This window comes from Shouchella shacheensis (assembly GCF_001484965.1).
Taxonomy (GTDB): Bacteria; Bacillota; Bacilli; order Bacillales; family Bacillaceae_D; genus Shouchella; species Shouchella shacheensis.
Map to the genome: position 1 here is coordinate 1 of NZ_LLYY01000008.1, position 57,671 is coordinate 57,671.

General features: G+C 46.1%; 50 protein-coding genes and 1 riboswitch (1 of these 51 running past the window's edge). Of the genes, 36 read left to right on the top strand and 14 right to left on the bottom strand.

Translation table 11 applies throughout. The features are described 5' to 3' along the window. Window positions 1–371: 371 nt before the first annotated feature. The 5 genes from AVZ68_RS10100 to dptH all read left to right on the top strand — a co-directional run bounded on the left by AVZ68_RS10100 (window position 372) and on the right by dptH (window position 12,175). Window positions 372–1,817, top strand: a complete 1,446-nt coding sequence (locus tag AVZ68_RS10100; RefSeq protein WP_059104430.1) for an MDR family MFS transporter — start codon at window positions 372–374, stop codon at window positions 1,815–1,817. Between the two features lie 140 nt (window positions 1,818–1,957). After that, window positions 1,958–2,590 carry an MFS transporter gene (locus AVZ68_RS10105; protein WP_059104431.1) on the top strand — a complete coding sequence of 211 codons (633 nt, stop codon included), beginning with the start codon at window positions 1,958–1,960 and terminating at the stop codon, window positions 2,588–2,590. Between the two features lie 415 nt (window positions 2,591–3,005). Beyond that, on the top strand, window positions 3,006–5,405 hold the full coding sequence (gene dptF / locus AVZ68_RS10110; RefSeq protein WP_059104432.1) for a DNA phosphorothioation-dependent restriction protein DptF: 2,400 nt from the start codon (window positions 3,006–3,008) through the stop codon (window positions 5,403–5,405). Between the two features lie 4 nt (window positions 5,406–5,409). Next, a complete protein-coding gene (dptG, locus tag AVZ68_RS10115; protein ID WP_059104433.1) occupies window positions 5,410–6,816 on the top strand; it encodes a DNA phosphorothioation-dependent restriction protein DptG in 1,407 nt (468 codons plus the stop codon). Next, a complete protein-coding gene (dptH, locus tag AVZ68_RS10120) occupies window positions 6,797–12,175 on the top strand; it encodes a DNA phosphorothioation-dependent restriction protein DptH (RefSeq protein ID WP_059104434.1) in 5,379 nt (1,792 codons plus the stop codon). Before dptG ends, dptH begins: the two co-directional genes overlap by 20 nt. Before the next feature lie 33 nt (window positions 12,176–12,208). On the opposite strand, the gene AVZ68_RS10125 is transcribed toward dptH, so the two are convergent. Genes AVZ68_RS10125 through dndB form a run of 5 tightly spaced genes read right to left on the bottom strand, consistent with a single transcriptional unit; the run spans window position 12,209 to window position 18,375 of the window. After that, entirely contained in the window at window positions 12,209–13,336 is a 1,128-nt protein-coding gene (locus tag AVZ68_RS10125) for a cysteine desulfurase family protein (protein WP_059104435.1), read from the bottom strand. 13 nt (window positions 13,337–13,349) lie between these two features. After that, a complete protein-coding gene (dndE, locus tag AVZ68_RS10130) occupies window positions 13,350–13,718 on the bottom strand; it encodes a DNA sulfur modification protein DndE (protein ID WP_059104436.1) in 369 nt (122 codons plus the stop codon). Further along, window positions 13,715–15,694: a DNA sulfur modification protein DndD gene (gene dndD / locus AVZ68_RS10135; RefSeq protein ID WP_059104437.1), complete on the bottom strand. Its 1,980-nt coding sequence runs from the start codon at window positions 15,692–15,694 to the stop codon at window positions 13,715–13,717. Before dndD ends, dndE begins: the two co-directional genes overlap by 4 nt. 12 nt (window positions 15,695–15,706) lie before the next feature. Then, on the bottom strand, window positions 15,707–17,269 hold the full coding sequence (dndC, locus tag AVZ68_RS10140) for a DNA phosphorothioation system sulfurtransferase DndC (protein ID WP_059104438.1): 1,563 nt from the start codon (window positions 17,267–17,269) through the stop codon (window positions 15,707–15,709). Beyond that, the gene (gene dndB, locus AVZ68_RS10145; protein ID WP_437182690.1) at window positions 17,266–18,375 is read right to left on the bottom strand and encodes a DNA sulfur modification protein DndB; all 1,110 of its coding nucleotides are present in this window, start codon (window positions 18,373–18,375) and stop codon (window positions 17,266–17,268) included. The genes dndC and dndB overlap by 4 nt, the downstream gene beginning before the upstream one ends. A gap of 255 nt (window positions 18,376–18,630) precedes the next feature. On the opposite strand from dndB, the gene AVZ68_RS10150 reads away from it, so the two are divergent. Together AVZ68_RS10150 and AVZ68_RS10155 are read left to right on the top strand one after the other, a co-directional pair. Next, window positions 18,631–19,176 (top strand): histidine phosphatase family protein, encoded by a 546-nt coding sequence (locus tag AVZ68_RS10150; RefSeq protein WP_059104439.1) that lies wholly within the window; start codon window positions 18,631–18,633, stop codon window positions 19,174–19,176. A 131-nt stretch (window positions 19,177–19,307) separates the two neighbouring features. Continuing rightward, complete coding sequence (locus tag AVZ68_RS10155) at window positions 19,308–21,089, top strand: S9 family peptidase (protein WP_059104440.1); 1,782 nt, start codon at window positions 19,308–19,310, stop codon at window positions 21,087–21,089. 40 nt (window positions 21,090–21,129) lie between these two features. Here AVZ68_RS10155 and AVZ68_RS10160 read toward each other — a convergent pair whose 3' ends face one another. Further along, complete coding sequence (locus AVZ68_RS10160) at window positions 21,130–22,047, bottom strand: proline dehydrogenase family protein (protein ID WP_059104441.1); 918 nt, start codon at window positions 22,045–22,047, stop codon at window positions 21,130–21,132. A 212-nt stretch (window positions 22,048–22,259) separates the two neighbouring features. Here AVZ68_RS10160 and AVZ68_RS10165 point away from each other — a divergent pair, with 212 nt between their 5' ends. Further along, window positions 22,260–23,801 carry a sigma-54 interaction domain-containing protein gene (locus tag AVZ68_RS10165; RefSeq protein ID WP_059104442.1) on the top strand — a complete coding sequence of 514 codons (1,542 nt, stop codon included), beginning with the start codon at window positions 22,260–22,262 and terminating at the stop codon, window positions 23,799–23,801. Window positions 23,802–23,990: 189 nt separating this feature from the next. Here the strand turns inward: AVZ68_RS10165 and pruA are convergent, their stop codons facing one another. After that, the gene (gene pruA, locus AVZ68_RS10170; protein WP_059104443.1) at window positions 23,991–25,538 is read right to left on the bottom strand and encodes an L-glutamate gamma-semialdehyde dehydrogenase; all 1,548 of its coding nucleotides are present in this window, start codon (window positions 25,536–25,538) and stop codon (window positions 23,991–23,993) included. A 143-nt stretch (window positions 25,539–25,681) separates the two neighbouring features. On the opposite strand from pruA, the gene AVZ68_RS10175 reads away from it, so the two are divergent. Beyond that, the gene (locus tag AVZ68_RS10175) at window positions 25,682–26,365 is read left to right on the top strand and encodes a futalosine hydrolase (protein WP_059104444.1); all 684 of its coding nucleotides are present in this window, start codon (window positions 25,682–25,684) and stop codon (window positions 26,363–26,365) included. Continuing rightward, window positions 26,334–27,170, top strand: a complete 837-nt coding sequence (locus AVZ68_RS10180) for a 1,4-dihydroxy-6-naphtoate synthase (RefSeq protein WP_059104445.1) — start codon at window positions 26,334–26,336, stop codon at window positions 27,168–27,170. The genes AVZ68_RS10175 and AVZ68_RS10180 overlap by 32 nt, the downstream gene beginning before the upstream one ends. Before the next feature lie 193 nt (window positions 27,171–27,363). Here the strand turns inward: AVZ68_RS10180 and AVZ68_RS10185 are convergent, their stop codons facing one another. Then, window positions 27,364–28,071: a class I SAM-dependent methyltransferase gene (locus tag AVZ68_RS10185; protein ID WP_059104446.1), complete on the bottom strand. Its 708-nt coding sequence runs from the start codon at window positions 28,069–28,071 to the stop codon at window positions 27,364–27,366. A 193-nt stretch (window positions 28,072–28,264) separates the two neighbouring features. Here AVZ68_RS10185 and chrS point away from each other — a divergent pair, with 193 nt between their 5' ends. From chrS to chrA, 3 genes are read left to right on the top strand one after another with little or no spacing between them, the layout of a single operon-like run. After that, complete coding sequence (gene chrS / locus AVZ68_RS10190) at window positions 28,265–28,741, top strand: chromate efflux transcriptional regulator ChrS (protein ID WP_059104447.1); 477 nt, start codon at window positions 28,265–28,267, stop codon at window positions 28,739–28,741. 13 nt (window positions 28,742–28,754) lie between these two features. Further along, window positions 28,755–29,327 (top strand): chromate efflux transporter ChrB, encoded by a 573-nt coding sequence (gene chrB / locus AVZ68_RS10195; protein WP_059104448.1) that lies wholly within the window; start codon window positions 28,755–28,757, stop codon window positions 29,325–29,327. Continuing rightward, window positions 29,324–29,863 carry a chromate efflux transporter ChrA gene (gene chrA, locus AVZ68_RS10200; protein WP_059104449.1) on the top strand — a complete coding sequence of 180 codons (540 nt, stop codon included), beginning with the start codon at window positions 29,324–29,326 and terminating at the stop codon, window positions 29,861–29,863. The genes chrB and chrA overlap by 4 nt, the downstream gene beginning before the upstream one ends. A gap of 67 nt (window positions 29,864–29,930) precedes the next feature. Here the strand turns inward: chrA and AVZ68_RS10205 are convergent, their stop codons facing one another. Continuing rightward, window positions 29,931–30,500, bottom strand: coding sequence for a GNAT family N-acetyltransferase (locus AVZ68_RS10205; RefSeq protein WP_059104450.1), 570 nt, complete (start codon window positions 30,498–30,500; stop codon window positions 29,931–29,933). A gap of 303 nt (window positions 30,501–30,803) precedes the next feature. Between AVZ68_RS10205 and AVZ68_RS10210 the strand changes: the two genes are divergently transcribed. From AVZ68_RS10210 to AVZ68_RS10225, 4 genes are all read left to right on the top strand, one after another. Then, on the top strand, window positions 30,804–31,904 hold the full coding sequence (locus tag AVZ68_RS10210) for a type III polyketide synthase (RefSeq protein ID WP_059104451.1): 1,101 nt from the start codon (window positions 30,804–30,806) through the stop codon (window positions 31,902–31,904). Continuing rightward, window positions 31,901–32,452 carry an isoprenylcysteine carboxyl methyltransferase family protein gene (locus tag AVZ68_RS10215; protein ID WP_059104452.1) on the top strand — a complete coding sequence of 184 codons (552 nt, stop codon included), beginning with the start codon at window positions 31,901–31,903 and terminating at the stop codon, window positions 32,450–32,452. Before AVZ68_RS10210 ends, AVZ68_RS10215 begins: the two co-directional genes overlap by 4 nt. Before the next feature lie 148 nt (window positions 32,453–32,600). Continuing rightward, window positions 32,601–34,187 (top strand): ATP-binding protein, encoded by a 1,587-nt coding sequence (locus AVZ68_RS10220; protein WP_059104453.1) that lies wholly within the window; start codon window positions 32,601–32,603, stop codon window positions 34,185–34,187. A gap of 4 nt (window positions 34,188–34,191) precedes the next feature. Next, window positions 34,192–34,866, top strand: a complete 675-nt coding sequence (locus AVZ68_RS10225) for a response regulator (RefSeq protein WP_367576333.1) — start codon at window positions 34,192–34,194, stop codon at window positions 34,864–34,866. A gap of 84 nt (window positions 34,867–34,950) precedes the next feature. Here the strand turns inward: AVZ68_RS10225 and AVZ68_RS10230 are convergent, their stop codons facing one another. After that, window positions 34,951–35,475 carry a gamma carbonic anhydrase family protein gene (locus tag AVZ68_RS10230; RefSeq protein ID WP_059104454.1) on the bottom strand — a complete coding sequence of 175 codons (525 nt, stop codon included), beginning with the start codon at window positions 35,473–35,475 and terminating at the stop codon, window positions 34,951–34,953. A gap of 277 nt (window positions 35,476–35,752) precedes the next feature. Between AVZ68_RS10230 and AVZ68_RS10235 the strand changes: the two genes are divergently transcribed. Together AVZ68_RS10235 and AVZ68_RS10240 are read left to right on the top strand one after the other, a co-directional pair. After that, window positions 35,753–36,310, top strand: a complete 558-nt coding sequence (locus AVZ68_RS10235; protein WP_059104455.1) for a class I SAM-dependent methyltransferase — start codon at window positions 35,753–35,755, stop codon at window positions 36,308–36,310. A 184-nt stretch (window positions 36,311–36,494) separates the two neighbouring features. Continuing rightward, window positions 36,495–36,701, top strand: coding sequence for an NETI motif-containing protein (locus AVZ68_RS10240; protein ID WP_059104579.1), 207 nt, complete (start codon window positions 36,495–36,497; stop codon window positions 36,699–36,701). A 43-nt stretch (window positions 36,702–36,744) separates the two neighbouring features. On the opposite strand, the gene AVZ68_RS10245 is transcribed toward AVZ68_RS10240, so the two are convergent. Together AVZ68_RS10245 and AVZ68_RS10250 are read right to left on the bottom strand one after the other, a co-directional pair. Continuing rightward, window positions 36,745–37,290 carry a GNAT family N-acetyltransferase gene (locus AVZ68_RS10245; protein WP_059104456.1) on the bottom strand — a complete coding sequence of 182 codons (546 nt, stop codon included), beginning with the start codon at window positions 37,288–37,290 and terminating at the stop codon, window positions 36,745–36,747. Between the two features lie 49 nt (window positions 37,291–37,339). Continuing rightward, a complete protein-coding gene (locus tag AVZ68_RS10250; RefSeq protein ID WP_059104457.1) occupies window positions 37,340–38,047 on the bottom strand; it encodes a CPBP family glutamic-type intramembrane protease in 708 nt (235 codons plus the stop codon). A 196-nt stretch (window positions 38,048–38,243) separates the two neighbouring features. Next, window positions 38,244–38,346, top strand: a riboswitch (purine riboswitch). A 130-nt stretch (window positions 38,347–38,476) separates the two neighbouring features. Here AVZ68_RS10250 and purE point away from each other — a divergent pair. The 12 genes from purE to purD are packed head-to-tail and all read left to right on the top strand — an operon-like array spanning window position 38,477 to window position 51,129. Continuing rightward, the gene (purE, locus tag AVZ68_RS10255; protein ID WP_059104458.1) at window positions 38,477–38,965 is read left to right on the top strand and encodes a 5-(carboxyamino)imidazole ribonucleotide mutase; all 489 of its coding nucleotides are present in this window, start codon (window positions 38,477–38,479) and stop codon (window positions 38,963–38,965) included. Continuing rightward, window positions 38,962–40,095 (top strand): 5-(carboxyamino)imidazole ribonucleotide synthase, encoded by a 1,134-nt coding sequence (purK, locus tag AVZ68_RS10260; RefSeq protein ID WP_059104459.1) that lies wholly within the window; start codon window positions 38,962–38,964, stop codon window positions 40,093–40,095. Before purE ends, purK begins: the two co-directional genes overlap by 4 nt. 27 nt (window positions 40,096–40,122) lie before the next feature. Then, window positions 40,123–41,421: an adenylosuccinate lyase gene (purB, locus tag AVZ68_RS10265; protein ID WP_059104460.1), complete on the top strand. Its 1,299-nt coding sequence runs from the start codon at window positions 40,123–40,125 to the stop codon at window positions 41,419–41,421. Between the two features lie 15 nt (window positions 41,422–41,436). Further along, window positions 41,437–42,153, top strand: a complete 717-nt coding sequence (gene purC, locus AVZ68_RS10270) for a phosphoribosylaminoimidazolesuccinocarboxamide synthase (RefSeq protein ID WP_059104461.1) — start codon at window positions 41,437–41,439, stop codon at window positions 42,151–42,153. Then, on the top strand, window positions 42,146–42,397 hold the full coding sequence (gene purS / locus AVZ68_RS10275; protein ID WP_059104462.1) for a phosphoribosylformylglycinamidine synthase subunit PurS: 252 nt from the start codon (window positions 42,146–42,148) through the stop codon (window positions 42,395–42,397). The genes purC and purS overlap by 8 nt, the downstream gene beginning before the upstream one ends. Next, a complete protein-coding gene (gene purQ / locus AVZ68_RS10280; RefSeq protein ID WP_059104463.1) occupies window positions 42,394–43,077 on the top strand; it encodes a phosphoribosylformylglycinamidine synthase subunit PurQ in 684 nt (227 codons plus the stop codon). Before purS ends, purQ begins: the two co-directional genes overlap by 4 nt. Further along, window positions 43,061–45,289 carry a phosphoribosylformylglycinamidine synthase subunit PurL gene (purL, locus tag AVZ68_RS10285; protein ID WP_059104464.1) on the top strand — a complete coding sequence of 743 codons (2,229 nt, stop codon included), beginning with the start codon at window positions 43,061–43,063 and terminating at the stop codon, window positions 45,287–45,289. Before purQ ends, purL begins: the two co-directional genes overlap by 17 nt. Further along, entirely contained in the window at window positions 45,265–46,677 is a 1,413-nt protein-coding gene (purF, locus tag AVZ68_RS10290; RefSeq protein ID WP_059104465.1) for an amidophosphoribosyltransferase, read from the top strand. The genes purL and purF overlap by 25 nt, the downstream gene beginning before the upstream one ends. A gap of 27 nt (window positions 46,678–46,704) precedes the next feature. Then, window positions 46,705–47,742 carry a phosphoribosylformylglycinamidine cyclo-ligase gene (purM, locus tag AVZ68_RS10295; RefSeq protein ID WP_059104466.1) on the top strand — a complete coding sequence of 346 codons (1,038 nt, stop codon included), beginning with the start codon at window positions 46,705–46,707 and terminating at the stop codon, window positions 47,740–47,742. Continuing rightward, window positions 47,739–48,317, top strand: a complete 579-nt coding sequence (gene purN, locus AVZ68_RS10300; RefSeq protein WP_059104467.1) for a phosphoribosylglycinamide formyltransferase — start codon at window positions 47,739–47,741, stop codon at window positions 48,315–48,317. Before purM ends, purN begins: the two co-directional genes overlap by 4 nt. A 1-nt stretch (window position 48,318) precedes the next feature. Further along, on the top strand, window positions 48,319–49,848 hold the full coding sequence (gene purH / locus AVZ68_RS10305; protein WP_059104468.1) for a bifunctional phosphoribosylaminoimidazolecarboxamide formyltransferase/IMP cyclohydrolase: 1,530 nt from the start codon (window positions 48,319–48,321) through the stop codon (window positions 49,846–49,848). A 12-nt stretch (window positions 49,849–49,860) separates the two neighbouring features. Further along, window positions 49,861–51,129 carry a phosphoribosylamine--glycine ligase gene (purD, locus tag AVZ68_RS10310; RefSeq protein WP_059104469.1) on the top strand — a complete coding sequence of 423 codons (1,269 nt, stop codon included), beginning with the start codon at window positions 49,861–49,863 and terminating at the stop codon, window positions 51,127–51,129. A 244-nt stretch (window positions 51,130–51,373) separates the two neighbouring features. Here purD and AVZ68_RS10315 read toward each other — a convergent pair whose 3' ends face one another. After that, window positions 51,374–51,619, bottom strand: a complete 246-nt coding sequence (locus AVZ68_RS10315) for a YgaP family membrane protein (protein WP_059104470.1) — start codon at window positions 51,617–51,619, stop codon at window positions 51,374–51,376. A 112-nt stretch (window positions 51,620–51,731) separates the two neighbouring features. Here AVZ68_RS10315 and AVZ68_RS10320 point away from each other — a divergent pair, with 112 nt between their 5' ends. The 5 genes from AVZ68_RS10320 to ade all read left to right on the top strand — a co-directional run bounded on the left by AVZ68_RS10320 (window position 51,732) and on the right by ade (window position 57,437). After that, window positions 51,732–53,474 (top strand): adenine deaminase C-terminal domain-containing protein, encoded by a 1,743-nt coding sequence (locus AVZ68_RS10320; RefSeq protein WP_059104471.1) that lies wholly within the window; start codon window positions 51,732–51,734, stop codon window positions 53,472–53,474. A gap of 87 nt (window positions 53,475–53,561) precedes the next feature. Continuing rightward, complete coding sequence (locus tag AVZ68_RS10325) at window positions 53,562–53,873, top strand: YerC/YecD family TrpR-related protein (RefSeq protein ID WP_059104472.1); 312 nt, start codon at window positions 53,562–53,564, stop codon at window positions 53,871–53,873. Between the two features lie 143 nt (window positions 53,874–54,016). Further along, a complete protein-coding gene (locus AVZ68_RS10330) occupies window positions 54,017–54,589 on the top strand; it encodes a TetR/AcrR family transcriptional regulator (protein ID WP_059104473.1) in 573 nt (190 codons plus the stop codon). An 80-nt stretch (window positions 54,590–54,669) separates the two neighbouring features. Continuing rightward, the gene (locus AVZ68_RS10335) at window positions 54,670–55,599 is read left to right on the top strand and encodes an SDR family NAD(P)-dependent oxidoreductase (protein WP_059104474.1); all 930 of its coding nucleotides are present in this window, start codon (window positions 54,670–54,672) and stop codon (window positions 55,597–55,599) included. 101 nt (window positions 55,600–55,700) lie between these two features. Next, window positions 55,701–57,437 carry an adenine deaminase gene (ade, locus tag AVZ68_RS10340; RefSeq protein WP_059104475.1) on the top strand — a complete coding sequence of 579 codons (1,737 nt, stop codon included), beginning with the start codon at window positions 55,701–55,703 and terminating at the stop codon, window positions 57,435–57,437. Window positions 57,438–57,657: 220 nt separating this feature from the next. Here the strand turns inward: ade and AVZ68_RS10345 are convergent, their stop codons facing one another. Further along, window positions 57,658–57,671, bottom strand: the final stretch of a protein-coding gene (locus AVZ68_RS10345; RefSeq protein ID WP_059104476.1) for a cell wall hydrolase. It continues 607 nt past the right edge of the window; only the last 14 of its 621 coding nucleotides appear in the window; its start codon lies off the right edge, out of view; it ends in the stop codon at window positions 57,658–57,660.

The following is a 57,671-nucleotide window of genomic DNA, read 5'->3' on the forward strand; positions in this document are numbered from 1 at the left end:
TGGTAGTTGGGGGCTTCCCCCTGCGAGAGTAGAACGTTGCCGGGCAGTACCGAAAAGCGTAGGCGGGGTCGAGCAGAAGCGCGAAAAATCTCGATGCTTCTACCCGCCGTAGCTAGACAAAACCCCACCTTTTTAGGTGGGGTTTTTTGTGTGTAAAAAGGGAAGCCAAAAACGGCTGCTGATGAAGGGGAATCGCTGATAAGCGACAATAAAGATGTTCTGCAAACGGAGCATTAGATTGAATGGACATGATCATGTTCAGAGCAAATTTTTTGTCTTTAAGAATGAGTGCTTCACAATTGCGCCTTCTTCCATAAAAGCGTATACTTGTTTATTAGTCTGTGAAACTGCGACATCATAGGAGTGCTTGTATGAATCAAAATGAAAACTACAGCAAAGTATTGATCGCGGCTTTATTAATAGCAGGTTCTTTTGTAGCGATTTTGAATCAGACATTGATGATCACTGCCATTCCTCCAATCATGGAAGAGATGAATATTACAGCAAACACGGCGCAGTGGTTAACGACGGTGTTTATGCTCGTCAACGGAATTATGATACCGGTTTCTGCTTTTTTGATTGAAAAATTTACAACGCGACAGCTTTTCTTGACAGCAATGGGGGTCTTTACGCTCGGTACATTGTTGGGTGGGCTAGCGACGAACTTCCCTTCCTTAATGGCCGCGCGTGTCATTCAATCGGCAGGTGCCGGGGTGATGCTTCCCCTTATGCAGACGATTTTTCTTCTGATTTTTCCGGTGGAACGTCGGGGGGCAGCTATGGGCTATATTGGTCTCGTTATTTCGTTTGCTCCGGCGATCGGTCCGACGATTTCTGGATGGGTAACGTCGAATTATGAGTGGCGTTATTTATTTTGGGGCATTCTTCCTCTAGCACTTCTTATGATGGTCGTTGCTTATGTTGTAATGAGAAACGTTACGGAGCTCAAGCATCCAAAAATTGATTTGGGTTCGGTCATCTTATCCTCATTTGGCTTTGGTGGATTGCTCTATGGCTTTACGAGTGCCGGTAATAACGGGTGGGGAAGTCCGATCACGCTGACCGTTCTTACTGTGGGACTTGTCGCCATCGTGCTCTTTATTTTTCGCCAGCTTCGTATGGAGCACCCGATGCTCGAATTAAGAGTGTTTACACAGAGAACGTTCACCCTTTCTACGATCATTTGCGGTATTGGTTTTTTGGGGTTGATCGGACTGGAAACGTTGATTCCTTTGTATCTGCAAAACATGCGTGGGTTTACGGCGATGGAAGCGGGGCTTGTTTTATTGCCTGGCGCTTTGCTAGCCGGGTTGATGTCGCCGATTACGGGTCGCATTTTTGACCGGATCGGCGCGCGACTGCTAGCTATTCTGGGACTCATTCTAATGACGGTTTCGACGTTTGCGTTTCTATTTGTTGATACAACGACGTCACTTGTTTTTCTGGCAGTGATGTTTGCCATCCGTATGTTTGGTTTTTCCATGGTGATGATGCCAGTGAATACTGCTGGCTTAAATACAATGCCGCCTAAGTTAATCCCGCATGCCGCAGCGGTTACGAATACGACGCGACAGATGGCAGCCTCAATTGGAACAGCGTTGCTGGTCTCAGCGATGACAACGACCGCCCAGGTCACAAACTCGAATCCAAGGATCACCCATCCAGACATATTAGGCGCCATCGTCTCCTTTGGATTGATTGGCCTGTTGACGGTCATTGCGCTGTTGTTGTCTTTGCGGTTGAAGCAAACCTATCCGCCTACAGACGAAGAATGGGACGCCGCTCAAAAGCAAATGCAGCGCCGGAACTCGGCATGATAACGAGCGGGAGCGCAGCCTGTTGACAGAGGGGCAGTCTCTTTAGAGAGCTGCTCTTTTGTGTGCGAGCAGTCGCATAGAGAGCCCTGGTTATTCTGAACTGAAATAAGAGGTGTAACAGAATAAAAGCAGCGGTTTACTTGGAAAATGATAAAATTCGCGTGGTGCTGAGTTTTTGCAAAGGCGCTCCTTATGTGGCAAAGATCTATTTGTTGTTTTTCGGTACTACCGAGTTCATGACGGAGATTAATTCCCTTGAAGCAGCGTTTGCAAGGGGCGTGCTGTTATTATCGGATACGAGTTACGGGTTTTTGTTGAGTGTTTTTGGAGCAGGCATAATCATTGGTTCAATGATTAATTCGCTCTTTGCGAAACAGCTTGCCGTGAATCGCTTAATTGGCTTTGGCACAACGTTTGCTGCGGTAGGTTATGTACTTCTGTATGGGTCACACCACCTCTATGTTGCTGCGGCAGGCGTATTTTTAATTGGGCTTGCTGTAACATTTGCAAATACAGGTTTCTTGACGTTTTACCAAAATCATGTACCAGTTAAAGTTATGGGGCGATTTGGCAGCATCTTTAGCATTATTGAAGCAGTGTGTATTGTGGGCTTGACTACGTTAATTGGCTTAGCCGCGGAGTTAGCATCCATTCGCCCGGTTGTACTCATAAGTTCAGGGGGCTTTGTCCTACTGGCTTTGTTCGCATTAAAGGCTGTGATGGGAAGAGAGCGGGAACGGTATTTTAGCGAAGGGCTATACCATGATAAATGAATGTAACGCAGTACCTTTTGCGATTGTTAATCAAGATGTTCTTTAGGGCACCAAACGTCGGACTGTACAAAGGGTTAAGGAAAAATTTGTGATCTATAATGTATTCTATTCGTTTCGTTACTTTGCCTCAAGTGAAAAGTAAATAAATCGCTGAAATATTCGCGTTATATTGTTAGGTGCTAGTTCATATAACTCTTAGATGTCAAATAAGCTCTTTTAACGTATACTGATCACAGGAAGTATTACTTAGCCTTTTTTGAAAGGACTCAAATCTAGGGATTTCGTTTATTACCAGGAAGTTTTCATTGGATTTATTTAGTGAAGATAGTATATGTGCTACAATATTCCTGTGTGTGCAATTCGAAATGGTTTTGTACGCATCTTTAGTACCGCTTATCTAGAAGGAGTGAACTTCATGAGCTCAGATTCTCAGTACTTCTTTCAATTTCTGTATGATTTACAAGCTGATATAGCTGAGTCAGGGAAGAAGATTGAAGAATTATTATATAATTACCCAGATACGGCGATATCCGAGGCTCGTAAGTTTTCCGAGCTCATCATTAATGACGTGCTCCAAAAAGAGAACTATAATATTAACGAACTTAAAAAGTTTTATGAGCGTGTACATTTTTTATCTGTTAAAGAGATTTTAACACCCCAAATAAAGCGTTCACTAGATATTATACGTACAACAGGAAATAAAGCTATACATGGTACAGAAAAATACTTAGGAGTATCTGATGCATTAAGGATCTATAAACAATGCTATATATTAGCAGATTGGTATGCGAGTAACTATTCATTGGATCTCATTATACCTGAATTTATTGAGCCTCGCCCAGTAAAGTCGGAATCTATTAACGAGAATAAAATTATGGAAGCTGTGCAAGCAGCATTATTAAAGAATCAAAGTCATCAAGCACTTCAAAGTGAAGAAATTCAGGAAAAAGTTACGGAGGAACAAGCCTCACCGATTAACTGTAATGAGATTGAAAACGAGAAAGCAAAAGAATACCAAGTAAGTAACGTAGCGGAAATTCCTGTTTGGGGGCAAATTGCTCGAAAAAACAATAGCAGTAGCAACTTACTAAAAGAATTGAAAAAGCTGCAGGATTCTTCACAGGAAGCCATTGAAAATGCTGATTCATTTAGTGATTTTAAACAATATATGCATATTGAGCGTAAAGTGCAAAAAGATGTGGAAGAAGTACTTACTTTAGCAAAAGAACAATCAGGTTCCCAAATTGTTTTATTATGTGGGAGTGTTGGGGATGGTAAATCTCATTTGCTTGCTTATTTAAGAGAAAATAAGCCCGAATTACTTGAAGGCTATAGGGTAATTAACGATGCTACTGAAAGCTATAGTCCCGAAAAGAATGCGATTGAGACGTTAGGGGAAGTGTTAAGTAATTTTTCAGATCAAAACATTGATAGTTCGACTGAAAGAATCATTCTAGCCATTAATGTAGGTGTGCTTCATAACTTCCTTACATATAATTTTCAAGAACTCGAGTTTGGAAAGCTCAAAAGTTTTATTGATGATAGTAAAGTGTTCTCTAACATTGTAATGGAAAATAATAGTGATGAACATATGCATATTGTTGGGTTTACTGATTATAAGTCTTACGAGCTATCGAAAAAAGGCTTCTCATCAGAATTATTTGAAGGCATCATTGAACATATTTTTAGAAAAGATAAATCCAATCCATTCTTTCGATCTTATTTGAAAGATCTAGAAGTTAGCCAAAGGTTGGTCATTCATGAAAACTTTGAGTTTATGAGTGCTCCAATTGTTCAAAAATCAATTGTTCAACTTGTCATCAGATCAATTATTGAACATAAACTCGTTATTTCGACGAGAGCTTTTTATAATTTTATCGCGGATATTCTTATACCAGAATTATACAATAAAAAGACTGAAGAAGAAATTTCAAGTGAGTTTGAGAAGTTTAGTATGATGACACCAAACTTACTCTTTAACCGACCCGAAAGATCGCCAATCCTTCAACAGATGAATGTATTAGACCCAGTAAATATTAGAAATGAAGTAGTTGACCAAGTGATCGTAGATGCGAATACATCCTTAGACGCTGAACATTTTACGGAAGAGTATTTTTCCGATGACACTGTCTCAGCTGAGTGGCTAAAGCCAATTTCTGAAATGTTAATGTCTAATGACTCAGTAGCTACTCAAGGTGATGTGAATCGTTTTGTAAAAACGTTAATCAGGATACAATCTTTAATTAATAAAACCTTTTTCGAATCGGTCGAACCAGATTCATATAGGTTATATCAACAATATTTGTATAGCTACAATTATGGTAAACCTGATAAGCACTTAAAAGCGTTATTTAACCTTATTAAAGGCTCTGTATTTAAATGGCAAGGTAGTCCACAGCCTGGTTTAATTTATGTGGATCAAAGCGGTGCAAAATATGAAGTCGCACAACATTTAGAGATTGAAGCGTATACAAAGCATCTTCAACGTCGAGAAGAAGAGAAATTTTATAGTTTTAAGTCAACCCTAACTGTAAGTTATGCTCGAAAAGGTGCCAGTAAGCAAAAAAGTGAAGATATTGAAAAAGTTGATTTAGAAGTAGATTATAGTTTATTTGCTCTTCTTTATAAACTAAATAGTGGATATCGACCAAACAAGAAAGATAAGGATGACGCTATTAAGTTTTTTGAGTTTATCGATCAAATCATGCAATTTGGTGACCGCACAGATGAAATTTTTGTTCAAGTCCTAGGAGAAAACAAGAAGTTTAAGTTGTATAAAGATGAGTTCAATGGTTACTCATTTGTAAAGGTGTGAAAGTATGGATCATTACGGTTTTAATGAGGATATTCGAAATCGTGTAAGAAAAGAAGGAGCGAAGCCTTCCCATAATCAAGAGACATTATTACGAGAAGCTGTACCATTTAACTCGAAATCTCATCAAGTAACAAAGAACTTTAAAACAATTTTAACTCCAATATTAGGTGAATTTACGCGAGCAGTTTCTAATGTTTCATTAGTGAAAGAGGCCGCACAATCTGACGAAATGGAAACGTATATTGAGAGTTTACTCGTGCAAGTGGCTGAGGATGTTGATGTAGATGACGAAGAAAGTCGTAATGATTTAGTTCGTTTTTTAAAAACCTTTCTTTTTGCTGAAGGTGGAGAGATTAATCCTGTCCACCCAGCCATCTATAAATTTATTCCTACAAAATTAAGTAAGGCAGCTGTTGAGAGAAGATTGGCCATCTATGCAAAGGAGGCGCTCGTTCAAGATAAGCATGTTTTCGCAGAAATCTTTAACAAAACTGGCCAAGAGGATATTATAACGGGCTTAATTCTAGAGAAGTTAGACGACGGAGTTACTGTTGAACGAAAAGATGAGAAACCAAGCTATAAACCGTTATTACCTAAAGTTAGCCGGTTGTTTGAAAACGATCTACGTTTTTTAGCTGAGCATCAACAGTATTTCTTAGAACACTATGCAAAGTTCATTAATTATTTTTTGTTCCTATATCTATCACAATTATCCCTTTGTTTTGATGAATATGAAGGTGGGAAATACGATGAAGTTAGGTCATTTACATATGGAGTGGACTGGGAAGCGATTAACAAACGTAGAGATACTGTAGACGATACTCGCCGATTATTTCAACGAGTTGATAACTTATTTATCCATGTGAATGTGCTTGCACAGCTTAGTCATGTGAATTTTAATGATGGTCGCGATTTTCTCACTTATGTAGATTTAATGGAGCAAGTGCATCAAGCGTCATCTGAAGATCAAGAAAGGTTTTTAATTAACTTAAACGCTTGGATTACTCATTATACTGAACTTATTGAAGTGGAACATGTTAAAGGAAATGCAAATTCAATTGCCGAAGCGTTTCGTAACTTAAAGGAATATGTTGAAAAAGGTGTAAGTGATAAGGTAAGAAGCGAATACAATTCTTCCGTGAAATTTATTGCTAAAGAACATTTCTTGAAAAATAGAGGCAACTTAGGAGCAGTACTAAATGTTAATCAAGACTTTTTATTAATGATGACTGCATTGTGTGTAAAAGACGAACGAATTCCACTAAATCAACTCTTTGCTGAATACGAGAAACGTGGAATTCGTTTTGATAACCATTCACAGGTTGAAGTCATTCAGCTCTTAGATAATTTAAATATTATCGACAAAAAAAGCGATAGTGGTGATGCGCAGTATGTCAAACCAATTTTATAAATTTATTCGCAACTTACTCATAGATTTTTTTAGAAATAATGAAATCACGGCAGGGGATCGTTATTATTTACAATTAGATCGTTCCGAGGAAGTTGAAAGCTTAGTCCGTGAATTGCATGAAGCTATTGATCCTAAAGCAGAATCATTTGAGTATCAGCATAATCATGGAGGAGATGAACCCTACCGTACGTTCTCTCTCCCTTTTGAGAATACAAAGTTAGTTGTTGCGCATACAGCAGGTAATGTTAAGCCAGATTACTTGGTTACACTTCGAAATCAAGTAGGTGAACAAAAAGGTGTATGGGAAAATACAGCGTTAATTAGCATTGTATCGGAACAACTAGATAGCATTCAGGGCGGGAGTAGTGATCTTCAGAAGAAGGGAATGCCACTTCATCCTAATGAAATTTATAATGTGATTTCAAGAGATTTAAAGGAAACGGTCCTCTCTAAAAGTGAAAAGTTATTAGTACAAAGTACTCTAGATTACTTAATACAAGATACATCGATCTTTAAAGTAAGTTTATTTGACTTTGAAGATTACGTCTCTCTATTAGAACAACCTGAGCTTACAGTGACGGACTGCAATAATTTTGGGTTATTTAAAGATGAGAACCTTGCGTTTTTTAGTGATAAAGAACTAAAACAAAGAATTGAGCACAATCGAGATCTCTATGCCTATGTTCAGAAGGCCCATGAAGTTGATGATGTTCCTGGTGATTTGAGTCATATATTTGTTTCAGCTGGAATTGAAAAGTTAAAAAAAGATGATTGGAATGAAGTGAGTTTCAATGAAGTCAATCGTTACGCTGAACAAAAGCAAGCGGAGAAGAGGAGTCTAAAAGTAGAATTAAAGTCAATTCAACCAGATGGAGGGTATGTAATGTGGGAGAAACCACAATCAGAAACTGCGTCTGGGCTTAGGAAGCGTCACGTTATTCTTTTCAACCCCGAAAGGCACAAAGTGATTGGACTAAATTTAAGCTTTGATATTGAGGGTAGTAAAAAGAGAATACTATCCACGGAATATTTTGAACCAAAAAGAAAAGCCTACGATGTTGTTACGAGTGGGAGAAAAGCTACAATAACAAAAGAAGTAACAGGAGACAAAGCAGAATTCTTCAAAGTGAAGTACAAGCATGAGGGAAATGGCACAAAGGCCGTTGATTTGTTTGTCGCCGTTGTTCCTTTTGAAGAAATTGTACTTACAAAGTATAAGAGTAGTTTCTTAGTAAAGACTTCAAAAAGAGCAGCGGTAGAAATTAACTCTGATACGGATACGTGGATGTTTGGGGCTGGTTCGGAGCCTAAGGACTTACACAACTTTACGGCAGAAGACCCGGCGTTTTTAGAAGAGGGAGTGTCGTTGGCGATTAGTCCTCATCAAAATGCTCTGGATGAAGAAGGCAATTTCGAGTTCGAATTGGAATATAATCAAGCAATTACACCTTTTCTAATAAAGACTAATGAAGTTAACCCTACCTTCCCGATTCGGGGGCGGATGATCTGGAAGCAAAAGCGTGAGTTACAATCAGATTTTAATATGACTCAGGATAATAAGTTAGTAATGGGTTCTCGTGAGTATTATATGCATAGTACTTATAAGTATTTTCTTGAATGGGAAAGTAAATGGATTAAACATGATTATTTACATGGAGTATTAAACTCAGGTGAACTAGTTGTTGACGAAAATTATGATAATCAAGAATTAGCAAAGCCTGTTAAAGAAGCATATTATCGGTACTTAATGTACTTTAAAAAGAATCCGACGACACCAACGTTAGCCTATCTTACTCCTGAACTAAAAGAACGTGCAATTGATTACGTTGATGCGTTTATCAATGAATTAAAAGAATTAGATGAAACTAATTCTCCTAGTAGAAAACGGAAACACTTAATGGAACTTGGTGTATTAAGTGCTGAAGAGCAGGGCTCTCTATACTTAACACCATTTCATCCTTTAGTTGTTGCATACCAACTTACCTTAAATGATCATCTAGGCTCCGAGGAAGTAAATCAAGCAATATTGTCGCGTTTAAAACCAGATGCATTATTACCGTTTATGTACGGTCCAGAAGATGTATTGTATAAGCCAGATTCACAAACAGATGCGCTAGAATGGGTTCGATACAAAGCGGTGAAAGAAGTAACAGTTGCAGATGCAAATTCATATCTGGATAAAGTTATTACTGACAAAATCAAACAGTTTATTAGCCACTTTGATTATTTATTTATCCGTTCCGCGAACGCTCCTTTAAAACTAAGTGTCGTAAATATATCGAATGATAAGCCTGTATTAAAAGGGCTAATTCGCACAATGGTGGATAAGATAGACAACAGGGGAATGGAAAAAATTATGCCAGTTGAAGTTACAATCTACCAAGCAGAAGCGATGAATAGTGCTTTTGACCATTTTGTCAAGTTAGACATGAAAGACGAAATTGAAGAATACTTAGATATAAACCTTCGTTCGAAAAACTATGATATTGAAGATGTCATTCGCTTTGTACGTGAGAACGTTTCTTATTACAAAGTCGGCTTAACAAGCCACCAAGAGTATGAGTATGCACATATTTCATTTTATAAGATGAAATCTCGAGAAGCTCTTCAAGAAAAAATGGAAGAGATGGAGACAGGTATGTCTCTAAATGGCTTGGTCACTTCCGTTCCATCGATGAAAGCAGTTGAGGATTATCGTAATGGGTTCGGTGTAAAGGGACTGAGTTATGAATCCAATATCCTTACTAAGACAGCCTATTATGTGAACGAACTAGCTGCAAACATGAATAATGGAGGTTCAAACACGTATCGAAAAGGAGAAGCTATAGTTACTCGAACAGAAAGTGAAGATGAGGATGCCTTAAGAAGAATCTTTAAATCTTCATATTGGGTAACCTTCATCGACCCGCCAGTAGGTTTAAATTACTTCCAGAATTATTACCCTGACTTGATTGTCATTCATTACAACGACCAATATACTTCATCAGCTCGTTTGGATGCAGTCACAGTTACGGACAAGTCTGAGCAGTTTAATCAAGTGGTTAAAACATATCTTAAAGACCAAGGTCGGGACTTTACTAATGAGGATATTGTCGAAATCATAAATGCTTTTAATATGTTTAATGGAGAGTGGTTACTAAATATAATTGGTCGAAAAGGGCACTATGAGAGAGAAAAATTAAGCATTCTTTCTGCTATTAAGTACAGCCTTGCTTATTTTGATCATGAAAATATTACTTGGGTGCCAATATCATTAGAGGAAATCTTGCGAGTAGCTGGAGCAGTGGGTCTCACTCAAAATGATGGTGTCTTTTCGGTGAAAAACCTAGGAAAAACCGGAAGCTTTAGCGATGACCTTCTGCTTGTGGGAATAGAGAATTCTGGTGAAACACTTCGATTACATTTCTATCCTATTGAAGTGAAAATTGGTGAAAATTCTTTAGGGGTTTTAGAGAAGGCTAAGTTACAAGTGACTCGAACAAATAATCTATTGGACGAAAATTTAATTGAAAAAGAAGACGAGGCTATCCCATTTACAAAAGCATTCTATCGTAACTTTTTTGCTCAACTGGTTATTGCAAATATGAAAAAAGTAAATGAACTGGATTTTTGGCCAGAAAAAGGTTATCAGCTTGAAGATAAAACAATTCAAAAACTACTTTCAGGGAATTTTGAGGTTTCGCCAGACTTAAAACCTTATATTTATCAAGGGGGAGTCGTTTCCTTTAAAAAAGATTCATACCACCAATCTTCAGAGCTATATGAGGACGTATTGTTATTAAAATTCACCGATTTAAACGGCTCAGAAGGCTTGATCCTTTCCGTAGAAGAGTTGAAAGAGAGTATATCTAGTGGTTCTTCTGACTTTCGAGTAGAGCATTTATTGAGAAATGAGTACACACCAATTGAAGAAGAGGAATCAACTTTGGTGATATATAAAGTTGAAGCAGATGAATCCTTGTCTAAGGTTGCAGAACCTAAAGGCTTCGGGCCAGTATATGAAAATATCGAACTAAGTGAAGAACCTTTAGACACGAAAGATACGGAAACTCCCGTAGATGGTTTAGGTAGTGAAATTGTGGATGAAGAGAAAAGGGTGCAGCAACCTTATCATGAGTCTAACGTTACCCTTGAAAAGGCCAGGAGAGGAGGGGAGTCTATAGTAGAAGAGAAGATGGATGAGCGTGATGTGGACTCTTGGGTTGAAACACAAGAGGATGTTCAGAAGCCTTCACTAGAAGACACAAGGATACTAATTGGTGAAGCGGAAAACTCTAATCGAAAAATCTATTGGGAGTACGGTAACCCAGGTCTCGCCAATCGACATTTATTAATTTCAGGTAAATCAGGCCAAGGTAAGACATACTTTATGCAGTGTCTTCTTCTAGAGAAAGCGAAAGCTGGAATATCTAGCATTATCATTGATTACACTGAAGGTTTCTTACCGAATCAATTAGAGCCAGAATTTAATGATGCACTAGGAAAACGCATTCAGCAAAAAATTGTGTACAACGACAAATTCCCGATTAATCCATTTAAAGCGAATAAACGAGATATTGGTGGGATTGAATTACCAGAAAATCCCACGGATGTTGCGGAAAGAATTAAAAGTGTTTTTGCCTCGGTATATCGTTCACTTGGAGTACAACAACTAAATGCGATTTATGAGGCGACTTTATCGGGGGTACAGCAATATGGAGATCAGATGACATTACAGCAACTGATGGAAGAGTTACTGGAGGAAGGCTCGAATTATGCAAAGACAGCGGCTTCACAAATTCGCCCATTAATTGATCGCAATCCATTTAACTCGGATCATCAAATGAACTGGAACGATATTATTGATGCGGATGGAAAAGTGTTTATTGTGCAGCTAACGGGATATCCACGTGATGTGCAATTGATGATTACTGAGTTTATTTTATGGGATTTATGGAATTACTCCGTGACTCACGGTAATAAAAACATACCAATGCCAGTTATTATGGATGAAGCTCAAAACCTTGATCATTCAGGAAGCTCACCTTCTACTAGGGTCTTAACAGAGGGAAGGAAATTTGGCTGGTCAGCATGGTTTGCTACTCAATTCTTAAAAAGTCAATTAACTGCAGATGAATTATCACGTGTTCAAAACGCGGCGCAAAAGATTTACTTTGCTCCTCCAGAAGGTGAGATTAGTTATATTGCAGGTAGCTTAAGTAAAGATGGCGCAGAATCTAAACAATACTGGGAAACAAAACTTGCTAATCTAAGAAAAGGTCAGTGTATAGTGCATGGACCACTTATAGACCAGAGAGGAGAATTGACAAAACCAATAGTTACTACTGTTGATATCTCTTCATTAAATGACCGCATATAAATAAAAATGGGAGCCTTAATAGGTTCCCATTTTTTAGAGTTGCTTAAAAATCTCAAGTTCTGTAAGCGAGGTATAAGGCGATAGTGAAAAACGAATCGTTGAACGAACCTCTTCATTATTGTAGCCACTTGCTGCCAATACATGGCTCGGCTTTGTTGAACTGCAAGCTGAACCTGTTGAAGCGGCAATTTCAGAAGCAATATTTTTGAGAAGAATTTCGTTATTAATCCCTTTAAACTGAATGCTAAGGATCCCAGGTATCTTATCAACCTGATCATGGTTAAATTGAAGGACTGAACTAAATTTTTCCCGGAGTAACGAATTTAATTTATCTTCTAATACAAGTAATTGTTTAATATTATTTTTTAATCGTTCATGGGCGAGTTCAGCAGCTTTGCCTAGTCCAACAATATTATGGACAGCCAAAGTACCACTACGATAATCGAACTCTTGTCCACCTCCGTGTAATAGAGGAGTAATGAGAGTGGGTAAGCCATTCTTATCTTTTTTAATCACAGCCACACCGATTCCTTTGGGACCGTTGAACTTATGAGCAGAACAAGAGAGTAAAGTGATACCTGGAAACTGACTTAAATCAGTTTCCATTTTTCCAATGACTTGAGTCGCATCAGTGTGTAAATGGCATTGGTATTGTATGCAGAGTTCAGATATTTTTTTTATAGGTTGCAAGGAGCCAAGTTCGTTATTTCCCCACATAATTGAGCAGAGGACAGGAGGATCATTTCGGAATAATTCCTGCAAATCTTCTAATTGAATGCGACCAAATTGATCGACATCTAAATAAGTGACAACAAATCCTTTAGATTGAAGATACTTGAAGGTTTCGAGAACGGATGGGTGCTCTACCTTACTAGTAACAATATGGACATGTTTGGTACGAGGATCGTGGTGATCAACGATTCCTTTAATCAACATGTTGTTACTTTCAGTTGCTCCGCTTGTAAACACGATTTCTTGAGCATCACAGCCAAGAAGGTTTGCTACATGTTTACGTGCCCGATCGACCTCTTCTTTAGCGTGTGTAGCTTGTGGATAATACTTGCTTGAAGGGTTACCATACTCCTCAAGGAGAAAAGGAATCATAGCATCCTTTACTTCAGGGAGCATTTGAGTAGTTGCACTATTATCAAGGTAAAGCATGGACCCACCCCCTTTATAAATGCATGAGATTACGTAAAAATTTGTCGTGATTACCAGCGTGCTGATATTCTCCAGCCAACAACCGTATACCACGATCTAAATGAGCATTAAAAAGAGCAGGAAAATATTCTTCATCGGCCACCGGGCGGTTTGTATGCTGTGCAATCAAGGTGTGAAATAAATAATCATATTCACCAGTAAGTGTATTTCGATTAAATTCTAGTCCGTCTGCTCCTGATTTTGGTTCAGGAGGTACACCTTCTTGCTGCAATGATAGTGAAATCGCCATTCGAGCTAGAATATTTGGTGTCAAGTTCGTCGTTGAATGCAGTTGTTTAAGTTTGTCTGCAGCGTAGCTGGAAGTTTTTAAACGGAAGTTCATAGTGATCTTACCTCTTGATTATAATGAAAAAAGCCATGTTCTATAGATATCGTTTCGTCTGTAGGTGCGAAATTCAATGTATACTCTTTCGCAACCAAAGGTTCAATTATCGGGTATAGATGAAGGTCGATTTCAGAATTGGTACTTAAGATCATCACCTGTTCACTGCAGTTTGGAATCAGTTTAGAGAGCACCGTTTCCCGATGTTCAACATCTAAGCGACCTAATAAAGTATCAAAGATAAACGGAAATTTAACACCTGAGCACTTAAGCATTGCTAATATGATTGATAAAAGTAGGATCTGTTTTTCCCCTGATGATAGGTGTTCTTTTGGTACCTCTACATGGTTGCGGTTGTATAAACTAATTTCAAATGTTTCGGGATGAATGAGAATCGATGAAACATAATCTTTCTTTCTCATTAAAGCATTCAAAATTTTAGTTGCTTCTATTTGAACTAGCTGTAGCTTTTTCTTAGTTTGTTGCTTTCGAAATTGTTGAGATAAAAGTCGAATCTTGGTTGCCATAAAAAAAGAGTTATTCGCTTTTTCATTTTCAAGTAGTTTCTTTTGAGCAACTTCAATGGATTGTTGTTGTGTACTAATTTCCTGGTTCAGCTCATTCAATTGTCTTTGAACAGAGGAGGATTTCTGTTCTTTTTGAGTGATCTTAACGGAAAGTGATTCAATTTCTTCAAACATATCTTCGAAATCCGTTGTGGTTTGATGATGTTCAAGTTGCTTCCGTATATCCTTGGCCTTTTTAAGTAACCCCTGGTTTTCAGTTAATAACTGTATATACTCATCGATCTTTAAGTTTTCAATGGTATTGGATAGTGCTTCGATTTCACTTCGTTGTTGGAATGAAGCTTGATGTATAAGTTCAACATCCGGCTCTTTAAACATCGAGAGAATCCGTTCTCTTAGGATTTCAGCTTTTGAAGGATCTGGAACAAGTTCACTGATATTAGACTGGAAGTCTCTAGGAGTTAAAGTTTGCTTTACTTGGCTCATCAGCTCAAAATTGTGTTCTTTGCTCATTTGATCTTTTGTTTGGAAAAGTAATTTACGGGCTAAATAAATCGGTAATAGATCTGCGGTAAAGTCTTTTAATTCTTGAATGTTTTGAGTTCGAGTGTTTTCTATTTGATTGACTTCGCTTTGTAATTTTTGACGTTCTTCATCTACAAGTCCGCCATTAATGTTGAAGTCTTTTTTCAACACTTCAACACGTTCTTCAAGTTGAGTGATGTCATGTTGAAGTGAATTATTTTCTAGTGTTAATCTTTCTCGCTGCTTTATAAGATTTGATAGCGCGTTTTCCAAGTCGTATACTTTTGCCTCTTGGTCATTTATAGAATTCTCGATGTTTGCTTGTTTCATATATTGTCCAAGGTCTTCTTCTAAAGAGGAGAACAAATTTAAATTAAATAGTACGCTAGCAGAGGAGCGAAGGTACTCAGAAAGTTGATTATTACTAACGATCTTTGAAATTTCTTCACCGTCAAACAAGCACATATTAAATAGTTCTAACGGAACCTTCTTTTTCAACCCAGTGTGATAAATTTCGCGATCTTTCTCATTTAAGTAATTACCATTTTTCATAATCATAAAATTCTCTTTAAGCTTGTCATTTACGAAGTTCCATTGCCTTGTAAAGCGATATTTGTTTAGTTGGTATTTCTCAACTTCACTAAATTCTAAGATGATTTGAAAGCTATTTTCATTTTGCTTGTAGGCTGGACTATTAAGTAAGGATTTGACTTGTTGCAGATACCGATCATTCTCTGTTGCATAGCCGTATGTGAATGCCCCAAATAAGGAGATTTTAATTGCATTAAGCAGTGTTGTTTTACCGGAACCGTTTTTCCCACCGAACAAAATAACATTTTGGTCCGGTGGTTTTACAGTTAAATCAATTTCATGAACACCTTTATAGGCGCCAATGTTTTTAAAAATTACTTTTTCAAACTTCATTAGTTGGGCTCCTTACAAATGTAGATAATCCTGCTTTAGTGCTTTATCAATTTCTTGGTTAACTCCTCTTCGAATTCGATAACCATTATATTCTTTTTCCATATGAATTAATTTCTTAACTAATTTCATATCTACACCCATTTGTTCTGCAAGAAGTTCGAGATCAGTGATTTGTTCAGAATCAAACGTCTGATGGTCATCATATTCCCAATCTAAGTCGTAGCCCATAATCTCGTTATAAATTTGTGGTAGACGGTCTTCCAAATCCCCATTTTCTAACCAAATTCGACGAATGACTTTTAATTCTCTTTCACTAATTAAGGAATAAGATGGATCTCCAGGTTTTTCTAGGTCGCGTTCGGCTTCAAGTAACCTTCTAAGAATCATCTCACGAGCTTGCATAGTGAAAGGACCAAGGCCAAAACGTTGGTAACGTTCGCCGTCTTGTATTAAGATGTCTGGTTCGTCTCCCTGCGATAAATCGATTCTGTTTTCACGCAAATAATTATTTATGTTTTCTTTCTGTACGATCGTAAAATCAAGAAAGGGGACACGTTGCAATTTACGTCGGGATTTCTTAGGAATAACTACATAATCAATGTGATCAATGGTTTCAATTTTTACATCACGAAAGTATACTTGACCATTCATTCGATATTTTTGACGGTATGAACGTACATCTCGAATGTCAGCTAGCCAATTCCGGAACTCTAGTAATGGTAGCATCCAATCTTCTCCGCTTTCTATGAAGCCGTTTAGTGCCTTATCCTCTGTTACTACCGTGCATGTCCAACAACCGAAACGGCTATTTCCACATGAGCCTGCACTTTCTTTAACAGTCTTATCAACTACAAGAGGACATTCCCCACTAGAAGAGTCTTGATAAAGCTTGTGTAATTCATGGTTATCGTCTCCCCAAGGAGAATCATAATTTAATAAGTATTTCCATACATGGTCAGTACCAAATTGTCGAATGGGGGCAAAGACAAAGGCATTAGACAACGAAGAATGACGCATGAGCACTTTACCTTCTACAGAATGGGATTTCATGACATTCGCCCTCGTTGCACTTTCATTGTCGCGCACTCCGAGTACCATGATTACCTCACCAAACTTAGATACTTTATCAAGAATAAACTGATTGGCAGGATCAATCTTCATCCTGTCTGTACACCAACGGAATTTCTGATTAGGAGATGGATAGCCTCTTCCAATAATGTTTGACCAAAAGGACTTTTCAACAGGAGGTTTTACTTTGTGAGTTTCAATTGGAAGGTCCTGCTCAAGTGCGTGTTCTTGAATCCGTCGTAACGTTTCATTAATAGATGAGATAATTAATGGTGTTTCGACTAAGGTATCGGAAGAGATGACGTAAACCTTCTTATGCAAACTATCTTTCGGAAGCTCCATAAGAGCTTCGAATACAAGTTGAATAACAACAGTCGAGTCTTTTCCACCGCTATACCCTACAACCCAGGGCCTTGAATCATTCAAATACGTTTTTTGAATTAAAATTTTCGACTGTTCAAGCTCTGGAAAATTTCTGTTTATAAGGTTAGTAATTAAATTATTCATTTCAAGACCCCCTCCTGATATTTAGCTTCAATTTCTTGTTCTTGTTCAGCAAGGGGGAGTTTAAGCTTTTCTTTAATTAGATTTGAGGTGAGAATGATCGTTTGATTTGTTTTTGTAATCCTTCCAGTTCTACCAAATGATCTACCCATCCAATCTGAAGTGTTCGATCGATTAAAGTCAATTGTAGAAAGTCGCTTAACATAGGCTTGCCAATCTGAAGGGTGGAATTGATAAAGATAATGACCAATAACCCCTATGGCTTCTAAGAATACACCATGACCATTAATAAAATTGGCACGCAATTCCCGTGGAGTTAGCTCTTTATTTAAAACAAGGTTCCATTCCTGCATGGAATTAATTAGTTCTTTCCAGAAACTTGTTAGATATTCTTTTTCTTGATCGGAGATAAACTCTCCTTTTTTCTTAGCTAATAGCTTTTGGTTTGTATTAAATACGTGATTCAAAGCAAATAATTTCGGAGAGTTTTTGGATAACGACACCTTCTCTTTATCCGTATATCGTGCAAGCAACGGTGTTTCCATAATGATATCTTTCGTCAATAGCGCAAGTTGATCTCTGTGATCGTACAGAATACCGATGGAAGAAGTAGTATTCACCGCATGACGATTAAGGTCAGAAAAAATTTGCTGCGATTTCTTTAAACCTTGATCATGATAAAAAACAACCGAGATAGTTTCTTTTCCAAGCTCTGGTGAAACCTTAAGTGCTTCTTCAATTGCGGCTCTTCGATGCTGACCGTCATTTATGAGGAATTTGGTATCCAGTGATATAATTAAAGTACCTAGATCTTTATAATTAGGCTCCTCACTAAATGAGTGAAACTGAACCTTGCCATCGAGTGATGCGGTCAATGAGGAAAACACATACTCCTTAGAATTTTCCAGCATATAATTAGCAATTTCAGGCACTCTAGTCTTATTTATGATGCGCTGAGCACGGTGCTCAGGAGGAATTTCCTCCTCGTCAAATAGAAAAATTTTAGGTATGAGCCTAAGTGGTACCATAGCTACAAAATAATCCTTATTTCCTTGATAACCACGAAGGGCGGGGAATGTATAACTAAAAGCAGGTTCTATGTCAAACACCTCTTTTACGTACGTAATATTATAAGTTAATTGTAAGATTCACATGACTAGCCGTCAACACTTAAATACTTGATCTCGTATGATTCTTAAGCGTTATATGGGATAGCAGCGTACTGATAACAATAAAAACTAAAAAGAATATAAAAAGGTCACCTTTCTTGTAGAATGTAATTACAGAAAACAATCTTAAGAGAAAGTATCCTAAATCGTTGTATCCACTCTTCATGATACATGCCTAATATCGGAGGGATCGAATTGAAGAAAATATATATTCTAAGACATTGCCAAGCTGAAGGTCAATCACCGGAAGCGCCGCTAACAGACCAAGGCTTCCAACAAGCATTGGAAGTAGCTGATTTCTTTTCCGAAATGCCAATCGACCACATTATTTCAAGTCCATACAAGCGTGCCATTCAATCGATCCAGCCGCTTGCAACGCGAATAAACGTCGAGATAGAAACGAATAGGCAATTAACCGAACGTGTATTAAGTACGAAAAATCTTTCCGACTGGCTGGAAAAACTAAGAGCAACATTTGTGGATAGGGAACTGAAATTTGAAGGCGGAGAGTCCAGCCGTGAAGCAATGAAGCGAATCGTAGAAGTTGTAGAGAAGGCTTTCAGCAGTGAATCCAAAACGACAATCGTTGTAACGCATGGAAATCTCATGTCCCTTTTGTTCAATCATTATAACGAAAACTTTGGGTTTGATGATTGGCAAAGTCTTAGTAACCCTGATATATTTCTTTTGATAAGCGAGCGTAACAAAGTAACGTATGATCGATTATGGAAACAAAAATAGGTGAGGATGTTAATAAGAGCGAGAAAGTGAAAAATCAAAAAGATCTCCCTCTTAATCGTTTTCTTCTGGCTGATTTCAATCTATACTGAAAAATAAGCCCTACTCTACTAATTTGAAGAGGAGATTTCCTAATGCTAACTTTCAATAAGCCAGATGTAACGCAATTCTTCAAAATGTTTACTATTCAAACCTTTGCTGTGAGTCCCAATGAGGATCAGGTGGTGTTCTCGATTAACATCAGTGGCCGTTTTGAGCTATGGGCAATGGACAGCGTTAAACGCTTTCCCTATCAGCTGACCTCGATCGGGCAAAACTGTAACCGTCTCTTGTACAGTAAGGATGGAACGTTTATCATTGCTGCGTTTGATAACGATGGCGATGAAAATACGCAGGCGTACGCATTGCCTCGAGAAGGAGGCGTCCTTAAGCCTCTTTTAGTCGAAGAGGGTGAGCGCCATATGCTTGAAGGGTTGGCAGAAGACGGGGAGCGCCTTTATTATGCGACGACGAGTGGGAACCCTACTTATTTGAATGTGAAACGGTATGATTTAAAAACCGGAGAGGAGGAGCTGTTGCTAGAAGGAGCAGAAGGGGCGACGTGGATTTCTGAGAAAAATAAAGAAGAGAGCCGTTTCATTATTACCAGACTGTTCGCCAACACTTACACGGTGGCGTATGTGCTTGAGGATGGGAAACTCTATTCCATCGTTCCCGATGCGACCAACGTTCACCAGACACAAGGAGCGACGTTTACTTCGGAAAAAGACGTCTATGTAAGCACGAACTACAAGGCTGATCGAAAATATCTCGCTCATTTTGATGCAGAAGCGAAGGTTTTCACAAAGGAGATAGAGCTTGAGGAGGAGTCGATCGAGCGAATTTACACTACGGAAGACAAAAAGAATCTTTACCTGCAAGTAAGCGCTGGGGTTGAAGATAAGCTATATCGTTATAGCCCTGAGAGAAAAGAGTTAGAAGAAATCAAGCTGCCTGTAAGCGTGATCGATCAATTAAGTGTTTCAGAGAGTGGGCGGCTTTACATTCTCGGTCGTACGGCAACCAAATCTTTTAATCTCTATAGGCAAGCCGACCCAGGTTGGGAAGCATTGACGGATGTGAGCGTGCCAGGGGTGGCGGAAGAGGACTTGTCTGAACCGGAAGTTCTGAGGTACCCATCGTTTGATGGACTTCAAATTGAGGCGCTTTATTTTAAACCGCGTCCCGAGGTCGATAATGGTCATCTCATCCTTTGGCCACATGGGGGACCGCAGGCGTCTGAACGTAAAAACTTCTCCTCGTGGTTCCAGTACTTAATCTATGAGGGGTATCATATCGTCGCGCCAAACTTCCGTGGCTCTAGCGATTACGGGGCCGCATTCATGAAAATGGTCGAAGGTGATTGGGGCCACGGGCCGCGGCTCGATAACATTGCCTGTGTGGAGTACATGATTGACAAGGGCTATGCGGATAAAGACAAGGTGCTGTTGATGGGTGGAAGTTACGGGGGCTATATGGCGCTCCTTTTACACGGCAGACATGCAGATTATTTCAAAGCAGTTGTGAATATCTTTGGGGTATCGAATCTCTTTAGCTTCTATGATAGCGTTCCTGAGTTTTGGAAGCCAATGATGACAACATGGCTGGGGGACCCGGTGAAGGATAAGGCGCGGTTTGAAAAAGATTCACCGACGACCTATTTAGAAGGAATGACAAAGCCAATGCTCGTCATTCAGGGGGCGAATGACCCTCGCGTAGTGAAACAAGAATCCGACCAAATTGTGGAATCGCTACGTGCAAACGGGGCGGAAGTCGAATACATCGTATTTGAGGATGAAGGGCACGGATTCTCCAAGACAGAGAACAAGACGATGGTGTGTGAACGTATCCTAGCATTTTTCAATCGGGTGATCTAACGACGAAGAAGCAGCCCCAAAAAGAGGCTGCTTCTTTTCCTTATTTGGAGATAAACCCCCGAATCGCAAATGCAATGTTTTGCGGTCGCTCGGCCAGTCGGCGCATGAAATAGCCAAACCAATCGGTCCCAAACGGCACATACACGCGAACTTTGTATCCTTCTTTGACGAGTTCTTTTTGCAGGTTTTTGCGGAACCCGTAGAGCATTTGAAATTCAAACTGAGCGCGCGGGATGTCACTTTCTCGTGCATACTCTTTGACTTGATCAATAATGCGGTGGTCGTGAGTAGCTATAGCGGTGTAGCTGCCGTTGTCTAAGTGAAGGTAGATAATCTCTAAGAAATTTTTATCAATAGTCGGCTTGTCTTGGTAGGCAACACTCACTGATTCTTTGTACGCTCCTTTTACAAGACGAAGGGGAACTCCCTTTAGACTCTCGACATCCTCTTTGGCTCTGTGTAAATACGCTTGAATGACCGTACCGACGTTATCGTAATCTTGGCGTAATGTTGAGAGCAACTGAAGGGTCTGTTCGCAATGAGAATAGTCCTCCATATCGATACGTATGAAACGCTCATAGCTTTTGGCTACTTCGCAAATCCGTCGCATGTTCGCGAGGCAGAAATCTTTGTCAATATCAAGGCCGAGCTGTGTCAGTTTCAAGGAGAGATTGCAGTTAGCGCCTGTGCTGTTTATCGCTTTTAGGATGTCGATGCAAGCACGCGTCGCTTCCGAAGCCTCCTCCTTTTCCGAAACAAATTCCCCGAGATGATCGAGCGTGCAGCAAAGCCCGTCTGCGTTCAGCTTACGCACATTCTCCATCGCCGCCTCAAGGGTTTGCCCCGCAACGACTTGCGAAGCACCGAACTTTAGCCCCCATTTTTTGGCTGCTTTATTAAGCGATTTGTTTTTTGCCAGCTGCATGAAAAACGATCGTAGCGGCTGTTCTAGAACCATTTGACTTCCCCCTTGGCGCACAGTTTTTTGTAAAAAGAGATGCAATAATCGTGCCAAATGCTACGGAAAAGACCAGCATTATAGAAATTAGCAAACGCTTTCAAAAAAAGCTACTCTTTCTCTTAGAAATCGTCTAAAATAAAGATACGCAGGACAATAGTGTCTATCGATAGACAGGTTTGTATAAAATTTGTGCAAAGGGGTGGGCCGCAATGCAGAAGTGTTTAGTTGAGTTTGGAGAGCCGTATTCAGGCGATCTACCTGAAGGAGAACCGCTGGTCATTGACGAACGCACACCATTGGCTGAGCTTACGACCCTGGAAAAACCAGAAGATCTCTATCTAGTGAACACGGATGGAGAGGTGACACGCAAAATTGAAGCAAGCAGGCTTTTTTCGCTCCTGCAAGAGGAATTGAAAAGCTGTGACGCTTTTCTCGAAACGATTATGGGAACATTAGAAGATGCCGTGACGGTCGTCGATGAGCGCAGCCGTGTCAGGTCGATTAATGCAAAATCTGAAAAGCTATACGGCTTAACGAGAGGGCAAATTCAAGGCCAGCCGATTGATGATTTCTTTGAGGAAGAGGCGCTTGTGCTCTGGTCTGTGATGCAGGATAAACGGCCTGTGCTCCATCACTATAACCAGCCCCGCCCGGATCTGCATGTGATCGTTAATACGGCCCCTGTCTTCTCTGGAGTTCGTTGTGTGGGCGGAGTTTCCATTGAACGAGATATAACGGATGTCGTCAAATTAAACGAAGAGCTGGCAACAACAACCGCGTCTTTGCATGATCTAGCCCATTCCACGAATCAAGATCATCCCTTTGAAAAGATTAAGGGCAGAAGTGAGCGCTTGCGGCATGCGATTGGTTTGGCTTCAAAAGTGGCGCGGACAGACGCGAATGTGCTAATTACAGGGGAAAGCGGTGTCGGCAAAGAGCTTTTTGCGGAAGGGATTCACCGAGCAAGTGAACGGGCGAGTCGCCCCTTTATCGCGATCAACTGCGGAGCGATTCCTCATGCCTTGTTTGAAAGCGAGTTGTTTGGCTATGAACAAGGGGCGTTTACAGGGGCTGCGCGTGGTGGGAAAAAAGGAAAGTTTGATGCTGCAAGGGGAGGGACAGTTTTTCTGGATGAGATTGGCGAGATGCCTCTGGAACTGCAAGTCAAGCTCCTGCGCGTGTTGCAAGAACGTAGCTTTTACAGAGTAGGGGGCACAAAAGCCATTCCGATGGACGTTCGTCTCGTAGCGGCCACAAATCGAGACTTGGAGAAGATGGTCGAGGAAGGAACATTTCGGGAGGATTTATACTACCGGCTTCATGTGATTTCCATCAAGGTCCCCGCCCTGCGAGAGAGAATAGAAGATTTGCCGGAGCTTGTGCAAGTGTTTCTCAAGGAATTTGCGCTCAAGTATGATAAACCGATTCCGAAACTGGATCCTGAGGTGATGTATTCTCTTTCAAAGCAGCCGTGGGAGGGAAATATCCGGCAGTTACGGAATCTCATCGAACGAATGATCATTTTAAATGGCGACCAGGAGGAGCAGGTGAAGTGGCATCACCTTCCAGAATCTTTTCAACGGCGCGTGAAGCATATCACCTCGGCGCCCAAAGTGAAGCGGCCACGCACTGAGCAGGAGGAGATCGAAGCAGCACTGGAGAAAACATACGGCAACAAATCAGCCGCGGCAAAAATACTCGGTGTGTCTCGAGCAACCCTGTACAACCGCATGAAGCGTCTAGGGTTGTAAAAGACAACAGTGTTTAACTAGACAGATATGTATAAAATTGAAGCTGCTCTCTGAAGAGGAGAGCAGCTTCGCGCGAGGTCTTCGCTCTTTAAGGCTGTGTCGCTTGAAGTCTAGAATGGCTTACAATCGCTACGGCGGGTAGAAGCATGAAACAGGGCGTGGCGTCTTGGATTCACGGCCGCATTTTTTTTAATACATCTCCGAAATAGTTTTGGCTTGCATATGAAGGACTAGGTAGTCGGGTCCGCCAGCTTTGGAGTCGGTACCGGACATTTTGAAACCGCCGAATGGGTGATAACCAACAATGGCACCTGTGCAATTACGGTTAAAGTACAGGTTTCCGACGTGGAAGTCTTGCTTGGCTTGCTCAATGTGCTCACGATTGTTCGTAATGACGGCGCCAGTCAGGCCGTACTCCGTGTTGTTGGCAATGTCAAGCGCTTCGTCAAAGTTGGAGGCTTTGCTGATCGCAAGAACGGGACCGAAGATTTCTTCTTGCATGAGGCGCGCGTTTGGATCAACATCGGCAAACACGGTTGGACGGATGAAGTACCCTTTGGAATCATCACTGTCTCCCCCGGCAACGAGGCGCCCTTCTTCTTTGCCAATCGTGATGTAACTTGTAATTTTGTCAAACGCAGCTTGGTCAATGACAGGACCCATGTAGTTTCCGTGCTCCACAGGGTCGCCAACCGTGAGTGCCTCTGTTTGCTGAATAACTTTTTCTAGCACTTTGTCGTAAATGTCCTCATGGATCACAGCACGGGAGCCAGCTGAACACTTCTGACCGGAGAAGCCGAAGGCCGAAACGGTGATGGCCTCAACAGCAATATCAATATCGGCGCCTTTGTCCACAACGACGGTATCCTTGCCGCCCATTTCTACAATCACGCGCTTGAGATGGTTTTGTTCCTTTTGCACAACCGCTGCTCGCTCATACAAACGTGTGCCTACATCGCGAGAACCGGTGAAGGTGACGAGCGAGGTTTTTGGATGGTCAACGAGGTAATCGCCGACTTCGCTGCCGCTCCCTGGGACATAATTGACAACCCCTTTTGGTACGCCGGCTTCTTCTAGCACTTCGACAAATTTTGCTGCCACCACTGGTGTAGTGCTGGCAGGCTTGAGCAGCACGGTATTTCCTGTAACGAGAGGGGCGACGGTCGTACCGGCCATGATCGCAAAGGCAAAGTTCCACGGAGAGATCACAACGGCTACCCCAGTCGGTGTATAGATGTAGCGATTTTGCTCGCCTTCCCGGCTGTTTACAGGTTTGCCGTGAGCAAGCTCTATCATTTGCCGGGCGTAATATTCCATAAAGTCAATCGCCTCTGCGGTGTCGCCATCCGCTTCTTTCCATGGTTTCCCGCCTTCCTTCACAAGCAGTGCCGAGAATTCATGCTTTCGACGGCGGGCAATAGCAGCCGCACGGACAAGGATGTTGGCGCGCTCTTCAGGATTGGTTTTTCGCCAAGACTCAAAGGTTGTGCTTGCCGCTTCGATTGCCTGCTCGGCGTGTGATTTGCTTGCCTTTCCAACGGTTCCAACGATTTCTTCTTTGTTTGCAGGATTCACGGAAGTAATGGTCTCTTCTGTTTCCACCCGTTCTCCGTTTATGATGAGTGGATAGTGACCGCCAAGGGACGCTTCCACCTTTTGAATTGCTTTCCTAAACGCTTGTTGGTTTTCCTCGACTGTAAAATCTGTGAACGGTTCGTGTTTGTATGGTTGCAGCATCTAATCTCCTCCTTAGAAATGTCTCACCAAACATTCATGCAAGTTCCGTGCCAATTTTCATGTATGGTGAAAGTGACGGGCTTTTCTCCCCTGTGCTATACTTGGTGAGCAGAAGCTGTTTAAAAAAGAGGAGTTCTACTAGAATGGAGAAAAAGGAACGCATCTTAATTATCGTATCTGTAGATAAAGAAAAGGAAGCCATCGAAAAAGGGTTGGCGCAAGAATCGATGGTGGATGTATTGGTTGGCGGCGTGGGAATGGCTGTAGTGGCTGCGCGCACGGCGGCAGCACTTATGAAAAGCGAATACCGCCTTGTTATTAATGCCGGAATTGCTGGAGGCATCATAGGACAGGCTCCGCTGGGGTCGATTGTTGTCGCCTCTTCGATTATTGCCCCGGAAATAGGATCGGAATCACCGGAGAGATTTATCCCAATAGATGAACTTGGTTTTGGCACGCAGAAGGTAGCGACGACCATTCCCTTGGCAAAAGAGCTTCTGGTGGTGATGCGTGAGAAGCGGTTGGGTGTGACATACGGGCCGGTACTTTCTGTTCTAACGGCTACGGGTACAGAGGAGACGCTCGCGAGGCGAAAAGCGCTTGTTCCTGACGCGGTCGCCGAAGCCATGGAAGGATACGGGGTTGCTATCGCCGCAAAAGAAGCCAATGTGCCGATGCTTGAAATACGCACGATTTCCAATCAAGTAGGCGTGCGTGATAAAGGCTCATGGAAATTTGCCGAGGCGTTCTTGGCCCTTGAGCAGGTAGCAATATGCATACAGGAGGTTGTGACGAATGAAAATCGCTTTTTCTCCGTGTCCGAATGATACGTTTGTCTTTTATGCGTGGGCACATGGGCACATTGAAGAAGCTCCGCCGCTCGATGTGACGTATGCGGACATTGATAAAACCAATTACTGGGCGTTTGACCGAGTCGGTCCGGATGTCATGAAAATATCGTACGCGGCGTTGCCATGGGTGCTTGAGGATTATGCGCTTCTCCCTAGCGGAGGCGCGCTTGGTCGTGGGTGTGGTCCACTGGTTTTAACCAAGGATCAGCAAGACGTGAGCGCTCTATCGGGTCAGAGAGTGGCGGTGCCGAGCGATCGCTCGACGGCGTATTTGCTCTTCAGGCTTTGGGCCGCGCGAAAGGTCGAAGGCGGGGTTGGCGAGATTGTCATCATGCCGTTTGATGAAATTATGCCAGCGGTTCAAAATGGGGAGATTGATGCGGGACTTGTAATTCACGAGGCTCGTTTTACGTATCAAAACTACGGATTGCATATGCTACAAGACTTAGGAAACTGGTGGGAAGAAGACACCGGACTGCCGATCCCGCTTGGAGCGATTATTGCCAAGCGCTCATCTAGCTATGAGGCCGATTCCCTGGCAAAGTGGGCAAAAGCCTCTGTGGACTATGCGTGGGCTCACCCCGAAGAAACGAATGTCTACGTCATGAGTCACGCTCAGGAAATGTCCCAGGATGTGGCGAGCGCTCATATAGATTTGTATGTGAATGAATTTACGCGCGAGTTGGGCGAAGACGGCTATGCGGCGATTGAATCGCTGTTAGGGCGAGCCATGGAGGAAGGGCTTGTGCCAGCGTTTGATTTGGCGAAAATAAGGAAATAAAAGCACGGAAAAAGGCCATGAGGTGGATGCGCTCATGGCCTTTTTTATCTAGATCCGGCCGGTCGAAGCTCGGAATTTTTCCGTCTTGCCCTGAAATCCAAATTCGCGATTGCGAGTAGCAGGCTTCCAAAATCCGTGCTTCTAGGCGACCCGCCTGCGCATTTCGGTTAAGTAGCATTGCAGAAAGATAACACTAACAATTCTTTATGATTTTCAACATTGAATTAGCACCCGTTTGAAATTCATACGGGACTTTAATCTCTTCAACACGGCATCCTTTATCTTCAAGGCAGTTTATGAATGTATCCAAATGTTCGTACCGTTTCCCTTCTAAATCAACCAAAGGGAAAATTCGAATTTCCTTTTTTGACACTCTCAAAAACTCAGCAATTGTTTTTTGATGGAAATCCTCATCTAGTCTGTCCGCATACATAAACAGAAAATGTGCAGAGAGAATTATATCAAATTCCTCGTCTTTAAATGGCAAACAAGGCAGAGTAACTGGAACGTACCTATCGTTGAACTCCTTCATGTCACGGGCACAGTCAGTTAAAGCGCTCATCCGGTGTTTTCTTAGACCATGCAGATCTTTGAAATAATCCCATACATAATGATTTTTCACATGGGCCATGTGTTCCATAGCATGGTCAATATCCCTTAACCCTTTATTTTGAAGGTCTGCTCCAGAATGATTATAGGCAATATCACAGGCGGTCACATCCAGACCTTGTTCACTGCCGACAGCAGTAAAAGAACATGCTCCTGCCGGACAATCAAGTATTCTTTCTCCCCTGAGTCCTTCAATAGAAAGGGAAAACATATCCATATACTCCTCAAACGTTCTACCAATGAAAATGATTCGTTCTAAATCTAACTTTGTTCTCTGCTCAGCTTGGCTCAACTATACTCACCTCTTATTACAGTATTAAAAAATATACTATCAGAAAGTTTCGTTGCTATCACCCTTTTTCTAGTTTCTTATCATAAATTTTCTCTCAAGCAATTTCGTTTTGCACATTTTATTTCCATGTGTATTACGAAAAGTAAGGCATTATGATACGATCATTAACATATGGAAATAAGGAGGGCTGGATGTGAAGGAGCCATATAAAATACCGAACGTCCCTTTAGACGAGTTGGATAAACAGCTGCTTGCGCTTTTGCATGAGCAGGGGAGGATGTCGTATACCGATATCGGCAAGGAAGTAGGCTTATCGCGTGTAGCGGTGCAAACAAGGATTCAGAACCTGATGGACCGAGGCGTGATTGAAAAGTTCACGGTTGTGATTAATCCGACTCAAATCGGCATTCATGTGTCTGCTTTTTTTAATGTCGAAGTGGAGCCGCAGCACTTGGACCATGTCGCCAATGTACTCGAAAAAGAGGCAGCGGTGACAAGTCTATACCTGATGACAGGCCCGAGCAAGCTACATATGCATGGCATTTTTTCCGACCAGCAGGAAATGGAGAATTTCCTCATCGAACAACTTTACCCTCTTGAAGGCGTCGTAAGCGTCGATTGTCAAATGCTAATCAAACGCTACAAGAGTCGGATGGGTATGAAATTATAAGGGGAGAACAGAAATGTCATATAAACAATTAGCATTAGCGATGATACGCACCGGGGTGTTTGGCTTCGGCGGAGGGCCGTCTGTGATGCCGCTGTTTCGCCATGAAATTGTCCAAACCTATAAGTGGATGGACGATGATGAGTTTGCGGAAACGTTGGCGATTGCCAACACGCTTCCAGGACCGATCGCTACGAAAATGGCGGCGTATATCGGCTACCATGTCAAAGGAGTCAAGGGGGCCTGCTGGGCAACGGTTACGCATATTCTGCCCACGAGCCTTGCGATGGTCGCGCTCGTTTCTCTTGTTGCGATCATCAGTGAATCGGCAGTCATCAATGGAATGATTGGCGCGGTAACGCCAGTCATTGCTGTACTACTTGGGGTGATGGCTTATGAATTTGGCAAGAAGGCGGTGGCGGGATTTGGTTGGATTCTTGGCGCCGTGACGTTCGCGATTGCGTTCCTGTTGCTTGAAGGAGTCGATATCCATCCGGGGGTTGTTATCATTCTTTTTATTCTCTATGGCTTGTTTCACTACCGGTTAGTGGATAAATGGAGAGCGAAGAAAAAGGATGTGTCCTCATGATACTGCTCTACCTTCTTTGGGCGTTTTTCATCGCGAATCTTCTAGGTTACGGAGGAGGACCGGCGTCAATCCCGCTAATGTTTGAAGAGGTGGTCAGTCACTTTGGCTGGCTCTCTACCGAAGAGTTTTCCAATATGCTTGCGCTCGCAAACGCGCTTCCTGGTCCTGTCGCGACGAAGATTGCCGCTTATGTTGGCTTTGGGGTAGGCGGTTGGGGCGGTTTCATCGTCGCCCTCGCCGGAACAATCGTTCCATCGGCCGTCGCTGTCATTTTACTATTAAAAGTTATTCGTAAACACCGTACGTCGCCAATCGTAAAAGGGATCTCCCTCGCTGTACAGCCAGTGATTGCAATGCTAATGGTAGTGTTGACGCTTGACATTTTTCGAGATGCCACGGTGTCCATCGGCTGGGTGCAGTCTTTGGTGATTGCCGCGATTGCTTTTTGTCTTCTGCAAATTGTAAAGCTGCATCCGGCGTTTGTGATCCTGCTTGCGTTTGCTTATGGTGGGGTTGTTATTCCATTTGTTTTATAGAAAAAAGCGGCCTATGAGCCGCTTTTTTCTGGTTTCCCATCTTACTCAGGGCCGCCTGCGCTTTGAACTAATGCGCAGGGTTTAACTTTGCATAGAGGCATGTATCTCGGAACGAGCGTCCATCTGCTGAACGATCATCTTGTTTTAAAATCGCTTCCAGCGAGAAGCCCAGCCGTTCAGGAATGGCGCGACTTTGAGCGTTCAGGGGATCGCAGCAGATCTCCAGACGGTGAGCGTTAAGCTTGTAAAAGGCAAATTCGGCAATGCCAGCTACCGCTTCGGTCATATAGCCTTTGCCGCTGTGCCGGGAATCAATCCAGTAGCCAATCTCCATTCGCGGAACATACCAATTGATCTGGTGCAACCCCGATGAAGCGATAAAACGTCCCGTTTGCTTGCTGAACACGTGGAACCGCAAATCTTTACGGCGCAAAAAGTCGTTGTGGGCCTGACGGACGCCTTCTTCGGTCTGTTCGACCGAGGAGACATGATGGGCCCATGCCATCCATGGGAGAAGGTCGTGCATAGAGGCTTGCTGAGCTTCGTGAACGGCTTTTCCATCACCTGGAAGGGGGAGACGAATAAACAGACGTTTCGTTTCAAAGGAGTCGGGCACTTGAGGGATACCTGGATTCATACACTCACCTCTTGAGATATTTTCTCTAGTTTACCTGAAAAAGGAAGGTCGTCAAGGGGGGAGTGAAGAGCCTGATCGCTTGGTGCTTGTTTACGTCTGGAGTTGTTCGCTCTTGAAGAGTTGAAGGAAAAGGCGAGCCACTAGAAATAGTAGGCGCTCGCCTTTTTTTTGAGCAAAATTGTCTTTTTCCGTGGCTTAGCCGCTTTCTTGTCTGGGAGTTGCTCTTCTCAACTGCTGGCCAAGAATGCCATGTAAAAAACGGGACACACTAAAAGGACTTATTTTAAAAAAGGTGGGACCGCTATGCCGTCGATAGTATCCGTTAGCTCGTATCATCCCCCGCACACGCTGCGTCAAGAGGAAACGATGGAATTCGCGCGCGAGCTCTTTGCGGAGAGCTACAAAGACATTGAGCGCTTGTTAACTGTTTTTTCAAATGGGGATATCAAACAGCGCCATTTTGCTGTTCCGCTCGACTGGTTTCAAGAGGAGCATTCGCTTGAAGAGCGGAACGATTTGTACATCAAGCTCGCGACCGAGTATAGTGTGAAAGCGATCGAGAAATGTTTACAGAATCCTTCCTTCTTGTCTAGGGAGATTAAGGCAAGTGAGGTGGATGCGATTATTTGCGTCTCAAGTTCAGGCATGGCCACCCCGTCGCTAGATGCACGGATTATGAATCAATTGCCGTTCCTCCCGCAGACCAAGCGTGTGCCGATTTGGGGGCTCGGCTGTGCAGGAGGAGCCGCCGGTCTAAGCAGGGCGTATGATTACTGTTTAGCCTACCCAAAGGCGACGGTGTTGGTGGTGTGTGTAGAGCTATGCGGGCTAACCTTTCAAAGATCAGACCAGTCGAAAAGCAACTTAATTGGAACATCGCTGTTTGCAGACGGAGTGGCCGCTGCGCTCATTTGTGGAACCGAGGCGAATGTCAAACAAGCGAGTGCTCGTACCGTCCATCCAACCATACACAGCACGCAGTCCACGTTGATGCCAGATTCCGAGGAAGTGATGGGCTGGGATGTGAAGGACAACGGGCTACATGTGGTATTTTCCAGAAGTATCCCGTCCATCGTGAAGGATTGGCTGAAGCCAAATGTCGAGACTTTTTTGGAAAACGAGGGACGAACGCTTGAGGAAATCAGCGCCTTTGTGGCTCACCCAGGGGGGAAGAAGGTTCTGCAAGCCTATGAAAAGGCGCTTGGGTTTTCCGAAGAGATGACGGCTGTCTCGAGAAAGGTGCTTGAGGAGCACGGCAATATGTCCTCGCCAACGGTGCTTTACGTGCTGGAGAAGTTTATGCAACAGGAGCGAATGTTGGGAGAGTACGGGCTCGTAGCTGCGCTCGGCCCCGGTTTTTGTTCTGAGCTCTTACTAGTAGAGTGGGCAGGGGATGTTCATTGACACTCGCCTACTTTTTGATTGCGCTCATTATTAGTCAGCGATTGACGGAAGTCTTGGTCGCAAAACGCAACGAACGATGGCTGAAGGAGCGGGGCGGGATTGAGGCGGGAGCCGCCCACTACCCGTATATGGTGAGTCTGCACGTCGCCTTTTTTCTCGCACTTCTTGTAGAAGTGACGTTGGCAGGGAGGGGAGTCGGAATGTGGAGCATCGTTCCGTTCCTTATCGTGCTGGCTGCCCAGTGTTTACGCGTCTGGGCGCTCCTCTCCTTGGGGCGTTACTGGAACACAAAAATTATCGTTTTGCCTGAAGCACCAGTGATTGAACGCGGACCTTACCGCTATTTTCGCCACCCCAATTACCTGGTGGTCGTGCTGGAAATCGCCTTTCTTCCCCTTGTGTTTCAAGCGTACTGGACGGCGCTTCTGTTTAGCCTTTTGAATGGCGTCATGCTCGTCGTCCGCATTCGAGCAGAGGAAGAAGCTTTGGCGGGAGAAACCAATTACGAAGAAGGGTTTAAACGAAAGAAGCGGTTTTGGTTGATTTAGCTAGAACCTGAGTGCGAGGAAGGGGTTGGCAGAAACGGATCTGGGGCCGAGCTCCCAGATCCGTTTTTTGCCCTACGTCGGAATTAGACAGAACCGTGATTGAGCCTCTGCTTTTTTGTGTATATACTAGGGTTAGGGAGGCCTAGGTATGGCAAGGAAATGGTCGCTTGAGAAAACATTTATTATCTACGTATCTGGATTGATCACTTTACTAGTGGGATTGATTGCAGCGGTCTATATTTATATGGAGCGTCAGCATACCGAAGCCGCGATTGGTGAGCAGGCCCTGACGACGGCTAAAACCATTGCGGCTCTGCCTGAAGTGAGCCGGGCGCTCCAAGGAGAGGCGACCTCCGTGCGGATCCAAGAGTTAACGGAGACGATTCGAGAACAGGTGGGGGCTAGGTTTGTGGTAATTGGAGACACGGAAGAAATTCGCCATGCCCACCCGATAGAGGCAAGGCTTGGGGAGAAGATGGTGGGTGGAGACAATGAGCGCGCGCTTGTTCATGGGGAGAGCTATATTTCCCATGCGGAGGGCTCCTTAGGGGATTCCGTTCGCGGCAAGTCGGCTGTCTTTGATTCCGATGGCGAGATTATTGGCGTGGTTTCTGTTGGGTTCTTGAATGAGTATGTTCTCTCAGAGGTTCAGGAAGGGTTGACGGCAATTTTGTTTTGGACGGGCCTTGTTTTTCTGATTGGGGTGGTCGGTAGCGTGGCTCTTGCCAGAAAGATAAGAGCGGATACCTTTGGGCTTGAGCCTTATCAAATCGGGCGACTCTATCAAGAGCGCACGGCGATTTTATCTTCTATTAAAGAAGGGTTGCTTGCGACAGATCAAGAAGGACGAATTACGGCTGTAAATGAGACGGCCAAACGCGCCCTAAACTTGACGAACGACGCCATAGGGACACCGGTGAGCGTGGCGCTTCCAAATGAAGAGATGGCTCAAGTAATGCAAAAAGGGATGGATGAAGCCAACCAAGAAACGGTGATGAACGGAAGGCACTTTATAGCAAACTATAAGGCCATGGAAGATGAGGACGGCTTCTCAGGAATGGTGGCGAGTTTTCGTGATCGTTCAGAGCTTCATGAACTGCTGATCGCCCTTTCGGAATTTCAGCAGTATTCCAAGGATCTTCGCGCGCAAACCCATGAGTATACAAATAAACTGTATGCCATCTCTGGCTGGCTCCAACTCGGATCTACGGATAAGGCGTTAGCGTTTATCCATGAAGAGATGAGCAATCAGCAGCAGCATCACAAGATCATCTTCGAGCAAATAGAGGACCCAACGATTCAAGGGATCTTGCTTGGAAAACTGTCGAAAGCCTCTGAGAAAAGGATTGAACTTGTGATTAATGAGGAAAGCGCGCTTTCGTATCGATGGCCGGCCGAGTATACGGCGAACCTTGTAACAATCATTGGCAACGTTATTGATAATGCCTTTGAGGCCGTGGCACATCAGCGAGACGGTCAGGTCGACGTGTTCTTGACAGATATTGGAGCGGATATGGTCGTAGAGGTTACGGATAATGGCGCTGGCATTTCCAAGGCAGCGATGGAGCAAGTGTTTCAACGAGGCTTCACAACCAAGCCTGGAGAAAAAAGAGGCGTTGGTTTGGCCCTAGTGAAAGAGGCACTGGACGAAGTGAACGGCACCGTGGAGATTGCTACCCATCCCCAGCGGGGGACGGTGTTTAGCTTGTTTATTCCTAAGAAGAAGGAGGCGTGAGCCAATGATGAACGTCATGATTGCGGAGGACGATTTTCGCGTGGCGGGCATTCATGAACAGTTTCTTGAAAAAATCGCGGATGTGCGTGTGGTGGGGAAGGCGCAAACGGCTGCTGAAACGCTTGAGCGCGCAGAAGAGACGCAGCCCGACTTGATTTTGCTCGATGTTTATTTGCCCGATAAGCTGGGGACAGACATTTTGGGGGCACTACGTCAGCGCTATCCACAAGTCGCGGTTGTCTTGATTACCGCTGCTACAGAAAAAGCAATCTTCTCAGAAGCTTTGAAATTTGGCGCCACGGATTATCTCGTCAAGCCGATTGCCTTTGACCGGCTGGAGAAGGCCGTTGAGAAGGCGAGGCAGGTGAAGGCGTTTTTTGTAAAAGATGAGCACATTAACCAGACAGTGGCTGATCATTTTTTTCAGATACAACAAGAAAGCCAAGCAAAGGCAGAAGAACTACCTAAAGGCATTGACCCGCTTACGCTGGATAAGGTGCGAGCGCTCTTAAGCGAGGAGGCCGAGGGCATTACGGCAGAACAGATGGGCCAGAAATTCGGGGCCTCTCGCACTACCTCCAGACGCTACTTGGAATACTTAATCTCGGTAAACGAAGCAAAAGCAGAGCTCGAGTACGGGGTCGTCGGTCGTCCCGAGCGGAAATATCACGGGCTCTAAAAAACGTTGAAGCGTAGACTTCAACGTTTTTTGCGTCATCGACAACCTAAGGGGGCGCGGCTCTCACTGAGGCGTCAGTCGCCTTTAGCTTCCATCATTCCCAATTTCAGCTAAAAATTCCTGTCCTTTTTTCCGGTAGGAAGCCGCCCCCAACTTGATCAACTCTAGATCCTCCTCTGTCAGCTCTCGTACCACTTTGCCAGGAGAGCCGAGAACAAGCGTCCGGGGCGGAATGACTTTCCTTGATGGAATGAACGTATTGGCACCAATCAAAGCGGACTCACCGATCTCCACCCCGTCAAGAATCGTAGAGCCCATGCCGACTAAGGCGCCACGACGAATCGTACAGCCATGCAGGATGACATTATGACCAACCGTCACATCGTCCTCGAGAAGAAGTGGAAAGTCTTCGAACAAATGCAGTGTACTGTTATCTTGCACGTTGCAACCACGGCCGATCGTGATCGTCGCCTCGTCGCCACGGATAACAGCGTTAAACCAAATGCTTGATTCAGCCCCTATGCTCACATCTCCGATAATTCGGCTACCCGGAGCCATGAACACTGTGCGGTCTACACTAGGCATTTTCCCATTATACGGATAAATCAAAGTTAGTCCTCCTTTTTAAATGAATACGCTTACTATACCATTTGTGAAACGAAAAAGAACACTAGGCACTCAGTGAATGAGCATTTTCAATAGGCGGTTAACACACTTTGCTAGACGAAGAAACCTCCTCTTGCATGGCTTTTCCCTAGTGAATGTCAGCAAAAAATGAGCGATTCGTGATATGATAGAAGCAGCTTCACTTGATCGATTAGCTAATCAACCTTTACATAAAAACGAACGTTGAAATCCAACAGCAAAACTTGAGGAGTGAGGATGAATGTCATGGCATAAATTCACAGAAGAGCGAGCACACAAATTACTGGATGATAAAAGACGAGATGTTCTCACGCCGGACGACGCGAAAAAATTGCTCGACGTTCAGGAAGGGGAAACGGTGGCGGACTTTGGTGCAGGAAATGGCTACTTTACGCTGCCGCTAGCGATGCAAACCTCGGCGTTTGTCTATGCAATTGATCGGGAAGTGGAAATGCTTAACTGGCTGCATGCTCGGGCGGACGCGGAAGAGCTGACAAACCTTGTATATGTGAACAGCAATTTAGAGAATATTAAGGTGGAGAGCGGGACGATTGACAAAGCGATCCATGCTTTTGTGATGCATGAGCTTCCGAACAAGGAGAAAGTGCTAGCGGAGTTCAAGCGTCTTATGAAGCCTAGCGGCAAGCTGGTGATCTTTGAATGGGCCCAGACCACTAGCGAGGAGGGGAATCGGGTGCCCAAGGAAAAGATGAAAGAGCTTCTTGAGAGAGAAGGGCTCAAACCGACAATGATGTCCCTGAATGACATGGTCTATGCAGCCGTGGTGGAGTTTTCGTAGCGGAGACCATGAAGTGCACTTCCCCTTTTTTTGTCTAGCTCCGGCGGGTAGAAGCTCGGGATTTTTCAGTCCTGCACCGAAATCCAAATTCGGGATTTCTAGAGCAGGCCTTCCAAAATCCGTGCTTCTGTTCGACCCGCCTGCGCTTTTCGTTTCGAAATCATCGAAGTTAGGCGTGATGCACATGGCAGCAAAAGCAAAAAAACAGAAATTCGAGGTACAGGAAAATGAAACCATCGGCGATTGCCTTGCACGGATGGAGGCGGAGGGCTACGCCCCTGTTCGGCGTATGGAAGAGCCCGTTTTTGCAGAACAAAAGGGGAAGAAGGAGCCCGTTTGGTTGAGGCAGCGCATCGTATTTGAAGGAGTGCCAAAGCTAGAGGAAGAATGAATGGATAGGAAAACCCGACAGAGTCAAGGCTCCCCTGGGTTTTCTACCTTCTCCCCCACTCCTCAGCCAACAGCCCATACACCACATGATTCACGTACCGATCATACAGCCATTCCGAATGTCGCAACTCTCCCTCGCGAACAAACCCAAGCCGCTCAGGTACAGCTTGACTCCTCTTGTTCTCCGTAGCCGCACGAATTTCCACACGAGCCAGTTTCAAATCGGTTAGCGCATAATCAACGATGGCTTCGCAAGCGCGTGTCATCAAGCCGAGCCCTTGGTAGTCCTCCCCGAGCCAATACCCTATCGTTGTCAGCTTGTTGGTCCAGTCGATGCGATGAAAGCCAATTACGCCTGCCAAATGGCCCTCGTGCCAAATCCCGGCCTGAAAGCCGTTGTTTTCACCAAATTGCTTCATAGTCGAGCGAATGAACGCTTCGCTGTCTTTCACCTGCTCCGTGCTGTTTACCCATGAGAGCCACGTTCGCAAATGTTCTTTGGAGCCCTGGATGAGAGTGAAGAGTGCTTCAGCATCGCGTGGTTCAAGCAGTTTGAGATGGCTTCGTTCGTCGATTTTGTATGTGAACATTCCCTTCCCCTCCCTGAAATTTCTCGTATTATACCATGAAAAAGGCACCTTATGAGCGCCTTTTTAAATAAAGGGCCGTGCTAACATTCGCTAGGGTGAGCAGAAGCAAGCAAAGGGCCAAGGAGGTCCCCGTTAGCCAGCTCTGGCCAATCGTTACAAGAAGTCCCATGTGCAGGAAGGCTGAAGTAACAACGGACTTGCTTTCGGTTGCCACAAATGCCAAAAGTGGAGCACTTAGTAGGATGAAAACCACCGCGAGAAGGAGCATAGAGTCATGGGGCTCAAACCAAATCACTAGCAACGGGATCGACCAGATGCCGGTCATAATTCCTATTAAGAAGGAAGATTTCCAGAAGCCAACATGGATAATTTCTCTCTGCAAGAACCCTCGCCATCCAACCTCCTGAACCAGACAAATGAAGAATAAAAGCAGCCAGTACTGTGGCGAGAACGGGAGAAGAGCGGTTGGAAAAGGGGCGGACAGACTCAGGATCAAATAAAAGGCAAGTGGGAGCGCTAACGCAAGTACCCACCACCAACTGGGTGCCGCAAAAAGAGGGAGCTTTAGAATCGCAACGCCTCCATAAAAACTAATCGCTATCAGAAGAACGGCCGTTACGGGAGCAATCGTGTAAAAGAGAGCCATGGTCAGCGGCATCAGAAGGTTTGTTGAGAAGGAAAGAGCCGCCGCCGTCCAGCTAATGCCGAACATCCAGAACAAGTAGATCCTCATTTCGCGATCTTTAATTACTACCATTTGATGATTCCTCCTAAACTCACAAGCATTGGTCAGAGTCTTTTGCTTTTCTACATCCTATGCGGGAGGATCAAAGGTGGCGCAACGTTTACGTGAAACGACAAAAAGCGAACGATAGAAAATATATTCATCTAATCGTTCGACTTTATGTTGACACCCTTTGACAATCCTAGTAGAATGAAAGAGCGATGAAAGGGTAAAACTGAATGAAACGCCTCATATAATTTGCGGGGATACGGCCCGCGCGTCTCTACCCGATGACCGTAAATCATCGGACTATGAGGGAAAGGAGCAAATCGCCTCGTATAGGCAATTTGCAATGCAGATGTGCGCAGAAGGAGCGAACTTTCTCTCAGGAGTAGATAAAGAGACCTCTTTCTGCTTTTTTTGTGTGAGAAAGGAAATCCATGAATGAAAAGAGGGGTTGGAATGCAACCAGCTGTTGGAGTGATCATGGGCAGTACCTCCGATTGGGAAACGATGGCGCGTACGTGCGACGTGCTTGATGAGCTCGGCGTCGCTTATGAAAAAAAAGTCGTCTCTGCCCATCGAACGCCGGACTTGATGTTTGAGTATGCGGAGACCGCCATCAGCCGTGGGTTAAAGGTTATCGTTGCTGGAGCGGGAGGTGCCGCGCACTTACCGGGGATGGTCGCAGCAAAGACGGTGCTTCCGGTCATTGGTGTCCCGGTGGAATCGCGGGCGTTGAAGGGACTCGACTCGCTCCTTTCGATCGTACAGATGCCGGGAGGGGTTCCGGTCGCTACCGTGGCGATTGGCAAAGCGGGGGCCACCAATGCCGGACTCCTCGCCGCACAGATGGTGGGCGCCTCGGATGAAACGGTGCAGAAGCGTTTGATTGAGCGACGCGAGCGTACAAAAAAAGCCGTACTAGAAAGCAGTGGTGAGCTAGAGTGACACAATTGGTGAGACCAGGCGCAACGATTGGTATTATTGGCGGAGGTCAGCTTGGCCGCATGATGGCGCTGGCTGCAAAACAAATGGGCTACCGCATTGCCGTGCTTGATCCGACACCCGATGCCCCGTGCGCCCAGGTGGCAGATCAGACCATCACAGCCGCGTACGATGACCTAGAAGCGGCGAAAAGACTGGCTGAGATCAGCGACGTCATCACGTATGAGTTTGAAAACATTGATGAAGAGACGTCACGCCAGTTAACGGAGGTCAGCGATTTTCCACAAGGATTCCATGTACTAGGTGTGACACAGCATCGGTTGAAGGAAAAAGAGGCGATCGTGGGGCTGGATGTGCCCGTAGCACCCTATGCAGCCATTGATACAGTGGGTGATATCGCTTTTGCGAGGGAGAAAATCGGCTTTCCGGCTGTATTGAAAACATGCCGCGGTGGCTATGATGGCAAAGGGCAGGCCGTGGTGAAAAATGAGAGCGAGCTGAACGAAGCAGCGGAAAAGCTACTCCTTCAAGGAGAACTCGTACTCGAAGCTTGGGTCCCTTTTCAATGCGAAATTTCCGTCATCGTGACGAAATCGAGGAACGGGGAGACGGACGTTTTTCCAGTGGCGGAGAATGTCCAAAAAGAGAACATTCTCCACCGTTCAATTGTCCCGGCAAGAGTGTCCGAGGAAACGGAAGAGAAAGCGAAAGGGCTTGCGATCCGCATTGCTGATGGGCTTGGCGCCGTAGGCACACTGGCGGTGGAAATGTTCGTCAAGGAGGACGGCGAGATTTACGTGAATGAGCTCGCGCCAAGACCTCATAACTCCGGTCACTACACGATTGAAGCATGCAAAACCTCGCAGTTTGAACAGCATGTGCGTGCGATTTGCGGTCTGCCGCTCGGCTCCACCACGCTACTAAGCCCAGTCGTTATGGAAAACATCCTCGGTGAGCGTCTTGAGCGTCTTTTAGAAAGCCTGGGTCAGACGAAGCATGTAAACATTCATTTATATGGGAAGAAAGAAGCAAAACCGAAACGGAAAATGGGGCATGTGACCGTGCTTGGAAGGCATACGGATGCCTGTGAGCATAAGCTGGATACGTTTTGGACGGAGCCAACGCTTCATTAATGACACTTATTTGGAGGATATACATATATGATTGAACGCTATACACGCCCGGAAATGGGAGCGATTTGGACAGAGGAGAACCGCTACAACGCCTGGTTGGAGGTAGAAATTGTCGCCTGTGAAGCATGGGCAGAGCTTGGGGAAATTCCAACCGAAGACGTCCAAAAGATTCGTGAAAATGCCAGCTTTAACGTAGAGCGGATTCTGGAGATTGAAGAGGAGACGCGCCATGATGTTGTCGCCTTTACCCGCGCGGTTTCAGAGACGCTTGGGGAAGAACGCAAGTGGGTGCACTACGGATTAACCTCCACCGATGTTGTTGATACCGCGCTTTCTTATTTGCTAAAGCAGGCCAACGCCATTCTCGCGGCGGATTTGAATCGCTTCCTAGACGTGCTGAAAAACAAAGCGCAAGAGCACAAGTATACGATCATGATGGGCCGTACCCACGGCGTTCACGCGGAACCAACAACGTTTGGCTTGAAGCTTGGGCTCTGGTACGAGGAAATGAAGCGCAACATTGAACGGTTCGAGCACGCGGCTGAGGGCGTTCGTTTTGGGAAGCTTTCTGGCGCAGTTGGAACGTATGCCAACATCGATCCGCGTGTCGAACAGCTCGTTTGTGAGAAGCTCGGCCTTCAACCCGCACCGATTTCCACGCAGACGCTTCAGCGCGATCGACACGCCGAGTATATGTCGACACTGGCGCTCATAGCGACGTCGATTGAAAAATTCGCGGTGGAAATTCGCGGCCTGCAAAAAAGCGAGCAGCGCGAAGTTGAGGAGTTTTTTGCAAAAGGGCAGAAGGGCTCATCAGCCATGCCTCATAAGCGCAATCCGATCGGTTCTGAAAATATGACCGGCCTGGCTCGTCTCATTCGCGGCTATATGAACACGGCCTATGACAATGTCGTCCTCTGGCATGAACGAGACATCTCTCATTCTTCAGCAGAGCGGGTGATTTTGCCGGATGCGACGATTGCCCTCAACTACATGTTGAACCGCTTTTCCAACATCGTTAAGAACTTAACGGTCTTTCCGGAAAACATGAAGCGCAACATGACGCGTACCTACGGCTTGATTTACTCTCAACGTGTGCTGCTTTCGTTGATTGACAAAGGCATGGCACGGGAGGAAGCGTATGATTTGGTGCAGCCCAAAGCGACGCAGGCTTGGGAAGAAGGCGTCCAATTCCGTGAGCTTGTGGAGGCCGAAAACCGCATTACTGATGTGCTTTCTCCGAGTGAGATTGAGGAATGCTTTAACTATGAACACCATATGAAACATGTGGATACGATCTTTCAGCGACTAGGGTTAAACGACTAGAAGGGGGCGGCTAAGGTGGAAAAGCAAGCGCTAGTTTACGAAGGCAAAGCAAAGAGGATCTATCAAACGGATGATGAAAATTTGCTGTGGGTGGAATACAAAGATGACGCGACTGCATTTAACGGCGAGAAGAAAGACACGCTCGAAGGAAAAGCACGGCTGAACAATGAAATTTCCTCGCTGATCTTCGCGGCTCTTCATGAAAAGGGGCTCCGCACGCACTTTGTGCGGAGATTATCTGACAACGAGCAGCTTATCCGCCAAGTCGAGATTGTACCGCTTGAAGTCGTGGTGCGCAATGTCGTTGCTGGCAGCATGGCCAAACGCCTTGCGCTGAAGGAAGGGACTGTTCTCCCCCAACCAATTGTAGAATTTTACTATAAAGATGATGCGCTCGGCGATCCGCTCATTACAGAAGACCATATTGCTCTCCTAGAGGCAGCGACGCCAGCAGAAGTCGCTTCCTTAAAGGATCGTGCGCTGAACGTTAATCAACTGTTAATTGAGCTTTTTGAGCAAATCCATGTCAACATCATCGACTTCAAACTAGAGTTTGGCCGTACGCCGGAAGGGGAGCTACTGCTGGCTGATGAAATTTCACCAGACACATGCCGGCTCTGGGATCAAGACACCCATGAACGTTTTGACAAAGACCTGTTCCGCCGTAATCTAGGAAACTTGCAAACTGGTTATCAAGAAATCTTATCTCGTCTGGGAGGCTCTCATGTATAAAGTAAACGTGTACGTTACGCTCAGAGAAAGTGTATTGGACCCGCAAGGAGTAGCTGTCAAACGTGCGCTTCACACGATGGATTACAGCGAAGTGAAGGACGTTCGCATCGGCAAATACTTGGAGCTCGAGGTAGCGAAAACGGACAATGTCGAAGAACGTGTCAAGGAAATGTGTGAAAAGCTGCTAGCGAATACCGTGATTGAAGATTACCGCTTTGAAGTGGAGGAGGTCGTGCCGTCATGAAGTTTGCGGTGATTGTCTTTCCAGGCTCCAACTGTGATGCCGATATGTACTACGCGATCCACGACCGCTTAGGGGAAGACGTGGAATACGTTTTTCATACGGAGACTTCTCTTGATCGGTTCGATGCGATTCTTCTCCCCGGCGGCTTTTCTCACGGCGACTACTTACGTTCCGGTGCGATTGCTCGTTTTGCGCCGATTATGCCAGCCGTCATTCAAGCAGCGGAAGCCGGAAAACCGGTGCTTGGCGTTTGCAATGGCTTCCAAGTGCTGCTTGAAGCGGGTTTGTTGCCGGGAGCGATGAAGCGTAACATTGACTTGAAATTCATTTGCCGCACGGTGAATCTCGTCGTTGAGAACAACCAGACGATGTTTACTGCTGGTTACGAAGCGAAGCAAACGATTGCGATCCCTGTCGCTCACGGGGACGGCAACTACGATTGTGATGAGGAGACGCTTGCTAGACTGGAAGAGAAAGGGCAAATTGTCTTTCGTTACAATGAGCACGTCAATGGTTCGAAAAACAACATTGCTGGCATCGTCAACGAGCGTGGAAATGTCCTTGGCATGATGCCCCATCCGGAACGGGCCGTAGAGATGCTTCTAGGAAATGACGAAGGACTGCCACTATTTACATCGATTTTACGTAACTGGAGGGAATCGCATGTCGCTACTTCTTGAACCGAGCGCAGAAAAGGTGAAGCAAGAGAAACTCTACCGTGACATGGGGCTGACAGACGAGGAATTCGCGCTTGCTGAAGAAATTGTCGGCCGCCCGTTGAACTTTACTGAAACAGGGCTGTTTTCCGTCATGTGGTCCGAGCACTGCAGTTATAAAAACTCAAAGGTCCTTTTGAAAAAGTTTCCTGTCGATGGAGAAAAAGTGCTGCAAGGCCCGGGGGAAGGCGCGGGCATTATCGATATTGAAGACGAGCAAGCGGTTGTCTTTAAAATTGAAAGCCATAACCACCCGTCTGCGATTGAACCGTATCAAGGGGCAGCAACAGGCGTCGGCGGCATTCTCCGCGATGTGTTTTCGATGGGGGCCCGTCCCGTCGCTTTGCTCAATTCGCTTCGCTTTGGGGAGCTTGATTCCCCCAAAGTGCGCTACTTGTTTGAAGAAGTCGTCGCGGGAATTGCTGGCTATGGCAACTGCATTGGTGTTCCAACCGTTGGCGGGGAAGTCCAGTTTGATCCGTGCTACGAAGCGAACCCACTTGTCAACGCGATGTGTGTCGGGTTAATCGACCATAAAGACATTCAAAAAGGCCAGGCGAAAGGCGTCGGCAACACGGTGATGTACGTCGGGGCGAGCACAGGACGTGACGGCATTCACGGGGCGACGTTTGCCTCCGAAGAATTAAGCGAAAGCTCAGACGAAAAACGCCCAGCCGTTCAAGTAGGCGATCCGTTTATGGAGAAGCTCTTGCTTGAAGCGTGCTTGGAAGTCGTCAAATGTGATGCGCTGATCGGCATTCAAGATATGGGAGCCGCTGGTCTCACCTCGTCCTCTGCGGAAATGGCGAGCAAGGCTGGTTCGGGGATCGAAATGAATCTCGACCTCATCCCTCAACGTGAGCAAGGAATGACGCCTTATGAAATGATGCTCTCTGAATCGCAGGAACGTATGCTGCTTGTTGTGGAAAAAGGACGGGAACAGGAAATGAAGGACATCTTTGAACGCTGGGACTTGCATGCGGTTGAAGTCGGAGAGGTAACCGATGATTCACGCCTTCGCTTGACGCACGAGGGGGAAGTCGTTGCCGATGTGCCGGTGGACGCACTGGCCGAAGATGCGCCGGTCTATCATAAGCCATCGGCGGTACCGGCGTATTACCAAGCATTCCAGGCGCAGGCGCCGTACGTCCCTCACGTCGAGGATTCCAAAGAAACGCTGCTTTCACTGCTTGCACAGCCGACAATTGCGAGCAAGGAATGGGTGTATGAGCAGTACGACCATATGGTGCAAACGAACACCGTTGTTCACCCTGGCTCTGATGCCGCTGTTATTCGCGTTCGTGGTACACGCAAGGCGCTAGCGATGACTACGGACTGCAATTCTCGCTACCTCTACCTCGATCCTGAGTTGGGTGGAAAGATTGCGATCGCCGAAGCCGCACGAAATATCGTCGCCTCGGGTGGGCAGCCGCTTGGTGTGACCGACTGCTTGAATTACGGGAACCCAGAGCGACCGGAGATCTTCTGGCAACTGGAGACCTCCACAGACGGCATGAGTGAAGCCTGCCGCGTTCTCAGCACGCCGGTGATCGGCGGGAACGTCTCTCTTTATAACGAGCGCAGTGGCGGAGCCGTCTACCCAACGCCGGTCATCGGTATGGTCGGTTTAGTAGAGGACGTTGATCATATTACGACCCAAAGCTTCAAGCAGGCGGGCGACCTGATCTATGTGTTGGGAGAAACAAAGCCGGAGTTTAGCGGCAGCGAGCTGCAGAAACTGCTTGTCGGGGAGCTTTCCGGAAAAGCGCCGGAAATCGACTTAGAGGTAGAGAAAGTGCGTCAAGAGGCGCTGCTGCAAGCGATAAAGCAAGGACTCGTCGCTTCTGCTCATGACGTGGCCGAAGGTGGAATGGCGGTGGCTTTAGCCGAGAAGATGATGGACGGCAATCTTGGCGCCGATGTCTCTCTTGCTGGAGATGCGGCCGTGACTCTTTTTGCAGAAAGCCAGTCTCGTTTTGTGGTGACCATTCGCCCAGAAAACAAAGCAGCCTTTGAGCAAGCCATCACCGACGCTGCCATCGTCGGCACCGTGACCGACGACAGGAGACTAACCATCACAGACGACACTGGAAAGGCAGTACTGGAAGCCACGCAAGACGAATTAGTCAACGCTTGGAAAGGGGCCATTCCATGTTTGGTGAAATCAAAGGATTAAACGAAGAGTGTGGCGTCTTTGCGGTCTGGGGCCATAAGGACGCGGCACAAATCACGTATTACGGGTTGCACAGTCTCCAGCACCGCGGGCAGGAGGGAGCAGGCATTGTCGTCACCGACGGCGAGACACTCTCCGCCCACAAAGGGCTTGGACTTGTGAACGACGTCTTTAATCCAGATATTTTAGACGGCCTGCACGGGAAAGGCGCCGTCGGTCACGTTCGCTATGCGACTGCTGGGGGTGGGGGGTATGCAAACGTGCAGCCCCTTTTCTTTAACTCGCAAAGGGGCGGGCTGGCGCTTGCTCACAACGGAAATATCGTCAATGCCAACAGTTTAAAACACCAGCTGGAGTCCCAAGGTAGTATTTTTCAATCGACATCGGATACGGAAGTGCTCGCTCACTTGATTAAGCGCAGCGGCTATTACACGCTTGAGGATCAGCTGAAAAATTCACTCGCGGTATTAAAAGGGGCCTATGCTTTTGCGGTGATGAACGAGCGCCAGTTGATGGTGGCGAATGACCCGAACGGCTTGCGTCCGCTTTCGATTGGTCGGCTTGGAGATGCCTATGTTGTGGCCTCGGAAACGTGTGCATTTGACATTGTGGGCGCTACCCATGAGCGTGAAGTAGTGCCCGGAGAACTCATTATTATCGATGATACCGGGCTCCGCAGTGAGCGCTTTGTTTCTGCAGGGAATCGAGCGATTTGCAGCATGGAGTATGTCTATTTCGCTCGTCCTGACTCCAACATTGATAACATCAATGTGCATACCGCCAGAAAAAATTTGGGCAAACAGCTCGCGTTGGAATTCCCTGTGGAAGCGGATGTGGTGACAGGCGTCCCCGATTCAAGCATTTCCGCGGCCATTGGCTATGCCGAGCAAACGGGCATCCCGTATGAGCTTGGCCTGATCAAAAATCGCTATGTCGGTCGCACCTTTATTCAGCCTTCTCAGGAGTTACGTGAACAGGGCGTGAAGATGAAGCTCTCCCCTGTGCGCGGGGTTGTTGAAGGCAAGCGTGTCGTCATGATTGATGACTCGATCGTGCGCGGGACGACGAGCAGGCGGATTGTCCGAATGCTTCGCGAGGCAGGGGCTTTAGAAGTTCATGTGCGTATTAGCTCGCCACCGATTAAAAATCCGTGCTTTTACGGCATTGACACATCAACGACAGAAGAGCTGATCGCCTCCCAGCACTCGGTTGAGGAGATGCGTGAACTAATGGGCGCCGACACGCTCGCGTTTCTGTCAACAGATGGGTTAAAAGAAGGGATCGGCCGTTCGCCCGAAATGAACAACTGCGGTCAGTGTCTCGCTTGCTTTACCGGGGAGTACCCGACGGAAATTTATGCGGACACGGTTCATCCGCACGCAAAAGTGTAGAGACGGACAAGGATGGAGGGGATGTTGGTGTCGAACGCGTACAAACAAGCCGGTGTCGATATTGAAGCCGGCTACGAAGCGGTAGGGCGGATGAAGCAGCATGTGGAGCGCACCAAGCGCCAGGGAGTGCTTGGTGGACTGGGCGGCTTCGGCGGCAACTTTGACTTGTCGACGCTTGGTCTCAAAGAACCGCTGCTCGTCTCTGGGACAGACGGTGTCGGAACCAAGCTGATGCTTGCCTTTCAAATGGATAAGCATGATACGATCGGCCAGGACGCGGTGGCCATGTGTGTTAATGACATCGTCGTCCAAGGAGCGGAGCCGCTGTACTTTCTGGACTATATTGCCTGCGGGAAGGCTGAGCCAGCGAAAATTGAGGCGATTGTTCAAGGCGTCGCAGAAGGCTGTGTGCAGGCAGGCTGTGCCCTTGTTGGCGGCGAAACGGCGGAAATGCCAGGCATGTATGACCCAGAGGAGTACGACCTTGCTGGATTTTCTGTTGGCGCTGTCGAAAAAAGCAAGCTCATCACAGGCGGTGGCGTTCAGGCCGGGGATGTGGTCATTGGCTTATCTTCAAGCGGTCTACACAGCAATGGCTTCTCCCTCGTTCGCAAAGTCTTGCTTGAGCAGGCGGGTCTTGATTTGCAGGAGCACATGGACGTGTTTGGGCGGACGCTTGGCGAGGAGTTGCTCGAGCCAACGAGAATCTATGTGCAACCGCTGCTTGCTTGTTTAAAGGAAACCACGGTTTCTGGTCTTGCCCATGTGACGGGCGGCGGTTTTTATGAGAACCTGCCGCGCATGCTTCCAGACGGCCTCGGTATTGACGTAGACAACGGCTCGTGGCCTGTGCCAGCCATCTTTCATTTTGTGCAGGAAAGAGGCGGTATCAGTGACCGCGATATGTTCTCCACCTTTAACATGGGGATTGGCATGGCTCTTGCGGTGCCGGAGGCGAATCATCAAGAAACGATCCGCATCCTCGAGCGAGAAGGGGAAAAAGCGTATATCATTGGGCGCGTCACCAACCGGGAAGGCGTGACCATTGGAGGCATTGACGCATGAAGGTCGCTATTTTCGCCTCAGGAACAGGTTCCAATGCTGAAGCATTAATCAGAGCAGCAGCAGAGAAGGAGCTTGGCGGCGAGGTCGCTCTCGTCCTAAGCGATAAAAGAGACGCGAAGGTGCTTGAAAAAGCGAAAGCGCACGGTGTTCCTGCTTACGCGTTCGTGCCGAAAACATTTGCGTCAAAAGCGGAGTATGAAGCGGAAGTGGTGCGGCTGCTAGAGGCGTCACACGTGCAACTTGTGGTGCTTGCCGGCTACATGCGCCTTGTTGGCCCAACGCTGCTGGACGCGTACGAGGGGCGGATCGTGAACATTCATCCGTCGCTCTTGCCGGAGTTTCCAGGACTGGATGCTGTTGGTCAGGCGCTTGAGGCAGGAGTAAAGCAGACGGGGGTCACGGTCCACTATGTGGATGCCGGGATGGACACGGGACCGGTGATTGCGCAGGAAGCCGTTGAGATTCACGATGAAGAAACGTGCGAATCATTAACAGCGAAAATACAGCGTGTGGAGCATGTTCTGTATCCGAGATGTGTGAAACAACTTTTAGAAGATGTAAGGGGGAGCCAGTAAGATGAAACGAGCGTTAGTGAGCGTATCGAAAAAAGAAGGCCTTGTTCCATTTGTGCAAGGGCTCGTCGAAGAAGGCATTGAAATTATCTCGACAGGTGGGACGAAGCGCGCATTGGAAGAAGCCGGCGTGCCTGTGATCGGGATTTCCGAAGTGACCGGATTCCCGGAAATTTTGGACGGTCGGGTGAAAACACTTCACCCAACCATTCACGGCGGACTCCTTGCAATGCGTGAGAAAAGCGAGCATCAGGCGCAAATCGCCGAACACAACATCGCTCCGATCGACTATGTCGTCGTCAACTTGTATCCTTTTGCTGAAACGATTGCGCGCGGGGACGCGACGTTTGCGGATGCGATCGAGAATATCGATATTGGCGGACCGAGCATGCTTCGTTCGGCGGCGAAGAACCATGCCGATGTAACAGTCGTCGTCGATCCAGCAGACTACGCGCCTGTGCTTGAAGCGATTAAGGCGGAAGGTGAGACCTCTCTTGAACTGCGCAAGAAACTTGCGGCGAAAGTCTTTCGCCAGACGGCAGCCTATGATGCGATGATTAGCCGCTACTTAACCGATGCCGTTGACGAAGGACGTCCAGAATCACTGACGGTCACCTACGAGCGCAAGCAAGATCTACGCTACGGCGAAAACCCTCATCAGAAAGCGGCGTTTTATAAGAGTACATCAAGTTCGGCCAGTTCCATCGCGCACGCCCATCAGCTTCACGGAAAAGAGCTCTCTTATAACAACATCAGCGATGCCAACGCAGCGCTTGAAATCGTAAAGGAGTTTGGGGAACCAGCAGCGGTTGCGGTGAAACATATGAATCCTTGCGGCGTCGGAACAGGGAAGACGCTTGTGGAAGCTTTTAACCGCGCCTACGAAGCGGACGCTACCTCAATCTTCGGAGGGATTATTGCCCTTAACCGTGAAGTGGATGCTGCTACGGCAGAGAAAATGGCCGGGATCTTTCTTGAAGTCATTCTTGCTCCCGCGTACACAGAGGAAGCGATCGATATCCTTACGAAGAAAAAAAACATCCGCTTGCTCACCGTTCCTGTGGAAGCAGGAAAACCAGAGTCCAAGCTCACGTCCATTCATGGCGGTCTGCTTGTCCAAGATGAGGACAAATTTGGGCTTGGCGATGCGGAAATGACCATTCCGACCAAGCGCGAACCGACAGAGGACGAGTGGACCGCGCTCAAACTTGGCTGGAAAGTCGTTAAGCATGTGAAATCGAATGCGATTGTGCTTACAAATGGAGAAATGACCGTTGGCGTCGGTGCTGGGCAAATGAATCGGGTTGGCGCGGCAGCCATCGCGATTGAGCAAGCCGGAGAGCGTGCGAATGGGGCCGCTCTTGCTTCTGACGCCTTTTTCCCGATGGGAGACACGGTGGAAACGGCCGCGAAGGCGGGCATTAAAGCGATCATTCAGCCAGGGGGATCGATCCGTGATCAAGAATCGATCGAGAAGGCAGACGAATACGGCATCGCCATGGTCTTCACAGGCGTTCGTCATTTTAAACACTAAGGAGGGACGACAGTGAACGTACTCATCATTGGAAGCGGTGGCCGCGAGCATGCGATCGCCTGGAAGGTAGCACAAAGTGAACGCGTAGAGACCGTCTATGTCGCTCCGGGAAATGACGGCATGGCCGACGTAGCCGAGATCGCCTCCATCCAAGAGGATGACCATCGCGCGCTTGTCGCTTTTGCCGAGGCTCATGATGTTGAATTGACAATTGTCGGACCTGAAGTGCCTCTGCTCGCCGGAATTGTCGATGCCTTTGAAGCCGCAGCTCTTCCCGTCTTCGGTCCACGAAAAAACGCTGCCCTGCTAGAAGGAAGCAAGTCGTACGCCAAGGACATTATGAAGCGCTACACCATTCCAACAGGCGCGTCGGCCACGTTTACTGACTACGAACAGGCCGCGGCGTATGTGAAGGAAAATGGGGCGCCGATCGTGATTAAAGCGGATGGGCTTGCGGCTGGAAAAGGTGTGACTGTCGCCATGAGCGAAGAGGAGGCGATCGGAGCACTCGTTTCCATTCTCAAGGATGATGCCTTCGGGAAGGCAGGGGCGCAAGTCGTGATTGAAGAGTATTTAGAAGGGGAGGAGCTCTCGTTGATGGCCTTTGTCCACGGTCGAACGGTGTTACCAATGGTCGGAGCCCAAGATCATAAACGCGCCTATGAAAACGATAGGGGGCCGAACACTGGGGGTATGGGGGCGTATTCCCCAGTGCCACAGTTTAGCGATGAGCAGGTGGAAGAAGCGGTTAAGACGATTCTCCAGCCAACCGCAGAGGCGATGATCGCGGAAGGACGTCCGTTCACGGGCATTCTCTACGCAGGGTTGATGATGACGGCAGGCGGGCCGAAAGTGATTGAGTTTAACGCACGCTTTGGCGATCCGGAAACGCAGGTTGTCTTGCCACGTTTGGAGTCCGATTTGGTTGAAGTGATGCTGACGCTGCTGGACGGGGGTGTGCCGGAGCTCGTTTGGTCGGATGATGCCGTTGTCGGCGTTGTCCTTGCGAACACTGGCTATCCGGGTGCTTATGAAAAAGATGTGATGATCTCTGGAGTGGAAGAGGCAAGCGCGGAAGGCCTCCTCTTCCATGCAGGTTCAAAATGTGAATCGGGTGTATGGAAGACAAACGGTGGACGCGTCCTCCTGGCGGCAGCCTCAGGACACACCATTGCCGATGCAAAGCAGCAGGCATACCGCGCGGTTCGATGCGTGGAGAGCGAAGGGTTGTTTCATCGCACGGATATTGCGGACAAGGCGATCAGACGGATGGAAGCGTAAGAGAATAAAGCTGCGGAGAAAAACGTTCTTCGCAGCTTATTATCGCGTAATAACCCGTCCAAGAGGGGAAGGCGGCAATTTCACGGAGTTACCTGCCGATTTTAAAATTTTACGTTCCACCCATCCTATTTATCTGCAACCGTGCAGACTTACATGCCGCTTTGCGTGTGTACCTGCCGACTTCGAATTTACACGTCCGTCGTCTAAAGAAAAACAGGAAGCCCTTGCCCACTGTCTCCCTCATCTACGAAGGGTTTAACACATTCGCGTCCTGATCACCCGCTCCCTCTTCCTCCAGTTGCTGCTTCAGTGCCACCATCGGGCAGTAGCGAACAATCCCTTCTGCAGTCTTCATTGCGCCGCCCATGACGCCTAAATGTGAAAGGACGCACTTTGGATGACGTGAGAGCCTTGCTCCTGCGCAGACAAGCAACGAAAGGCCACAAGTGATCCGGCATAAAGCATTGATACGACTGATGTTTGGTTTCATTAAAAACTCTCCTCATAAAAAGTTGGTGATAAAATGTCACAATTACTAATTAGCAGAGCTAAAAAGTATGGTAAGATGGATGAAAGAATGACTTGACGAAATGGGTGATTAGATGAGTACGGAGCGAATTCATCGTTGGACGAAAACACGGCTGCGTGAACATCTTAGTGTCGTGAAGGGCGAACGAGCACCGACGGTTGTGCTGAAAAATGCCACGTATTTGAACTATGCGCGCAGAAGATGGGTAAAAGCCAACATATGGATTGCGGATGATCAGATTGTCTACGTGGGTGCTGACTTTCCAGAAGTGACGGGTCAGACAGAGGTGGTTGACTGCGAAAGCCAATTCATTGTGCCAGGCTATATCGAACACCACGCTCACCCCTTTCAGCTATATAATCCCCAGAGCCTTGCAAAGTATGCATCGGAACGTGGGACGACAACCTTGATCAATGACAACTTGGTTTATTTTTTGAATCTAGACAAAAAGAAAGCGCTTTCTATGATTGAGAAGCTGGATGAGTTACCGACAACCATGTACTGGTGGGCGCGCTATGACTCGCAAACAGAGCTTAGAAGCGAGGAGCAATTTTCGAATTCGAAGCTTAAAGCATGGTTAGAGCATCACCTTGTCGTTCAAGGAGGAGAGCTAACCTCCTGGCCAAAGGTGCTGCAAGGCGATGATGTCACCTTGCACTGGATGCAGGAAACGACGCGTCTCCGAAAGCCGATTGAAGGGCACTTGCCTGGGGCGTCTGAGAGAACACTCTCGCAAATGGCCCTTCTCGGGGTGACGTGTGACCACGAGGCGATCACCGGGGAGGAAGTGGTGCGCAGGTTAGACACGGGGTACACTGTCTCCCTCCGCCATTCGTCGATTCGACCAGACTTGCCAAGGCTTTTTGAAGAATTAAAGGAACAGGATGTTGATTATTTCGGGCGCTGCTTAATGACAACTGATGGGTCTCCTCCTTCCTTTTACGAAGAGGGTGTCATGAACCAGTGCATTCAAATTGCGCTTGATGCGGGCATTGACCCCATTGATGCGTACGGGATGGCGACTTACTATGTTGCGCGCTACTACAATATCGACCATAAGCTCGGCATGATTGCCCCTGGTCGTATTGCGCATTTGAACTTTCTAAGCGATGTATCCAATCCTACCCCTGTTAGCGTGATGGCCAAAGGGCAATGGGTGATGAAGGACGGCGAACCGTGTGTGGATCACTGGTCGCTTCCGTGGAACGAGTACGGCATTAAGCCACTGAAAATTGATTGGGACTTGCGAGAGGATGAGCTGCATTTCTCGATGCCGATGGGGATTGAGATGGCTAATGCGGTCATTCTTAAGCCGTATCAAATTGGTCTTGAGACAACGGTCAAAGAGCTTGGCACTGATCACGACGAGAGTTATTTTGCGATGATTGACAAGAAGGGGAAGTGGCTCGTCACCACGATGATTAAAGGGTTCGCGAGCTCGGTCATGGGTTTTGCCAGCTCCTATTCCTATACAGGCGACGTCATTTTAATCGGCAAACGCATTTCCGATATGGTAAAGGCGTTCGAAAAGATGAAGGAACAGGGCGGTGGCATGGTGCTCGTGGAAGGCGGCGAGGTCATTGGTCGAATGGTGTTGCCACTCATGGGAATGATGTCTGATGAGCCGCTTGAGGGCATCATGGAAGAAGAAAAAAAGCTAGCCCAGCAGCTAAGAGATAGAGGGTACAAACACGAAGACCCCATGTACAGCTTGCAGTTCTTTTCAGCGACACATCTTCCCTATATCCGAGTCACACAGCGAGGAATTTACGATGTTCGAAAGAAAACAGTACTCTTTCCTGCCATTATGCGTTAAACTAGTAGTGAACACTTTCGTGCTTTACCACTTTAAAATTTTCACGCATCGTAGAGAGAAGCACAAAACTCGAAGGGTGTGACACGTTTGCAAATAAACAAACTGCGAGGAAAAGAGCTGGATCAGCTGTTTCAATCCATTCTTTCTTTAAAAGATCTGGAAGAGGCGTATGAGTTTTTTGACGACCTTTGCACAATCAACGAGATTCAATCACTCGCCCAGCGGCTCGAGGTCGCACGGATGCTAAGGGACGGCTACACGTATCACAAGATTGAAACCGAGACCGGCGCAAGCACAGCCACCATTTCCCGTGTGAAACGCTGCTTGAACTATGGCAACGATGGCTATAAAATGACGCTGGATCGGATTAACGCACAGGAAGAGCCGACAGAGGCTTAATCGATTTGGTGAGAGGGGGAGTCTGTTCAGGAGAGCAGGCTTTCTTTTTTATTCAAAAAAGAAACGGTGACTTTCCCTTGACAACCGTACAATCATCGAGTATGGTTTTAATTGAACAGTGGTTAAATGAATGAGGGATTTGAATGGCAGCCAGAAAAGCAGTGGAGAAAGAATTAACACGTGAAATGATTTTGGATGCAGCAAGGGGGCTGTTTGTCAAAAAAGGGTACCAACATGTATCCATGAGACAAATCGCCAAAGAATTAAGCTACAGTCATGGAGCCATTTATTATCATTTTAAAAACAAAGCTGAGTTGTTCTATGCGTTAGTTGAGGTTCATTTTTCGATGCTTGATGAAAAGGTAGACAACATCGTTGACCAAGAGAAAGAAGACATCGAAAAACTGAGACAAATTCTTCTAGGCTTTATTGAATTCGGCTTAACCCATCAAAGTCACTACGAAATTATGTTCTTGATCAAGGAAGAAGAAGTCAGGCATTTTTTAAGTGAAAGTCCGATGAAGACCTACGAAAAATTTTCCAAGTTTGTGGCGGTGTATAGTGAGAAACAGCTGTCTGTTGGGGAGATCTGGTCGATTTTTCTATCATTGCACGGGTTCGTTACGCATTATTTGCGCCATGTCACCCATTTTACAGATGTAAAAGGAATGGCAGAGGCGCATGTCGAGTTATTGCTAAAATGGACAAAAACATAAGGGTGAATACTTGGCGTTAAGTCAAGTTTTTCTCAACCATAATTTGAACAGTGGTTAATAAAATGAAGGAGTGATGGAGAATGAAAGCATTGGTTCTAGGAGCATCAGGGGGCATGGGGTATTCGATTGTAAACGAGTTATCCCGACGAGGAGTCGAAGTGACCGCCTTTGCTCGTTCGAAGGATAAACTGGATAAAATGTTTCGTGAAAGCCCGAATGTGACTGTACATTCCGGGGATATTTTCCGCCAGGATGAATTGGATGTGGCAGCAAGTGGTGTCGACATGATTTTTCATGCCGCAAATATTCCATACGGAGATTGGCAAGCAAACTTACCAATAATGACTCACCATATTATTGCAAGCGCAAAAAAGCATTCAGCCAAGCTAGCAGTAGTCGATAATCTTTATGCATATGGAAGAGGAACAGGGGCTAAAATTGAGGAAACGACCCCGAAACATCCACACACGAAAAAAGGAAAAATTCGTCTGCAGATGGAAGAGATGATTCAGCAATCAGGAGTGCCGTATGTGATTGCCCATTTTCCAGATTTTTATGGTCCCTATGCTGAGAACGCCCAATTAAATTACACCTTGAGACAAGTGCTTGCGGACAAGAAAGCGAATTTTATAGGCAACCAATCAATGGCCAGAGAGCATATCTACACGCCTGATGGGGCAAAAGCGTTAGTTGAACTGGCGCTGTGTGAGGATGCCTATGGTCAAAACTGGAACATTCCGGCGTTTGACGTGATTAAGGGGGAAGAAGTAATCGAAATGGTTCGTTCCATTACGGGGTATACAAAGGGTGTTTCGACGGTGACAAAGAATATGCTCCGCTGCTTAGGCTTTTTTAACAAACAAATGCGTGAATTTGTAGAAATGCAGTATTTAAATGAAGAGCCTGTTTTATTAAGTGGCGAAAAGTATGAAAAGCTGCTTGGGCCAGTGCCAAGAACCCCGTACTTCCAAGGGCTACGAGAAACGATTGAAACTTATAAAAAGAAATAATCGACGCCGAAACAAATTCACTTGCTTCGGCCCTACTTTCAACAAACCAATGGCTTGCAAAGGGAATATCGTTTACAATAGACCCTAAGATTTAGGGGGCGATGACGCTGAAGACACCGGATCTAGCACATAAGCTAGCTGTAGCAAGCAGGGAAAAACCTGCAGATCTGTTAATTAAAAATGGAAAAATTCTCGATATGTACGCTCTCCAAATTGTTGAGGAAACAGTGGCCATTGCTGGCGATGAAATTGTCGGTATTGGAGCGTATACGGATGGCCTTGAAGTGATTGATGCGAGCGGCCAGTACATTTGCCCAGGGCTGATCGATGGGCACGTTCATATAGAGTCGGCGATGGTGCCACCGGAGACGTTCGCGAGCGTCGTCGTTCCAAAAGGCGTGACGACGGTGATCGCGGACCCTCATGAGATCGCCAATGTCGGAGGCAACAAAGCGGTTCAGTACATGGTTCAAGCATCGAAGGGCCTGCCTCTGGACGTGAAGATCATGGTGCCTTCCTCTGTTCCAGCGGCTTCCTTTGAACAAAACGGAGCCACACTTTCCGCAGAAGAGGTGGAACAGCTGCTTCATACCGACGGTGTTTACGGACTAGGCGAGGTGATGGACTATCCAGCTGTTCTTCAGGCGGAGGAGAGTATACTGCAGAAGTTGGAGGCCGCTCGGGCAAACGGGTGTGTGATCGATGGCCATGCCGCTGGGCTTGGGGCGACCGCGCTCAATGCTTATCTCACGGCGGGCATTGCCAATGATCATGAAGCCGTGTCTGAACAAGAGGCGATAAGCCGGGTGCAGCGGGGAATGTACGTATTAATGCGTGAGGGTACCGCAGCCAGGAATCTAGAAGCTCTCCTGCCGGCTGTGACGTCCGCAAACGCCCGAAGGTTTGCGTTTGCGACGGATGATAAGCATCTGGATGATCTTATCCGCGAGGGGAGCGTTGACGCCAACATCCGTAAGGCTATTGCACTTGGAGTCGAGCCGCTTCAAGCGATCCAGTTCGCCACTCTTAACGTTGCCGAGTGCTTCAAGCTTGAGGAAAAAGGAGCGATTGCACCCGGCAAGGAGGCAAGCTTCCTCCTACTTTCAGACCTTGAATCGTTTACAGTGGAATCGGTGTATGTCAAAGGACGCTGTGTGGCCAGGGGAGGAAAGGGAACCGAACCTCTACGTGCGAGCGTTCAGCCACCTGACGATCTTCTGGACAGTGTGCGTGTAAAACCTTTTACAAGCGAAGCACTTGCTTTGCCGCTCACTGAAGGCAGCCAGGCCCGTATTATCCAAACCAATGAGGATTCAATTATTACGGAACACATCGTCGAGCCGGTGCCGGTGGAAGACGGTCGTTTTCACCCCGCCAACGGCTATTTGAAGCTCGTCGTCGCAGAGCGCCATAAGCAAACCGGTGATATCGGTATTGGCATTGTAAAGGGGATCGGTATCACGGATGGCGCCATCGTCTCCACCGTTGCCCACGACTCGCACAACATCATCGCCTGTGGAAGTGACGATACAAGCATTGAGGCAGCGATCACGCATGTGGCGCAAATGAGGGGCGGGATGGCCGTCGTAAAAGGGGAGGAGGTAATGGCCTCGCTTCCGCTCGAGCTTGGGGGATTGATGTCGCTTTCCTCAAGCGACGAGGTGAAGCAGAAGCTGAATGAGTTGCAGAAGGCTCTCCTTAACATCGGTTATCAGGCAGAAAAGGACCCGTTTCTTACACTTGCGTTTCTCGCTCTGCCCGTGATTCCATCGCTAAAACTGACGTCCAAAGGCTTGTTTGATGTCGAGACCTTTGAGTTTGTGGATGTTGAGGCTTAACCACTTATAGGGAACAAAAAAACCAGAGGACTTTTGAATCCTCTGGTTTTTCTTGTCTAGCTCCGGTGGGTAGAAGCGTCGAGATTTTTCGCCCTAACAATGAAATCCAAGGTCGGGATTTCGTTGTCAGATCTCCAAAATTCTCGCTTTTGTTCAACTGCGCTTTTCGGTACGAGTTAGGCACGCGCAGAAAGTCTGGATAGCTGGACCACCCCTGTCTCTATTGCTTAAAAA

Coding starts and splice junctions, on each gene's coding strand:
- AVZ68_RS10100 (WP_059104430.1), top strand. CDS start 372: ATGAATCAAAATGAAAACTACAGCAAAGTATTGATCGCGGCTTTATTA.
- dptF (WP_059104432.1), top strand. CDS start 3,006: ATGAGCTCAGATTCTCAGTACTTCTTTCAATTTCTGTATGATTTACAA.
- dptG (WP_059104433.1), top strand. CDS start 5,410: ATGGATCATTACGGTTTTAATGAGGATATTCGAAATCGTGTAAGAAAA.
- dptH (WP_059104434.1), top strand. CDS start 6,797: ATGTCAAACCAATTTTATAAATTTATTCGCAACTTACTCATAGATTTT.
- AVZ68_RS10125 (WP_059104435.1), bottom strand. CDS start 13,336: ATGCTTTACCTTGATAATAGTGCAACTACTCAAATGCTCCCTGAAGTA.
- dndE (WP_059104436.1), bottom strand. CDS start 13,718: ATGAACTTCCGTTTAAAAACTTCCAGCTACGCTGCAGACAAACTTAAA.
- dndD (WP_059104437.1), bottom strand. CDS start 15,694: ATGAAGTTTGAAAAAGTAATTTTTAAAAACATTGGCGCCTATAAAGGT.
- dndC (WP_059104438.1), bottom strand. CDS start 17,269: ATGAATAATTTAATTACTAACCTTATAAACAGAAATTTTCCAGAGCTT.
- AVZ68_RS10155 (WP_059104440.1), top strand. CDS start 19,308: ATGCTAACTTTCAATAAGCCAGATGTAACGCAATTCTTCAAAATGTTT.
- AVZ68_RS10160 (WP_059104441.1), bottom strand. CDS start 22,047: ATGGTTCTAGAACAGCCGCTACGATCGTTTTTCATGCAGCTGGCAAAA.
- AVZ68_RS10165 (WP_059104442.1), top strand. CDS start 22,260: ATGCAGAAGTGTTTAGTTGAGTTTGGAGAGCCGTATTCAGGCGATCTA.
- pruA (WP_059104443.1), bottom strand. CDS start 25,538: ATGCTGCAACCATACAAACACGAACCGTTCACAGATTTTACAGTCGAG.
- AVZ68_RS10175 (WP_059104444.1), top strand. CDS start 25,682: ATGGAGAAAAAGGAACGCATCTTAATTATCGTATCTGTAGATAAAGAA.
- AVZ68_RS10180 (WP_059104445.1), top strand. CDS start 26,334: ATGAAAATCGCTTTTTCTCCGTGTCCGAATGATACGTTTGTCTTTTAT.
- chrB (WP_059104448.1), top strand. CDS start 28,755: ATGTCATATAAACAATTAGCATTAGCGATGATACGCACCGGGGTGTTT.
- chrA (WP_059104449.1), top strand. CDS start 29,324: ATGATACTGCTCTACCTTCTTTGGGCGTTTTTCATCGCGAATCTTCTA.
- AVZ68_RS10205 (WP_059104450.1), bottom strand. CDS start 30,500: ATGAATCCAGGTATCCCTCAAGTGCCCGACTCCTTTGAAACGAAACGT.
- AVZ68_RS10210 (WP_059104451.1), top strand. CDS start 30,804: ATGCCGTCGATAGTATCCGTTAGCTCGTATCATCCCCCGCACACGCTG.
- AVZ68_RS10220 (WP_059104453.1), top strand. CDS start 32,601: ATGGCAAGGAAATGGTCGCTTGAGAAAACATTTATTATCTACGTATCT.
- AVZ68_RS10225 (WP_367576333.1), top strand. CDS start 34,192: ATGATGAACGTCATGATTGCGGAGGACGATTTTCGCGTGGCGGGCATT.
- AVZ68_RS10235 (WP_059104455.1), top strand. CDS start 35,753: ATGTCATGGCATAAATTCACAGAAGAGCGAGCACACAAATTACTGGAT.
- AVZ68_RS10240 (WP_059104579.1), top strand. CDS start 36,495: ATGGCAGCAAAAGCAAAAAAACAGAAATTCGAGGTACAGGAAAATGAA.
- AVZ68_RS10245 (WP_059104456.1), bottom strand. CDS start 37,290: ATGTTCACATACAAAATCGACGAACGAAGCCATCTCAAACTGCTTGAA.
- AVZ68_RS10250 (WP_059104457.1), bottom strand. CDS start 38,047: ATGGTAGTAATTAAAGATCGCGAAATGAGGATCTACTTGTTCTGGATG.
- purE (WP_059104458.1), top strand. CDS start 38,477: ATGCAACCAGCTGTTGGAGTGATCATGGGCAGTACCTCCGATTGGGAA.
- purB (WP_059104460.1), top strand. CDS start 40,123: ATGATTGAACGCTATACACGCCCGGAAATGGGAGCGATTTGGACAGAG.
- purS (WP_059104462.1), top strand. CDS start 42,146: ATGTATAAAGTAAACGTGTACGTTACGCTCAGAGAAAGTGTATTGGAC.
- purQ (WP_059104463.1), top strand. CDS start 42,394: ATGAAGTTTGCGGTGATTGTCTTTCCAGGCTCCAACTGTGATGCCGAT.
- purL (WP_059104464.1), top strand. CDS start 43,061: ATGTCGCTACTTCTTGAACCGAGCGCAGAAAAGGTGAAGCAAGAGAAA.
- purF (WP_059104465.1), top strand. CDS start 45,265: ATGTTTGGTGAAATCAAAGGATTAAACGAAGAGTGTGGCGTCTTTGCG.
- purN (WP_059104467.1), top strand. CDS start 47,739: ATGAAGGTCGCTATTTTCGCCTCAGGAACAGGTTCCAATGCTGAAGCA.
- purH (WP_059104468.1), top strand. CDS start 48,319: ATGAAACGAGCGTTAGTGAGCGTATCGAAAAAAGAAGGCCTTGTTCCA.
- AVZ68_RS10315 (WP_059104470.1), bottom strand. CDS start 51,619: ATGAAACCAAACATCAGTCGTATCAATGCTTTATGCCGGATCACTTGT.
- AVZ68_RS10320 (WP_059104471.1), top strand. CDS start 51,732: ATGAGTACGGAGCGAATTCATCGTTGGACGAAAACACGGCTGCGTGAA.
- AVZ68_RS10330 (WP_059104473.1), top strand. CDS start 54,017: ATGGCAGCCAGAAAAGCAGTGGAGAAAGAATTAACACGTGAAATGATT.
- AVZ68_RS10335 (WP_059104474.1), top strand. CDS start 54,670: ATGAAAGCATTGGTTCTAGGAGCATCAGGGGGCATGGGGTATTCGATT.
- ade (WP_059104475.1), top strand. CDS start 55,701: ATGACGCTGAAGACACCGGATCTAGCACATAAGCTAGCTGTAGCAAGC.